Genomic DNA, 57,671 nt, shown 5'->3' on the forward strand with positions numbered 1-57,671 from the left:
TCCTACAGCATGCGGTAGGCCCTTCCGGCTGTCACAGCCTGCCGACAGTGCTAAGGTTCTGCCTTGGCTTTTGTACTTTTCCAAGGAAGCTTTTATGCCGGACGCCTCGTCCCTCAACGCTGCATTCATGGTGGTTCAGAGCAATAGCCTGGACGAGCTGCGCAGCCTGGTGGTCAGCATCATGCGGCGCTACCCATTGGCTCCCTTGGAGAATGAAATCGCTCTGGTCCAAAGCAACGGTATCGCCCAATGGCTCAAGCTGGCATTGGCAGAAGATCCTGAAGAGGACGATCTCGGTGGTTGCGGAATAGCCGCTGCCATCGATGTGCAGCTTCCAGGCAGTTTCATGTGGCAGCTCTACCGTATGGTGTTGGGCCGAGACGAAATCCCCGCCACATCCCTGCTCGACAAAGCTCCCCTGACCTGGCGGCTGATGCGCCTGTTGCCGCAAGTGATTGATCGCCCCCATTTCGAACCGCTACAACGCTTCCTCACCCATGACACCGACTTGCGCAAGCGCTACCAGTTGTCCGAGCGCCTGGCAGACCTGTTTGACCAATATCAGGTGTATCGGGCCGACTGGCTCGAAGATTGGGCCGAGGGCCGGCATCAGTTACGTAATGTTCGAGGCGAGATAAAGCCACTGCCTCCAGTAAGTTGCTGGCAGGCTGAACTGTGGCGTGCTCTTTTGGAAGATGTCGGTGAGCAAGGCATGGCCCAGAGCCGCGCCGGTGTTCATCAACGATTTATCGAGTGCATAAATTCCCTCGAACATGCACCAGCAGGACTACCCTCGCGGGTGATCGTGTTCGGTATATCCTCGTTGCCCGCCCAGGTGCTTGAAGCGTTGGCCGGACTCGCACGTTTCAGTCAGGTGCTGTTGTGTGTACACAACCCTTGCCGACACCACTGGGCCGATATCGTCGCCGACAAGGATCTGCTGCGTCATCAATACAAGCGTCAGAGCCGCAAGAACGGCATGCCGGTCGTACTCGATCCTGAAACGTTGCACCAACATGCTCATCCGCTGCTCGCCGCCTGGGGCAAGCAAGGCCGCGACTATATCAACCTGCTCGACAGTTACGATGACCCCAACAGCTATCGCGCGGCGTTTCGTGACGGGCGCATTGATCTGTTCAGCGAAAATCAGCCACATAACATGCTCAACCAACTTCAGGACGACATCCTCGAGTTGCGGCCACTCAATGAAACGCGTGAGCGCTGGCCTGCCGTTGACTTGACGCAGGATGGGTCGATCCGCTTCCACATAGCCCACAGTGCCCAGCGCGAAGTGGAAATCCTTCACGATCAGTTACTCGCACGCTTCAGCGCCAATCCAGATCTGCGCCCACGAGATGTAATTGTGATGGTGCCGGACATCGACAGCTATGCGCCGCATATCCGGGCGGTGTTCGGACAACTGGATCGACATGATCCACGCTTCATTCCATTTACCTTGGCCGACCAGGGCCAGCGGGGCCGCGATCCGTTGCTGATTGCTGTCGAGCACCTGCTGAAGCTGCCCGATAGTCGTTTCCCGGTGAGCGAGATCCTCGATCTGCTCGACGTCCCTGCGTTGCGCGCCCGATTTGGCGTACAAGAGCGTGATTTGCCTACTCTGCATCGCTGGATCGAAGGAGCAGGCGTGCGCTGGGGAATGAACGCCGGGCAACGTGCCGGCCTGGGCTTGCCGGATGAGCTTGAACAGAACAGCTGGCATTTCGGTTTGCGGCGGATGTTGTTGGGGTACGCAGTTGGCAGCTCCAGCGCCTGTGCCGGTATCGAACCCTACGATGAAATCGGTGGTCTGGATGCTGCGTTGATCGGTCCGTTGGTTGCCCTGCTCGATGCATTGGAACTGGCCCATCACGAACTCACTCAAGTCGCTCAGCCCAAGGTGTGGGGCCAGCGCCTGCAAATCCTGATGCAGCTGTTTTTCAAGGCCAGTAACGAGCACGACGATTATCTGCTCACGCAACTTGAGGAGTTGCGCGAAACCTGGCTGCAGACCTGTGAATCCGTTGGGTTGGTCGATGAATTGCCGCTGACGGTGGTTCGCGAAGCCTGGCTCGCGGGGCTGGATCAGGGGCGTCTGTCCCAGCGTTTTCTCGCCGGCGCAGTAAACTTTTGCACGCTGATGCCCATGCGGGCGATCCCGTTCAAGCTTGTCTGTTTGCTGGGGATGAACGATGGCGATTATCCCCGGGCGCAACCCCCGCTGGATTTCGACCTCATGGGCAGTGACTACCGGCCAGGGGACCGTTCCCGGCGTGAAGACGATCGCTATCTGTTGCTCGAGGCGCTCCTGTCTGCGCGCGATCAGCTGTACATCAGTTGGGTCGGACGCAGCATTCGCGACAACAGTGAACGGCCTGCTTCAGTGCTGATCGGGCAGTTGCGCGATCACCTCGCCAGTGGCTGGCGGTCGCTCGATGAGCATCAGGATCTGTTGACCTCCATGACCGAGGAGCATCCCCTGCAACCGTTCAGTTCGCGCTATTTCCATGACGGCGATCAACTATTCAGTTATGCCCGTGAATGGCAGGTTTTGCACCAGGTGCATGCGCCACAACATGAGATGGAGCTACTCGCGCCCCATGTTCAGGAGGAGCCGCTGAGTCTGGCTCTTCTGCAGGATTTCTTGCGTAACCCGGTCCGGCACTTTTTCACGCAGCGCCTCAAAGTGTACTTCGAGGCCGCCGAGGCGCCCCTGGCTGACGAAGAACCGTTCGTGCTGGACGCATTGCAACGCTACACACTGAGCGACAGCCTGCTCAACGCCGCACTCCGGCAGCCCGACAATATCGATCGGGCACTCGAAGATCAGGCGCGGCGTTTGCAAAACAGCGGATTGCTGCCCATGGCCGGCTTCGGCGAATGCTTGCAACGAGAGTTGATCGAGCCGTTACCGGACTTGCTGCAACGTTACCAACACCTTCTGGCGTTATGGCCGACACCATTGACCAGCGCGCTCCCGGTCAGTCTAGAGTTGCAGGGCGTGCGTGTTGAAGGCTGGCTCGCCGGTTTGCATCAACGCGCTGACGGTGGCGTGTTGTCGGTCACGACCATTCCCAACAGCATCGGCTCGATCAAAAGTCGAAAATGGCATCGGTTGATCAAGCCGTGGGTCAATCACCTGGTGGCCTGCGCCAGCGGACTTATCCTGACCACGGCACTGGTGGCGAGTGACGATACGCTGCTGCTTGAGCCGACGGAGAAGGACCGAGCGGTTCGTTTTCTGGGTGATCTGCTGCTCGCCTGGCAGGCCGGCATGCGCCAGCCGCTGCCGATCGCGGTCAAGACGGCCTTCGCCTGGCTTGCGCAGACTGATCCGCTCAAGGCTGAGGCGGCTGCCAGAAAAGCCTACGAAGGCGACGGCCAGACCAGTGACGGTGAGCGCCGTGAAAGCCCTGCGCTGTCACGCCAATTCGCTGACTTTGACGCATTGAGTGCCGACGAAACATTCTCCGGTTGGTGCGACGCGTTGTATCGCCCCCTGTTTGAAGCGCCATGGCGCTCGTTGGCCAGCGAAGGGGCACGCGCATGAGTACCAAAACACCGCTGGCTCTGGCCTTCCCACTGCACGGCAGTCAACTCATCGAAGCCAGTGCGGGTACCGGCAAGACCTTTACCATTTCTGCTCTCTATCTGCGGCTGATCCTTGGCCACGGCGGCGAATCGAGCGGCTTCGGCCGTGAATTGCTGCCCCCGCAGATTCTTGTGGTGACCTTCACCGATGCCGCCACCAAGGAGCTGCGTGAAAGAATCCGTACGCGGCTGGCCGAGGCTGCGCGGTTTTTCCGTGAAGAAACCCCGGCGCCGGATGGCTTGATTGCCGAGCTGCGCGAGCAGTTTGACCCGGCACAATGGCCCGGTTGCGCCAATCGCCTGGACATCGCCGCGCAATGGATGGATGAAGCGGCTGTCTCCACCATCCACAGTTGGTGCCAGCGCATGCTGCGCGAACACGCGTTCGACAGCGGCAGCCTGTTTACCCAGTCCCTGGAAACCGATCACAGCGATCTGCTCGGTGAAGTACTGCGCGATTACTGGCGACTGTTCTGTTACCCGATGCAGGGCGACGCGCTGAACTGGGTTCGCGCTAACTGGGGTGGGCCGGCAGCGTTGTTGCCACGAGTGCGCGGCCTGTTTGGCAGTGAGCGCGACAGTGATGACGGCAAGGCCCCTGCAGAATTGATCAATGAGTGTCTGCAAGAACGGCGTGCCGCGTTGCTTGAGCTGAAGATGCCGTGGCGTCAGTGGGCCGATGAGCTGCTGGTGATCTGTCACGAAGGCGTTGCGAGCAAAGCCGTCGATGGACGCAAGATGCAGGCGCGCTACTTCGAGCCCTGGTTCGAGAAACTCAAGGCGTGGGCCGAAGACGAGGCCATGGAGCAACTGGACATCGGCACCGGTTTCACCCGATTGACCCCTGACGGAATGGCCGAAGCCTGGAAGGGCCAGGCACCGAGTCATCCGGGTCTCGACGCGATGCCGGGGCTCAAGTCGAGCCTCGACGCGCTTCCCACCCCCGATGCCGCCGTATTGCAACATGCGGCGAGATGGGTGGGCGCGCGTTTTGAGGAAGAGAAGCGTCGTCGTGCGGAAATGGGGTTCGACGACATGCTGTTGCGCCTCGATGCGGCGTTGCAATCCGACAGCGGCGAGCGCCTTGCTGCGGTGATCCGCGAGCAGTTTCCGGTTGCTCTGATCGATGAGTTTCAGGACACCGACCCGGTGCAATACCGGATTTTCGAGAGCATCTACCGCATCGAGGACAACAGTCCGGATACCGGCCTGTTCCTGATCGGTGACCCCAAGCAGGCGATCTACGCGTTCCGTGGCGCCGATATCTACACCTACCTGCGTGCGCGTCAGGCCACTGCCGGCCGCCTGCATACGCTGGGCACCAACTTCCGCTCCAGCCATGGCATGGTCAACGCGGTCAATCACGTATTCGAACGCGCCGAGTCCCGCGAACAGGGACGCGGCGCGTTTTTGTTTCGGGAAAAAACCGGTGAAAACCCGGTGCCGTTCCAGCCTGTTGAGTCTCAGGGGCGCAAAGAGCGGCTGCAGATTGCCGGGCACGATGTCGCGGCACTGAATGTCTGGCACCTGTCGACGGAGCAGCCGCTGACAGGCGCGGTCTATCGCCAGCAGTTGGCGGCGGCCTGTGCCAGCGAAATCACCGCGTTGCTCAATGGCGGGCAAGCCGGTGCGGCGGGATTTGTCCGCGACGGAGAAGACTTCAGAGGCTTGCGACCCTCTGACATTGCGATTCTGGTACGCGACGGCAAAGAGGCCCAAGCCGTACGCGCAGAACTCGCGGCCCGTGGCGTGCGCAGCGTTTACCTGTCGGACAAGGACTCGGTGTTCGCCGCCCAGGAAGCGCATGACCTGCTCTCCTGGCTCAAGGCCTGCGCGGAGCCGGATGTCGAGCGCTCTCTGAAGGCTGCGCTGGCCTGCATCACCCTCAATCTGCCGTTGGCTGAACTGGAACGTTTGAATCAGGACGAGTTGGTCTGGGAAGCCCGGGTCATGCAGTTTCGTGGCTATCGCGAACTGTGGCGCAAGCAAGGTGTGTTGCCGATGTTACGGCGCCTGCTGCACGACTTTCACCTGCCGCAGACCCTGATCGCACGCAGTGATGGCGAGCGGGTACTGACCAACCTTTTGCACTTGTCGGAACTGATGCAGCAGGCTGCCGCTGAGCTTGATGGCGAGCAAGCGCTGATTCGTCATCTGGCCGAGCTTCTGGCGTTGTCTGGTCAGGCCGGCGAAGAGCAGATATTGCGTCTGGAGAGTGACGAGCAACTGGTCAAGGTCGTGACCATTCACAAGTCCAAGGGGCTTGAGTATCCACTGGTGTTCCTGCCGTTCATCTGCTCGGCAAAACCGGTGGATGGCAGTCGCTTGCCGCTGCATTACCACGATGCCTCCGGCGAAGCCCAGGTGACACTGAAGCCGACCGCCGAATTGATCGCCCTGGCGGATGACGAGCGTCTGGCCGAGGACCTGCGTCTGCTCTACGTCGCCCTGACTCGCGCGCAACATGCCTGCTGGCTGGGTGTCACGGACCTCAAACGCGGTAATAACAACGGTTCGGTGCTTCATCTTTCGGCGCTTGGCTATCTGCTGGGTGGCGGCGCAAGGCTGGATGAGTCAACCGGTCTGAGCCGCTGGCTGCAGGATTTGCAGCAGAACTGCACGGCCATCAGCTTGGGGGAGTTGCCTCAAGCCACTCAGGATATCTACCGGCCCGAGCGTAACGAAGCGATCCTCAGCGCTACATTGGTGCCCAGGCGCAAGGCCAGCGAAAACTGGTGGATTGCCTCTTACAGTGCTTTGCGCATCAGTGACGTATTGAGCCTGGGCAGCGATGAGGCGCCGGACAGTCCACAAGCGCAAAAGCTGTTTGATGATGAGCGTCTCGACCCGGATGCGCCACGCGAGATCGTCGCCGGTGGCGCCGATATTCATCGTTTTCCTCGCGGTCCGAATCCGGGAACCTTTCTTCATGGTCTGCTCGAATGGGCCGGAGACGAAGGTTTTGCCGTTCCTTTTGAAACGCTCAAGGATGCGATTGGCCGGCGCTGCAACCTGCGTGGTTGGGAGGGGTGGATCACCACCCTGAGTGACTGGCTGCAACACTTGCTCAAGTCGTCGCTGCCAGCAGGTGGCGGACAGCCTCCGGTGGTTCTCGAGCAACTGAAACAGTACCGCGTCGAGATGGAGTTCTGGTTCGCCAGCCACAAGGTCGATGTTCTCAAACTCGATGAGTGGGTGCGCCAGTACACCCACAACGGTGTGGCACGAGTGGCCGCCGAGCCAGTACAGCTCAACGGCATGTTCAAAGGCTTCATCGACCTGACCTTCGAACATGAAGGGCGCTACTACGTGGCCGACTACAAATCCAACTGGCTGGGTGTCGACGATGCGGCCTATACCGAGCAAGCCATGGAGCGCTCGATTCTCGACAACCGTTATGACCTGCAATACGTGTTGTATCTGCTGGCGTTGCATCGACAACTGAAGGCGCGGTTGCCTGACTACGATTACGATCGGCATGTCGGTGGTGCCTTGTATGTGTTCCTGCGCGGGACCCGGGCAGACAGTCGCGGGGTGTATTTTGCGCGGCCGCCGCGCGAACTGATCGAGCGCCTGGATCGCCTTTTCCAGGGCAAGCCGGAACCCAAGGCCGAACCCGCATGGGAACAGGGAGTCCTGCTATGAGCCGTACCTTCGCCGATCTGTCATCGGCTATCGACAACCCGTCGAGCCTGGCGCCACTGACCAGTGCCTCGGATCTGCTGATCTTGCTTGATCGCTGGGTCGAGCGAGGCTGGCTTCGTTCGCTGGACAAGGCCTTTATCGGTTTTCTGTACGAACTCGCACCCCAGTCCGATCCACTGGTGTTGCTCGCTGCCGCACTGACCAGCCATCAACTGGGTCACGGACATGTCTGCCTCGACCTGTTCGAAACCCTCAAGGCCCCGGATTTCGCCCTGTCTTTACCTCCTGAAGGCGATGAGCAAAGTGATGTCTTGCTCCTGCCGTCGCAGTTGCTTGAAACGCTGGATGGCGCCCATTGGTGCAAGGTGCTGGCGAGCAGCGCTCTGGTTGCACTCGCTGCGGACAATAGCGAAGCGGCGCATCAGCGACCGTTGGTGCTGTCCGGCAAGCGTCTGTACCTGCGGCGCTACTGGGCCTATGAGCGGCGTATCGATGCGGCGTTACGCACACGTCTGGCCCAAGGCGAAACGCCGCCGGATGACTTGCCCCAGCGTCTCGATGAATTGTTCGGCCCCGCCAGGCCCGGAGCAGTGATCGACTGGCAGAAACTCGCCTGCGCGCTTGCCACTCGGGGAGCCTTCAGCATCATCACGGGTGGTCCGGGTACCGGCAAGACCACCACGGTGGTGCGCCTGTTGGCGTTGCTCCAGGCACCTGCCGTGGAGGCCGGTCAGCCGCTGCGGATTCGCTTGGCAGCACCCACCGGCAAAGCCGCTGCGCGGTTGACCGAGTCCATCAGCCAGCAGGTGCAGTCGCTGAAGGTCGCCGAAGCCGTTCGCGAGAAAATCCCCTGCGACGTGACCACCGTGCACCGTCTGCTCGGCAGTCGTCCCGGTACCCGACACTTTCGTCATCATGCCGGCAACCGCTTGCCGCTGGATGTGCTGGTGGTCGACGAAGCGTCGATGATCGACCTGGAAATGATGGCCAATCTGCTTGATGCTTTGCCGGCGCATGCGCGTCTGGTGTTGCTTGGCGACAAGGATCAGCTCGCCTCCGTGGAGGCGGGTGCGGTGCTCGGCGATCTGTGCCGCGATGCCGAGGCTGGCTGGTACAACTCGCAGACCCGGCAATGGCTGGAGTCGGTCAGTGGTGAGTCATTGCAGAACAGCGGTTTGCACGAAGACGACGACGGTTCGCATCCCCTGGCGCAGCAACTGGTGATGCTGCGCCACTCCCGGCGTTTCGGTGAAGGCAGCGGCATCGGTCAACTGGCGCGGCGGGTCAATCAGCAGTTGCCGGATGAGGCGCGCCAGTTGCTGGCGGCCGGACACTACGACGATGTGTTTTCCCTGCCGCTCAAGGGCGAACACGATCACACGTTCGAGCGGCTGCTGCTCGACGGTCATGGGGAAGGTCCAAAGGGTTATCGCCACTATCTGAATATCCTGCGCCAACAACGCCCGCCAGCGGAAAGACCGCTGGAGCATCCGGACTGGATCAACTGGGCGCGGGAAGTGCTGCAGGCGTTCGACACCTTCCAGTTGTTGTGTGCTGTGCGCAAGGGGCCTTGGGGCGTTGAAGGGTTGAATCTGCGGATCACCGAAACGCTGCTCAAGGCACGCCTGATCGAGCATGACCAGCAATGGTATGAAGGCCGGCCGGTGCTGATGACGCGCAACGATTACGGTCTGGGTCTGATGAACGGCGATATTGGCATTGCCCTCAAGTTGCCCGAGCGCGAAGGCCCGGACGCCGGCAAACCGGTGCTGCGCGTGGCCTTTCCGCGTAACGACGGGCAGGGCGGTGTGCGTTTCGTGCTGCCGAGCCGGCTCAACGATGTGGAAACGGTGTACGCGATGACGGTGCACAAATCCCAGGGCTCCGAGTTCGCCCACACCGCGCTGATCCTGCCGGACGCCTTGAATCCGGTGTTGACCAAGGAATTGATCTATACCGGTATTACCCGGGCCAAACACTGGTTCACTTTGATCGAGCCCCGGGCCGGCGTGTTTGAAGAGGCGGTGCAGCGCAAGGTCAAGCGCCTGAGCGGATTGATGCTGGAACTGGAAGAAGGTGGCGAGGTTCGGGAATGAAATAGCCTGATGTTCGGTGCCGATTACTGACCAACTGGTCAGCAGCTGCTGTCTCGCTGGTGTTACTGCGCTGTGCTATCGTTGCGGCATCATTTCGGTACGATCCAAGAGAATCCCTGCATGAAGGTGGCTGTCTGGGCGACAGAGCGCGTGGTTCGCTGCAAGCACGCATTGCTTGTCGGTCTGCTCTGTTTGCTGACCGGCGCCGCCATGGCGCAGGCACAGACGCCGGTGGGCATGGCCGAGCAGCGCGCCCAGTCGGTGACGCAGGTTGTGCTGGGCATCCTCAGTTACGCGCGCTGGCCGGTGGAACCCGCACAATTGCGCCTGTGCATCGTCGGCCCCACCGAATACACCGATGACCTGGTCAAAGGCACTACGCAAGCCACCGGTCGTCCGGTCGCTGTGCGCCGACTGCTGGCCGACAACCCGGCGATCGTCAGCGAATGCGATGCGGTGTACATCGGCAAACTCACCGCAGATGAACGCAGTCGGCTGTTCACCTCATTGATCGGCCATCCGGTGCTGAGCATCAGCGAAGGGGGCGATCAGTGCACGGTCGGCAGCCTGTTCTGCCTGCGGGTCGGCGATCAGCAGGTTTCCTTCGAGGTCAATCTCGACTCCGTCGCCCGCAGCGGTGTACGCATCCACCCGAGCGTACTGCAGTTGTCGCGCCGCAAACCGGCGGCACCATGAAGCTGTTTCGTTCCAGGAGCCGCCCGACACTGGGCTCGGTCATCGGCCGCGGCCATTTGATTGTCGCGCTGGTGGCCGTGACGATGGCCAGCGTGTCGCTGACCCTGCTGGGCGTTCTCGCGCTGCGGGTGTACGCCGATCACAACCTGCATCTGATTGCACGTTCGATCAGCTACACCGTGGAAGCGGCGGTGGTGTTCAACGATAAGGACGCCGCCACCGAAGCGCTGGCCTTGATCGCGTCCACCGAAGAGGTGGCGGATGCCCAGGTGTTCGACACACAGGGGCAGTTGCTGGCGCGTTGGCAGCGGCCCGAAAACGGTCTGTTTTCCCAACTGGAAATGCAGGCTGCCCGGACCATTCTGGAAAAGCCGATCAGCCTGCCCATCATGCATCAGGACCGTGAAATCGGGCGTATTCTGCTGGTCGGTCACGGCGGTAGCCTGATGCGCTTCTTGCTCAGCGGTCTGGCGGGGATCATTCTCTGCACCGCAATCAGTGCCTGGGTCGCGCTGTATCTGGCGCGCCGACAGCTGCGCAGCATTACCGGCCCGCTTCGCAGCCTCGCGGCGGTGGCCCACGCTGCCCGCAGCGAGCGAGCACTGGATCGCCGGGTACCGCCGGCGCAGATCGCCGAGCTCGACAACCTCGGCAACGACTTCAATGCCCTGCTCGATGAACTCGAATCCTGGCAGACCCATCTGCAAAGCGAGAACGAAACCCTCGCCCATCAGGCCAGCCACGACAGCCTCACCGGTTTGCCCAACCGGGCGTTTTTCGAGGGGCGATTGATTCGCGCCTTGCGCAACGCCGGCAAGCTCAATGAGCGGGTGGCGGTGCTGTTTCTCGACAGCGACCGCTTCAAAGGCATCAATGACAACTTCGGTCACGCCGCTGGCGACGCGGTGCTGGTGGCGGTCGCCAATCGGATCCGCGCGCAACTGCGTGAAGAGGATCTGGTGGCGCGGCTCGGCGGCGACGAGTTCGCCGTACTGCTCGCGCCGCTGCACAAGATCGAGGACGCCGAGCGCATTGCTGACAAGATTCTCGCCAGCATGGACATGCCCATCGCGCTGCCGGGCGACACCAGTGTGGTGACGTCGCTCAGTATCGGCATTGCGGTTTTCCCCGATCATGGCGCCACGCCAGGTGCCTTGCTCAACGCCGCCGACGCCGCGATGTATCAGGCCAAGCGCCTGTCGCGTGGCGCTCAATTCACTGCCGGGTCGGAGAGCCCGGTCGTCAATCTGCAAACCAGGAGCTGATTCCGTGTTCACATTTCCCGCTCGACTGTTTTCCGCCTTGCTGATGATCGCCGTACTGGCGCTGACCGGGTGCCAGACCGCACCGCAGAAAGGCCTGACCCCGGCGCAGATCGCCGTCCTCAAACAACAAGGCTTCGAAGCGACCGACGAGGGCTGGGAGTTTGGCCTGTCCGGCAAAGTGCTGTTTGGCAGCGATATCGAAAGCCTGAACAACCAGAGCACCGAAATCGTCGAACGCATCGGCAAGGCACTGCTCGGCGTCGGTATCGAGCGGGTGCGGGTCGACGGTCATACCGATGCCTCGGGCAAGGAAACCTACAACCAGCAACTGTCACTGCGCCGTGCCAAGAGTGTGGCCAAAGTGCTGACCACCGTCGGTATGAAGGAAGAGAACATTCAGCTGCGCGGACTGGGCAGCAGCGAGCCGGTGGCGTCCAATGACACTGCCGCCGGACGCACCGAAAATCGCCGGGTGTCGATTGTGGTCAGCGCCGATTAATCGGCAAACCGCATCTCGCGGGTCTGCCCCATCAGCAGACCCTGATTACGCTCGGTCACCTCACGGATGTAATCCCACAACAGGGTGATCCGCTTCAACTTGCGCAAGTCCTCCCGGCAGTACATCCAGAACTGTCGGGTGATGTCGATTTCTTCGGGCAGCACCGGCAGCAGGCGCGGATCCTGCGCCGCGAGGAAGCACGGCAGAATCGCCAGTGAACGCCCTTGCTGCGCCGCGACGAACTGCGCGATCACGCTGGTGCTGCGCAGGTTTGCGCTGGCGCCGGGCAGCACGTTCGCCAGGTAAAGCAGCTCCGAGCTGAACGCCAGGTCATCCACATAACTGATGAATTGATGCTTGCCCAAATCGGCCGGGCGGCGGATCGGTGGGTGCTGGTCGAGGTAGTCCTGGGTTGCGTACAGCTGCAAGCGGTAGTCGCAGAGTTTGCAGCACACGTACGGGCCGTGCTCCGGGCGCTCCAGGGCAATGACGATATCGGCTTCGCGTTTGGACAGGCTGATGAAGTGCGGCAGCGGCAGGATGTCCACCGAGATCGCCGGGTAGGCGTCGACGAAGTGGCTCAGCTGCGGGGTGATGAAAAAACTGCCGAAACCTTCGGTGCAGCCCATGCGTACATGCCCGGAAAGTGCCACACCAGAGCCCGAGACCTGCTCGCAAGCCATGTGCAACGTGCTTTCAATCGACTCGGCATAGCCCAGCAAACGCTGGCCTTCAGTGGTCAGGACAAAACCGCTGGTGCGCGATTTTTCGAACAGCAATGTACCCAGCGCCGCTTCCAGTGAACTGATGCGCCGCGACACGGTGGTGTAGTCCACCGCCAGACGTTTGGCCGCGGTGCTGGCCTTGCGGGTACGGGCGACTTCGAGGAAAAACTTCAGGTCGTCCCAGTTCAGCGACCCCAGGGAGGTGATGTTTTTTTGCATGATGGACGGGCTTATATGTGCGTTCTTATTAGAAGTTTGCACATCTATACTCCAAAAACAGTCCGACAACCAATTCGTGACACACGCCTCATCTCAAGGCGAACCCTTTCGCCTTGGCTCCTACGATAAAAACAAGTTTTGGAGACCAGCATGAACGCATCGCTTACGCCCAACGAAACCACGGTCCAGAAGGTCAAGTTGCTGATCGACGGCGAGTGGGTCGAATCGCAGACCACCGAGTGGCACGACATCGTCAACCCGGCGACCCAGCAAGTGCTGGCCAAGGTTCCGTTCGCCACCGCCGCTGAAGTCGATGCCGCCATCAGTGCCGCGCACCGCGCGTTCCAGACCTGGAAACTGACCCCGATCGGCGCGCGGATGCGCATCATGCTCAAGCTGCAGGCACTGATCCGCGAGCACTCCAAGCGCATCGCCGTAGTGCTGAGCGCCGAGCAGGGCAAGACTATTGCCGACGCCGAGGGCGATATTTTCCGTGGCCTGGAAGTGGTCGAACACGCCTGTTCCATCGGCACCCTGCAAATGGGCGAGTTCGCCGAAAACGTGGCCGGTGGCGTCGATACCTACACCCTGCGTCAGCCGATCGGCGTGTGCGCCGGCATCACCCCGTTCAATTTCCCGGCGATGATTCCGCTGTGGATGTTCCCGATGGCGATCGCTTGCGGCAACACCTTCGTCTTGAAGCCTTCGGAACAGGATCCGCTGTCGACCATGCTGCTGGTGGAGCTGGCAATCGAGGCTGGCGTTCCGGCAGGTGTGCTCAACGTCGTTCATGGTGGTAAAGACGTGGTTGATGGCCTGTGCACCCACAAGGACATCAAAGCGGTGTCGTTCGTCGGTTCGACCGCGGTCGGTACGCATGTCTACGACCTGGCTGGCAAGCACGGCAAACGCGTGCAATCGATGATGGGTGCGAAGAACCATGCTGTCGTGCTGCCGGACGCCAATCGCGAGCAAGCGCTGAATGCCTTGGTCGGCGCCGGTTTCGGTGCGGCAGGGCAACGCTGCATGGCCACCTCGGTGGTGGTGCTGGTCGGTGCGGCGAAACAGTGGCTGCCGGATCTGAAAGCGCTGGCGCAGAAACTCAAGGTCAACGCCGGCAGCGAGGCGGGCACCGATGTCGGCCCGGTGATCTCGAAGAAAGCCAAGGCGCGGATTCTCGAGCTGATCGAAAGCGGCATCAAGGAAGGCGCAAAGCTTGAACTCGATGGTCGCGACATCAAGGTGCCGGGCTACGAGCAAGGCAACTTCGTCGGCCCGACCCTGTTCTCGGGCGTGACCACCGACATGCAGATCTATACCCAGGAAATCTTCGGCCCGGTGCTGGTGGTGCTGGAAGTCGACACCCTCGATCAGGCCATCGCACTGGTCAACTCCAACCCGTTCGGCAACGGCACGGGCCTGTTCACCCAGAGCGGTGCGGCGGCGCGCAAATTCCAGACGGAAATCGACGTCGGCCAGGTCGGCATCAACATCCCGATTCCAGTGCCGGTGCCGTTCTTCAGCTTCACCGGTTCCCGTGGTTCGAAACTCGGCGACCTCGGCCCGTACGGCAAGCAAGTGGTGCAGTTCTACACCCAGACCAAAACGGTCACGGCGCGCTGGTTCGATGACGACAGCGTCAACGACGGCGTGAACACCACCATCAACCTGCGCTGAGGACTGGCCATGAAAATCGCATTTATCGGTCTGGGCAACATGGGCGCGCCGATGGCGCGCAACCTGATCAAGGCCGGCCACTCGCTGAATCTGGTCGACCTGAACAAGACGGTGCTGGCGGAGCTGGAGCAACTGGGCGGCACCATTCGCGCCTCGGCCCGGGAAGCGGCGGAAGACGCCGAACTGGTGATCACCATGCTCCCGGCGGCGGTGCATGTGCGCAGCGTCTGGCTGGGTGAGGACGGCGTGCTGGCCGGTATCGGCAAAGGCGTGCCGGCGGTGGATTGCAGCACCATAGATCCGCAGACCGCCCGCGATGTGGCCGCCGCTGCCGCCAAACAAGGCGTGGCCATGGCTGATGCACCGGTCTCCGGCGGCACTGGCGGCGCGACCGCCGGCACGCTGACCTTCATGGTCGGCGCCACTCCGGAACTGTTCGCCACCCTGCAACCGGTGCTGGCGCAGATGGGCCGCAACATCGTGCATTGCGGTGAAGTCGGCACCGGGCAAATCGCCAAGATCTGCAACAACCTGCTGCTGGCGATCTCGATGGTCGGCGTCAGTGAAGCCATGGCGTTGGGCGATGCGCTGGGGATCGACACTTCGGTGCTGGCCGGGATCATCAACAGTTCGACCGGGCGTTGCTGGAGTTCGGAAATGTACAACCCGTGGCCGGGCATCGTCGAAACGGCGCCAGCCTCGCGCGGGTATACCGGTGGGTTTGGTGCCGAACTGATGCTCAAGGATCTGGGGCTGGCGACCGAAGCGGCGCGTCAGGCGCATCAACCGGTGGTGCTCGGCGCGGTGGCGCAGCAGTTGTATCAGGCGATGAACCAGCGCGGGGAGGGCGGCAAGGACTTCTCGGCGATTATCAACAGCTATCGCAAGCCACAGTAACTTGGACATCAATACTTTTTGTGGCAACGGAGACTTTTTGGTGAGGGGATTTATCCCCGATCGACTGTGTAGCAGTCGCAACCACTGAGCCTGCGTTTCAACTGACACAATGCGGGGGGGCGCTTTGCGCCCATCGGGGATAAATCCCCTCGCCACAAATCTCACAGGCGCCACAACCATGGCGTCAGCCAGAATGCAGTAGGTGTTGCCGGGAAATCACGTCGGGTGGTTTCCCGGCTTTTTTGCATCAGGCAAAGACGAAATATTTGCGTACGGTCTCCACCACTTCCCAAGTGCCTTTCATCCCCGGTTCAACCACGAAGATGTCGCCAGCACGCAGGTGAATCGGCGCCATGCCGTCCGGGGTGATGATGCAGTAGCCTTCCTGGAAATGGCAGTACTCCCACTTCACATAATCGACCCGCCACTTGCCCGGGGTGCAGATCCAGGTGCCCATGATCTTGCTGCCGTCTTCGCTGGTGTAAGCGTTGAGGTTGACGGTGTGCGGGTCACCTTCGAGTTTTTCCCATTTGCAGGCATCGAGTAACGGCAGCGGGTGGGTGTCGCGCAGAACGGTGATGGGGGCGGTCGCGGTCATGAGAACTCCGGGCAGTGGGCGGATGGCAAAGAAACCAACTCGCACCCTATAGCGCCCGGTTGCCGCTCAGTTGTCTGTGCTCGACATCGAGCTGCTCAGAAACGCGCAAACCGTCAAAGGTTTTCCAGCGGGCATTCGACCCGCGCCCGTTCAAGGTCGATTTCGAAACCTTCCAGTTGCGCGTATTGCCGCGTCAGCTCAGCGATGCTGCTGTTGATCTCGCGTTTTTTTGCCTCGATAGCCTGTTGGGCCAGATCCCATGGCATGGCCTCGCCATGATGCGCGGCAAAAATCGTCTGCAATTCCCGGAGCCTGAAGCCCATCTCTTTTGCGCATTTGATGAAGATCAGCAGTTCGATGCTTTGTTGGTCGTAGAGGCGATATTTACCTTGGCGCCGGGGCGTGGGCAGCAGACCGATCGACTCGTAGTGGCGAATGCTTTTGATGGTGGTGCCGGCACGTTGCGCGGCTTGGCCGATGTACATAAAAGTCCTTTTTCAATGTGAAACCGTGCGGCGCATTATCGGCAGACTTAGCGGCGGGCGATAGCGTGCGCCTGATGCAGCCAGCGCTGGCGCTGCCGGTCGCTGGAGTCAAGCAGCGGGCCGAAGGTCAGCGTGCGCAGGGGGTTGATACCACAGAACTGCAGGGTGGTCTTGCGCACCTGATGCAGTCCCGGCATCCGGTAGATCCAGCGGTAATACCAGAGTGGCGTGTCCATCGTCACCAGCAAATGCGCGGTGCGCCCCTTGAGCAACTGATCGGGAAAGGGTTTGCCTTTTCGGTATTTGAAAGCGAATCCCGGCAGCAACACCCGATCAAAAAAACCTTTGAGCAGCGCTGGAATGCCGCCCCACCAGATCGGGTAGACCAGCGTCAGATGTTCGGCCCAAAGGATGTCGGATTGCGCGCGGCTCAAGTCTTCTTCCAGCGCTTGAACCTGTTGATACCCCTGGCGCAACACCGGGTCAAAAGCCATCTCTCCCAGGCGTAGCTGACGCACCTGGTGTCCGGCATCGAGCGCTGATTGTGCGTAGCGCTCGGCGAGTGCGGCGCAGAAACTCGTCGCGCCGGGATGGCCGAGAATCAGCAGAATGCGTTTGCCCATGGTCATGCTCCTTGCCGTTGAACGCCAAGGATGAAGTCTGCCCCTCAGGGGAGAGTCAAGGCTTGCAGCAAGGCTTTGGCATAACCGGGCAGCGCGCTGAAGTCCCGGGCGCAGAGCATCAGCGTGCGGCGGGCCCATGGCTCGTTGAGGGGGATGCTGTTGAATGAGCGCGGCGTCGCGCGTTCAATGGCCACCAGCGGCACGATGGCGAGGCCGGCGCCTCGGGCGACCATGCGCAGCACCCCTTCGAAACCGTCGGCGCGGATCCGCACCTGCATGCGCGAGCCGCTGTGCAGCGCCTGTTCTTCGAGGTAGATCGCCAGCGCGCTGTCGGTGCTCAGGCCGACGAAATCGTGGTGCAGGGCGTCGCTGAAACTGACCTCGGCGGCGTCGGCCAGTGGATGTCCGTGCGGCGCGATCAGTCGCAACGGGTCGTCGCGAAACGGCTGGGTCTGCAGATCGGTGGTGTCCACTGCATCGGAGACGATGCCGATATCGGCTGCGCCCTGGCGCAAGGCGTGGATGATGCGGGCGCTGGGCAGTTCCTGCAGATCGATGTCGAGGTTGGGATGCTCGCGCAAAAAGTCCGCGAGCACTTCCGGCAGGTATTCGGTGATCGCCGTGGTGTTGCACAACAGTCGCACCTGACCTTTGACGCCCTGGGCGTAGTCGGCCAGATCCTGCTGCATGCGTTCGGCCTGTTGCAGGAGGATGCGCGCGTGGTGGGCCAGCGCCTTGCCAGCGGGCGTCGGGCTCACGCCACGGCGGCCGCGCTGCAGGAACTCGGTGCCCAGCGAGGCTTCCATGGCGCGAATGCGCGCACTGGCGGCGGCGAGCGAAAGATGGCTGCGGGCGGCGCCGGCGGTGATGTTGCCGGCGTCGAGGATGTGCAGGTAGAGGCGCAGGTCGGTGAGGTCGAAGTGCATGGGGCCGCCTGTGGTTGTTGTGGTGTCTGGGCGGGCCTCTTCGCGAGCAAGCCCGCTCCCACAGTGGATCAGTGGTGAATCCAAAACTGTGGGAGCGGGCTTGCTCGCGAAGGGGCCATCAGCCGCAACGCAATTAACAGCCTCTTGTACCGGCAGAGGCAGCCTCAGTATATGGCAGATTTTCAACGCACCCGCCAAAGCGCACAGTAGCGCCATGAACGCATTTGCAGACTTCTATCAAAACCTCGGCTTGGCTCTGTGCCTGCTGGTCATCGCCACTTTCATCATGGCCGGACTGGTCAAAGGCGTGATCGGCCTCGGTCTGCCCACTGTCGCCATGGGCCTGCTTGGTCTGGCTATGGCGCCGTCACAGGCAGCCGCGCTGCTGATCATTCCGGCGACGCTGACCAATGTCTGGCAATTGGCGTTCGGCGGGCATCTGAAAGGGCTGCTCAAACGCCTGTGGCCGCTGTTGCTGATGATCTTCCTCGGCACCGCCGTCGGCACGTTGTCGATCGGCATGGCAGGCGGGCATTGGGTGGTGCGTGGGCTGGGCGCGGCGTTGCTGCTGTATGCGTTGAGCGGATTGCTGCTGCCAACGCTGCAGGTCAATCCCCGGCATGAACCGTGGCTCGGCCCGCTGTGCGGGCTGATCACCGGGGTTATCACTTCGGCCACCGGTGTGTTCGTTATTCCGGCGGTGCCGTACCTGCAGGCGCTGGGTTTGAGTCGCGATGAGCTGGTGCAGGCGCTGGGCCTGTCGTTCACCGTGTCGACCCTGGCGCTGGCCGGCGGCCTGTTCTGGCGCGGCGCACTGGGCAGTGGCGAATTGAGCGCGTCGCTGCTGGTGCTGATCCCGGCGATGCTGGGCATGTGGTTCGGCCAATGGCTGCGTCAGCGCATCAGTGCCGTGCTGTTCAAGCGGGTGTTCTTTATCGGACTGGGCGCACTCGGCGCCCATTTGCTGATCAGCGGCTAGCCGACGAGGCGCTGAGCATGTCGATCCGACGGATATCGAAATCACGCTCCAGATACGTCATGCGGTTGTCGAAAAATTCGCGCATGTGCGGCAGGTTCGAATGCACGTCGAGGTGCGCCTGGCTTTCCCAGATCTCGTAAAAGATGAACAGCGTCGGGTCTTCCTTGTCGCGCAGCATGTGGTACTCGATGCAGCCTGGCTCGGCGCGGCTCGGCTCGACATAGGCGCGAAACAGCGCTTCGAAAGCCTCGGCTTTTTCCGGGCGGGTCTTGGCATGCAGGATGAAACCGTGGCGTTCACTCATCGAAACAACTCCTCAAATGCAGATGGCCGGGAATGCTATTGCAACAATCGGCATTCGATTCGTGCTTTTTGATCAAATGTATTTTGCGCCGAGGCGGCTTATTCCGCGCGAGATGGATGGTTAACCTGCCGCCATTCGTTTTCCCATCTTTCTCCAGCCCAATGGCTGCGCGAGGCGTTCCGATGAAAAAAGTGTTGTTGCTCAATGGTGGCAAGAAATTCGCTCACTCCGACGGTCGTTACAACGCCACCCTGCACGAAACCGCGCTGAGCGTGCTGGATCGTGGCGGTCTGGATGTCAAAACCACGTTCATCGACGAGGGTTACGACGTCGCTGAAGAAGTGGCCAAATTCCTCTGGGCCGATGTGATCATTTATCAGATGCCGGGCTGGTGGATGGGTGCGCCGTGGACCGTGAAAAAGTACATCGACGAAGTCTTCACCGAAGGCCACGGCAGCCTCTATGCCAGCGATGGTCGGACCCGTTCCGATGCGTCGCAGAAGTACGGCAGCGGCGGTCTGATTCAGGGCAAGCAATACATGCTGTCGCTGACCTGGAACGCGCCGCAGCAGGCGTTTGACGACCCGAGCGATTTCTTTGAAGCCAAGGGTGTGGACGCGGTGTATTTCCCGTTCCACAAGGCCAATGAGTTTTTGGGCATGAGCGGGCTGCCGACGTTCCTCTGTGTGGACGTGATGAAGCGCCCGAACATCGAGAATGATGTTGCGCGGTATGAGCAGCATCTGAAACAGGTGTTTGCTCTCAAGGCGTGAAGTGATTTCATGTGGTTACAGTTGTAACTGTGGTGAGGGTTTTAAATGTGGTGAGGGGATTCATCCCCGATGGGTCGCGCAGCGGCCCCCCGATCTTGATCTCGAAAAGCGGGGCCTGCTGCGCAGTCCATCGGGGATAAATCCCCTCGCCACAGGGGTGTTCTCTCTCCACAATGGATTTTGTGCTGACGATCAATAAGGGACACCCGTGAAAGCCAGATCCGATGAGTTGCAGATTTTCGTCTGCGTGATCGAGTGCGGTTCGATTTCCGCCGCTGCCGAGCAGGTCGGCCAGACCCCTTCGGCGGTCAGCCGCACACTGTCGCGGCTGGAAGCCAAGCTCGACACCACGCTGATCAACCGCACCACGCGGCGCATGGACCTGACCGAGGAGGGCAAGTATTTCTTCGAGCAGGCCAAGCTGATTCTCGATCAGATGGATGCGCTCGAAGAGCGACTGTCCTCACGCCAGCAAACCCCGTCCGGACGCCTGCGGATCAACGCCGCGTCGCCCTTCATGCTGCACGCCATCGTGCCGTACATCGACGAGTTCCGTGGCCTGTACCCGGACATCCAGCTCGAACTCAACAGCAATGACCTGATCATTGACCTGCTGGAACAAAGCACCGACGTCGCCATCCGCATCGGCACCCTTGCCGACTCGACGTTGCATGCGCGCTCACTGGGTTGCAGCCCGCTGCTGATCGTCGCCAGCCCGGCGTATCTGGAAAAGCACGGCGCGCCGCAGCAGGTCGCCGACTTGAGCGAACACACCCTGCTCGGTTTCACCCACAACGAAGGCCTCAACCAGTGGCCTTTGCGCTACGTGCATGGCGACCGTTGGCCAATCACTCCGGCCATCAGCGCCTCCAGCGGCGAGACCGTGCGTCATCTGGCGCTGGAAGGGCAGGGCATTGCCTGCCTCTCGCACTTCATGACCATCGACGACATCCGCGCCGGGCGCCTCAAGGTGCTGCTGGCGGAATTCAACAGCGGTTATCGCCAGCCGATCAACGCGGTGTACTACCGGAACTCGCAACTGGCGCTGCGCATCCAGTGCTTCCTCGACTTCATCCAGAGCAAGCTTGCGGCTTACGCCAGTGCGGATTTCAAGGGTTGATTCGTGATCCCTGCGCAACAGTGATTTGGGTGATCGCGGGTTTTTCCACCGGGGTTAGCGGTCGATACTCGCGGCATCACTTATTCACGCAGGGAGTTTCTCCATGAACGTATTCATCACCGGCGCTGCCGGATTCATCGGCGGTTCCATCGCCACCGGTCTGGTTCGGGCCGGCCACACCGTCACGGGTCTGGTGCGTAGCGCCGAACAGGCTGATGAGCTGAAAGCACTGGGCATCACCCCGGTGATCGGCACCCTCGAAGACGCCACGCTGCTGGCCGCACAGGCCCGCGCCGCCGATGCGGTGATCAACGCCGCCAGCAGTGACCATCGCGGCGCGGTCGAAGCGTTGCTCGATGCCCTGCACGGTTCGAACAAAGTGTTCCTGCACACCAGCGGTTCGAGCATTGTCGGCGATGCCTCGGGCGGCAAGTCCAGCGACGTCATCTACTACGAAGACAACCTGCCGGAACCCACCGTCGACAAGGCTGCCCGTGTGGCCATCGACAACCTGATCCTCGCCGCCGCGAAGGACGGCGTGAACTCGGCAGTGATCTGCAACACGCTGATCTACGGCCACAGCCTGGGCGTCAATCGCGACAGCGTGCAGTTGCCGCGCCTGCTCAAACAAGCGCGCAAAAGTGGTGTGGTGCGCCATGTCGGCACTGGCCAGAACATCTGGTCCAACGTGCACATCGAAGACGTCGTCGCCCTGTACCTGCTGGCGCTGACCAAGAATGTGCCCGGCACCTTCTACTTCGTCGAAAGCGGCGAAGCGTCGTTCATCGACATGACCACCGCCATGGCCGAAGCGCTGAATCTCGGCGAGCCACAAGACTGGCCACTGCAAGACGCCGAAGCCGAGTGGGGCTACGAAATGGCCAACTACGGCCTTGGCTCCAACAGCCGCGTACGCGGCAAACACGCTCGTGAACTGCTGGGCTGGGCGCCAAAGCGTACGTCGGTGGTGGAGTGGATTCGTAACGAGATGGTGTGAGTTCACGCTACACCGCGTGAAGCCATTCGCGAGCAAGCCCGCTCCCACAAGTGAAGCGCATTCTGGCTGAAGGAATGCGATCAACCTGTGGGAGCGGGCTTGCTCGCGAAAGCGGTGGATCAGTCGGCAGAGATGTTGAATGTGCAGCCGCCATCGCTGGCAAGCCAGCTCCCACAAGTTTTTGTGTTTGCCTGAGAACCATGTAAATCCCGCCCCGCGATTTTCATTAATCGCGACAAGACATACCCAGCAGCGACACGCCTTACCTCTCCACGAAAATTACTTTCATGGTGTTTGAAAATTCGATCTCGAAATGATTTATGAGTTTCACAACCCATTCGAACGTGACCCTTTCGAGGAGTACCGCATGACGCCTTCCTTCGGCTATTGGCTGCTGATGTATGCCGCCGTCGCCATCATCGCCTTGATCGTGCTGATCGCCCGCTACCGGCTCAACCCGTTCATCGTCATCACCCTGATTTCCATCGGTCTGGCGCTGGTGGCGGGGATGCCGCCGTCGGGCGTGGTGGGGGCGTATGAGGCCGGGGTGGGCAAGACGCTGGGGCATATTGCGCTGGTGGTGGCGCTGGGGACGATGCTCGGCAAGATGATGGCCGAGTCCGGCGGCGCGGAGCAGATGGCCCGCACCTTGATCGAAAAATTCGGCGAGAAGAACGCGCACTGGGCGATGGTTTGCATCGCGTTTCTGGTGGGGCTGCCGCTGTTCTTCGAAGTCGGTTTTGTGTTGCTGGTACCCATCGCCTTCACTGTGGCGCGGCGGGTGGGCGTGTCGATTCTGATGGTCGGCTTGCCGATGGTTGCCGGTCTGTCGGTGGTGCATGCGCTGGTGCCGCCGCACCCGGCGGCGATGCTCGCGGTGCAGGCGTATCAGGCCTCGGTCGGGCAGACCTTGCTGTATGCGATTGCCATCGGTATTCCCACCGCAATCATCGCCGGCCCGCTGTACGCCAAATTCATCGTGCCGCGCATTCAACTGCCGGCGGATAACCCGCTGGAAAAACAATTTCTCGACCGCGAACCGCGCGACAAGCTGCCGGGTTTCGGCATCACCATGGCGACCATTCTGTTGCCGGTGGTGCTGATGCTGATCGGTGGCTGGGCCAACCTGATTTCCACGCCGGGCAGTGGTTTCAACCAGTTCCTGTTGTTCATCGGCAACTCGGTGATTGCCTTGTTGCTAGCAACGCTGTTGAGTTTCTGGACGCTGGGCATCGCCCAGGGTTTCAATCGTGAATCGATCCTCAAATTCACCAACGAGTGCCTGGCACCGACCGCCAGCATCACCTTGCTGGTCGGCGCCGGCGGTGGTCTGAACCGGATTCTGGTGGACGCTGGGGTCACCGATCAGATTGTCGGGCTGGCCCACGAATTTCACCTGTCGCCGCTGATCATGGGCTGGTTGTTCGCGGCGTTGATGCGGGTGGCCACCGGCTCGGCGACCGTCGCGATGACCACCGCATCCGGCGTGGTCGCGCCGGTGGCCATCGGTCTGGGTTATCCACACCCGGAATTGCTGGTGCTGGCGACCGGCGCCGGCTCGGTAATCTTTTCCCACGTCAACGACGGCGGCTTCTGGTTGATCAAGGAATACTTCAACATGACGGTCGCGCAGACGTTCAAGACCTGGACCGTGCTTGAGACCCTGATTTCGCTGGTCGCTTTCGGTCTGACCGTCGGCCTTTCTTACCTGCTGTAACCGGAGCCAGCCGCCATGGACATCCTTTATCAGATCCGCGCCCGTCAGGACTCCTTCAGCGCCGGCGAGGGCCGCATCGCCCGGCTGATGCTCGACGACGTCGGTTTTGCCGCGAGCGCCAGCCTCGAAGACCTCGCGCAACGGGCCGAAGTCAGCACCGCCACGCTGTCGCGTTTCGCCCGCACGGTGGGCTGCCGCGACCTGCGTGATCTGCGCCTGCAACTGGCTCAGGCCAGCGGCGTTGGCAGCCGTTTTCTCGACCCGGCGGGCACGCCCGAGCAGTCGGCGTTCTACGGGCAGATTGTCGGCGATATCGAAACCACGCTGCGCCAGCATCTGGCCGGGTTTGACGAATCACGCTTCGCCGACGCGGTAAAAATGCTCGGTCAGGCGCGGATGATTCATGCGTTCGGCATGGGCGGTTGCTCGACCCTGTGCAGCGACGAATTGCAGGTGCGCCTGGTGCGCCTTGGCTACCCAATTGCGGTGTGCCACGACGCGGTGATGATGCGCGTCACCGCCGCCAGCCTGAACGCCGAGCAAGTGCTGATCGTCTGCTCGCTGACCGGCATCACCCCGGAGCTTTTGGAAACTGTCGAGCTGGCGCGCAACTATGGCGCGCGCATTCTGGCCATCACCCGCGCCGACTCGCCGCTGGCCGAACTGGCCGACATCGTCCTGCCGCTGCAAGGCGCGGAAACCTCATTCATCTACAAACCGACGGCGGCGCGCTACGGCATGCTGCTGGCCATCGATGTGCTTGCGACCGAGCTGGCGCTGGCCAACCCTGAAGACAATCAAGAGCGTCTGCGGCGGATCAAACTCGCCCTCGACGAATACCGTGGCGGCGACGATCACCTGCCGCTGGGAGACTGACATGCTGTACGACACGCTGCTCCGCAACGCCACCGTTATCGATGGCAGCAACACCCCCGGCTACCGCGCTGATGTGGCGATTCTCAATGGCTGTATCGAGCGTATCGGCGACCTGCGCAATGCCCACGCCGCTGAAGAAATCGACGCCGCCGGCCGCGTGCTCGCCCCGGGTTTCATCGACGTGCACACCCACGACGACACCGTGGTCATCCGCCAGCCGCAGATGCTGCCCAAGCTCAGCCAGGGCGTGACCACGGTGATTGTCGGCAACTGCGGGATCAGTGCTTCGCCGGTCAGTCTGAAAGGCGATCCGCCGGACCCGATGAACCTGCTCGGCAGCGCAGCGGCGTTCGTCTATCCACGTTTCAGCGATTACCGCGCCGCCGTCGAAGCGGCGAACACCACGTTAAACGTTGCCGCACTGGTCGGTCACACCGCACTGCGCAGCAATCACCTCGACGACCTGTTCCGTACCGCCACTCCAGATGAAATCGCCGCCATGCGCGAGCAATTGCGTGAAAGCCTTGAGTCTGGCGCGCTCGGTTTATCCACAGGCCTGGCCTACGCCAGCGCCTTCAACGCCTCCACCGACGAAGTGAAGCAACTGACCGAAGAACTCACGGCGTTCGGCGCGGTGTACACCACCCATCTGCGCAGTGAATTCGAACCGGTGCTGGAGGCGATGGAGGAAGCGTTCAGCATCGGCCGTCACTCACAATCGCCGGTGATCATTTCCCACCTCAAATGTGCCGGTGTCGGTAATTGGGGGCGCAGTCCGCAGTTGCTCGCGGCGTTGGAGGAAGCAGCGAAAACCCAGCACGTGGGCTGCGATTGCTATCCCTACGCGGCGAGTTCTTCGACCCTGGATCTGAAGCAAGTCACCGATGCTCACCGCATCACCATCACCTGGTCGACGCCGCATCCTGAAGTCAGCGGACGCGACCTGATCGACATCGCCGCCGAATGGAACGTGCCACTGCTCGAAGCCGCCAAGCGCCTGCAACCGGCGGGCGCGGTGTACTACGGCATGGACGAGGCCGATGTACGAAAAATCCTCGCGCATCCATTGTCGATGGTCGGGTCTGACGGCCTGCCGGAAGATCCGTTCCCACATCCACGCCTGTGGGGCGCTTTCCCACGGGTACTCGGACATTTCAGTCGCGATGTCGGGCTGTTTCCGCTGCACACGGCGGTACACAAGATGACCGGTCTGTCGGCGGCACGGTTTGGCTTGCAGGGGAGGGGCGAGATTCGCGAAGGTTATTGGGCGGACCTGGTGCTGTTTGATCCGGCGACCGTGCGCGATGTGGCGGATTTCACTGATCCGCAGCGGGCGGCGCAGGGGATTGATGGGGTGTGGGTCAATGGCGTGTTGAGTTATCGCGATGGGCAGGCGAATGGTCGCCGGGAAGGGCGGTTTCTGGCGCGGGACGGGGATTTGCGCAACAACTTTCGCTGACGTTTCGCGGAGTGCGTCACAGTGGTGGCACATTGCAATTAAAGAAAGCCACCGCCAAGCCGAATTGCTGACATCCAGCCCGTCTACACTTTTGGGCCAAACAAGTCAGGGAGCACCCCATGAGCTTCGGCAAAACCACCCCGATCCTGCGGATCTTCGATGAAGCCAAGGCGTTGGAATTTTACGTCGACTTCCTCGGCTTCAAGATCGACTGGCAGCATCGTTTCGAAGCGAACTTCCCGCTGTATCTGCAGGTGTCCCGTGGCGAGTGCGTGCTGCACCTGTCCGAGCATCATGGCGATGCGACCCCGGGCTCGGCGTTGCGCATCGAGACCGATGAGCTGGAGGCGTTCCAGCAGCAACTGGTGGCCAAGGACTACAAGTTCTCGCACCCACAGATTCAGGCGATGCCGTGGGGCAGTCAGGACATGACGATTGCTGATCCGTTTGGTAATCGGTTGGTGTTTACCAACGCGATCAGTGTTTGAGCTGAGAAGAGCCCCCCACCCTAACCCTCTCCCAGAGGGAGAGGGGACTGACCGAGGTGTCTTGCGCTGTACATCGACCTGAATGATCCGCTGCGATTGTGCATTCACCGCAGCATTTTCAGGTCGGTGTGTCTCGCGAGCATCCCTCGATCGGCCCCCTCTCCCTCCGGGAGAGGGTTGGGGTGAGGGAAAAAGATTCGCGCCATACAAAAAAGCCCGCTGCCAAACCACTAAGGTTTTGCCGCGGGCTTTTTCGTTACTCGGTTGGCACTAACTGATCCAGCACCCGATTGACGGCGATTTCCGCCACCATCACCACCTGCGCGATGCCTTGCAGGGTCTTGCGGTGCGAGCCTTCCAGCAGGCCGGCGAAGTCGTTGAGCATCACGGTGGCCGAGCCAAGGGATTCGCTGGCATCGGCCAGCAACGGTTCGGTGCCGCTGGCCGGATTGGCCATGTAGAGACGATTGGGCTGGTACGGGGTGGCCATGATCGCGGGCCTCGGTGGGCCGAGGTAGTGGTCGAGAGCGCGCTCGGCGGCTTCGTGGAATTTCCTTGATTCGGGGGATTCGTAGGGGGAGGCCGCGTCGGTGGACGGCGGGTTGGGTGTAACTTTGAACATTTGCCAGATCCTCATTGAGGGCTGGCCACCGTTTCCCTACTAAAAGAAATGGAGGCAGCCGTGCGCAGGTTAGTAGACCGGGGATCTGGGAAACCGGCGCGCCCGAGGGCGCCCTGCGCACAGCCACCATAACGTTCAGGCAAAGACCTGACTGTCTGATGAGCGATACGCCCCAAAAACCTCGGGCTACTAAACCCGATCACTGGAAATCAGTGACGGACTCAAGTTACCGACGGGCTCCAGGGCGCACAAGCCGGCGGATTCTGGCTTAGCCGTAGGCAGCGGCGCAAGGATTTGTAGGCAGTAGGGCGTAACACTGAGTGTCTTTAAACACGGTACTGCAGTGGGTTTATCGGGCTGCTGAAATTGAGGAATTGTCTGCCGGATTGAGGTGAGGCGACTGGCGCCTTCGCGAGCAAGCTCGCTCCCACAGGGGGGTTATGTCGTACACAAAATCTGCATTCACTGAAGATCCACTGTGGGAGCGAGCTTGCTCGCGAAGAGGCCGGCGGCGTCACCCCCGATGCATCTGCCGAAACTCCCCGGGCGGCATCCCGCGCCGGATCTTGAACGTGCGATGAAACGACCGCGGCTCGGTAAACCCCAGATACTGCGCAATGTCTTGAATCGGCAACGTGCTGTTGAGCAAGTAATGCTCGGCCAGCTCCTGACGCAAATCATCCAGTATCTGCTGATACGACGTCCCCGCCTGATGCAACTGGCGTTGTAACGTGCGCACCGACACCGCGAGCTGCTCGGCCACCTGTTCCTTGCGCGGCAAGCCTTCCTTGAGCAACTGGCGCAGGATGCTTTTGACCCGCTGCTCCAGCGACGCATCCTCCAGCGTCGCCATCAAACCCATCGCGTGTTCTTCCAGCGTACGCAGCAACTGCGCATCGGCCTGGCGCAGCGGTAATTGCAGATACGCCAACGGCACGATCAGCGCTGAATAGGCCTGCTCGAACAGCACCGGGCAATCGAAAAAAGCTTCGTACTGGGCTTGTGTGGTGTCAGCAGGACGCGGATGTTCCAGCCACACGGCGGCGGGCGACATCTGCGTGTCGGCAATCCAGCGTGCATATTGCAGCCAGGAGCCGAGAACGTTTTCCACCAGATGCCGACGAATCCGCGGACGCTCGTAGCGGCAAGTCCAGATCAGGTGTACATGACCGTCCTGCACTTCGGCGCGGCTGACGCCCATGTCGCCCACCAGTTTTTCGAACGGCATGATCCGGCTCATGGCGTCGCCCAGAGTCGCGCAGTTCATGGTGATGTAACCGAGCACGCTCCAGGAGTTGGGCAGGACGAAGTTTGCCGCGTTGAGACCAAACAGCGGATCGCCCGAGTGCGCGCAGAAATAATCGAGCAGGCGCTCATGGGTTTCGCCCGGCAAGCGCAGGCTGTTGTCGCTCAGTTGCTGCGCCTGCAATCCGGCTGCCGCCAACGCCGGCTCGATGGCCATGCCCAGCTGCTCGGCATGGCGCACGTATTTGAGCAGCGGCGGAACCGAGGTGAAGCCGAGCGATTGCATGATCCGAATCCCTTGATCAAGGCCTGCGTGAGCGAATGAATGCCTGAAAGGTAATTTGAAACCCCGACTAAAGTAAATGGCTGGCACTTGCGCGACGTTTGACTCAATTGGCTACTCGAACTGGCCGGATGCGACCGTGACACTTTTTGGCCGCTGACTAGTATGGAGGCCTGCCACATCACTGATCAGACTGCATAAGAAGGACACACGCATGCGACGCTGGAACGGCTGGGGAGAGGCAACAACGGTGGTCGAACTGCCGGCCCAGGGCGCGAGGTTTCTCCATGAACGACTGGGGGCCGGGCAGGTGTTGCCCGATGCCACGCTGGACGCGGCATTGGCGCGGGTGCCGCTCTCACGATTAGCGGCGCACACCTTGTACAGCGTCGATGCCCATGACCGTCTGCTGCACGCCCGGGGTCAGAGCTTGCCGGACTGGCTGGCGTTGCGCGAAGGTGCGCTGGGTAACTATCCCGACGCGGTGGCGTTTCCCGAAACCGCCGGGCAGATCCGCCAGTTGCTGGCCCTCGCCCAGGAGCAGGACCTGTGCCTGATTCCCTACGGCGGTGGCACCTCGGTGGCCGGGCACATCAATCCGCCGGATTCGACGCGACCGGTGGTGACCGTGTCGCTGGCGCGGATGAATCGCCTGATCGACCTCGACGAGCAGAGCCAACTGGCGACGTTCGGCCCCGGTGCCAGTGGCCCGCAGGTGGAAAGTCAGCTGCGCGCTCGCGGCTACACGCTGGGGCATTTCCCGCAGTCGTGGGAGCTGTCGACGCTGGGCGGATGGGTCGCCAGTCGCTCCAGCGGTCAGCAGTCGTTGCGCTACGGGCGCATCGAGCAATTGTTCGCTGGCGGCACCCTGGAAACCTTTGCCGGGCCACTGGAAATTCCGACCTTTCCAGCCTCGGCGGCGGGGCCTGATCTGCGCGAAGTGGTGCTCGGTTGCGAGGGCCGTTTCGGGATCATTTCCGAGGTCAAAGTGCGGGTCAGCCCGTTGCCGGCCGATGAACGTTTTTACGGAGTGTTCCTGCCCAGTTGGAGCAAGGCGCTGCAAGCGATTCGCCAATTGGCCCAGGCGCGGGTGCCGCTGTCGATGCTGCGCCTGTCGAACGCGGTAGAGACCGAAACCCAACTGGCGCTGGCCGGGCATCCGCAGCAGATCGCCTGGCTGGAGAAGTATCTGAACCTGCGCGGTGCCGGTGAAGGCAAGTGCCTGCTGACCTTCGGCGTGACCGGCAACCGTCGGCAAAACGCGCTGTCGCTGAGCCAGGCGCGCCAGCATCTGAAAGCCTTCGGTGGCGTGTTCACCGGCACCTTGCTCGGCAAGAAGTGGGCGCAGAATCGCTTTCGTTTCCCCTACCTGCGCGAGAACCTGTGGAACGCCGGTTATGTGGTCGACACCCTGGAAACCGCCACCGACTGGAGCAACGTCGACCACCTGCTCAACCTGATCGAAAACAGCCTGCGCGATGCCTTGGCAGCGCAGGGCGAGCGGGTGCATGTGTTCACCCATCTGTCCCACGTTTACGGCGAAGGCTCGAGCATCTACACCACTTACGTGTTTCGCCCGGCGGCGGATTATCCGGCGACGCTGGCGCGCTGGCAGGCGCTCAAGCACGCGGCCAGCCAGACCATCGTCGACAACCACGGCACCATCAGCCACCAGCACGGCGTCGGCAAGGATCACGCGCCGTATCTGCCACGCGAGAAAGGCGCACTGGCGATGGACACCTTGCAGGCGCTGAGCAAGCACTTCGATCCGGCCGGGCGCCTCAACCCCGGCACGCTGTTGCAGGAGTGACGATCATGCACCCGGACTGGAACGCCGCGTGGCGCCAGCAAACCTTGCCGACATTGGCCGACGCAAGCTGGGACCTGATCGTGATGGGCGGCGGCATCAGCGGTGCTGGAATTCTGCGCGAAGCGGCACGGCGTGGCTGGCGTTGTCTGCTGCTGGAGCAACGGGATTTCGCTTGGGGCACCTCTAGCCGATCGTCGAAAATGGTTCACGGCGGTTTGCGTTACATCGCCAAGGGCCAGTGGCGCCTGACCCGCGATTCGGTGCGCGAGCGTCAGCGTCTGCTCGACGAAGCGCCGGGACTGGTGGAACCGATGAGTTTCATGATGCCGCACTATCGCGGCGGCTTTCCCGGGCCGCGTGTGCTCGATGGCTTGTTGTCGGTGTACGACGCGTTGGCGGGACGCCGCAGCCATCGTTTTCATGATGTGCAGCAACTGCGTTTTCTGGCGCCGGGGGTGAAGGAAACCCAGCTGCTCGGCGGTACCTGTTTTGTCGATGCGCTGACCGATGACGCACGGCTGGTGATGCGCGTATTGAGCGAAGCGCGGGCCGATGGCGCAGTGGTGCTCAACGGGGTGCGCGTCGAACATTTGCTGCGCGAAAACGGTCGGGTGTGTGGGGTGCAGATCGAGGACTGCGAAGCGGGTGGATCGCTGCAATTGCGTTGCGGCGTGCTGGCGGTGGCGACCGGGGCGTGGGCTGAGCGCCTGCGTTTGCCCGAGACACCACGACAGTTGCGGCCATTGCGCGGCAGCCATCTGTTGCTGCCGGGCTGGCGCTTGCCGGTGGCGCAGGCGTTGACGTTTCTGCATGCGCGCGACCGTCGGCCGGTGTTCGTTTTTCCATGGGAAGGGGCGACGGTGGTTGGCACCACTGACCTCGATCATCGCGAGAATCTGGACCAGAGCGCGAGCATCAGCGCCGAAGAACTCGACTATCTGCTGGCGGCTTGCACGCAACAATTTCCGGGTGCCGAAGTGACGGCGAGCGATGTGCTGTCGACCTGGTCCGGCGTACGTCCGGTGGTGGGCAGCGCGGCGGGTGAGCAGCAAGGCAAACCGTCGAATGAAACCCGTGAACATGTGCTGTGGCAGGAGCCGGGGTGCGTCACGTTGGCTGGCGGCAAACTGACGACGTTTCGCCCGCAAGCCATCGAAGTGCTCAAGGCCTGTGCCGACATGCTCGGTCGCTCTTTCGAAGATGATGGCGCCGCCGTTTTTGCCGCCGTAGCGCCACTGCCGATCCCCGGACTCAGCCCGCAACAGTGGCGACGTCTGGCCGGACGCCACGGTCGCGACCTGCCGCGACTGGCGCAGTTGATCGCCGAGTTGGGTCACGAAACGATCGGCAACACCGACACCTTGTGGGCAGAGTTGGCCTTTGCCTGCGAAGCGGAAATGGTGCTGCACCTTGATGATCTGTTGCTGCGCCGCACCCGTCTGGGCCTGTTGCTGGCGCGCGGTGGTGAAGAATATTTCGCTGCCATCCGCCAACTCTGCCAGCCAAGACTGGGCTGGGACGATGCACACTGGCAGCAAGAGTTGCAGCGTTACCGGGCGTTGTGGCAACGCCATCACGGTCTGCCGGATGCCACGCCTTGATGCCCCTTGAAGAGAGCGCCATGGATAACCACTCGAACAAGCGCTACCTGCTGGCGATCGACAACGGCACCCAGAGCGTGCGCGCATTGCTTTTCGATTTGCAGGGCAATCTGCTCGGTAAAGGCAAGGTCGAGTTGCAGGCCTACTACTCGACGCAACCGGGCTGGGCCGAGCAGGACCCGGAATATTATTGGGCGAAACTCGGCGAGGCTTGCCAGCAGGTATGGGCGCAAACCGGGATTGATCGCTCGCAGATTGCCGGGGTGTCGCTGACCACCCAGCGTGGCACGGTGATCAACGTCGATGCTCAGGGCAAGCCGCTGCGCCCGGCCATTCTGTGGCTCGATCAGCGCCAGAGCGAAGTCGAGGGCGGGATCAAGGGGCCCTGGGGCTGGCTATTCAAGCTGGTCGGCGCGCAGGCCACCGTGGATTATTTTCGCGCTCAGGCCGAGGCCAACTGGATCGCCCGACATCAACCGGAAATCTGGGCGGCGACCGACAAGTTTTTGCTGCTCTCGGGGTTTCTCACCCATCGCCTGTGTGGGCGCTTTGTCGACTCTGTCGGATGTTGCGTCGGCTATCTGCCGTTCGACTTCAAACGCCTGAAGTGGGCCGCGCCCAGTGACTGGAAATGGCAGGCGCTGGCGGTGCGTCCCGAGCAATTGCCGACCTTGCACAAACCCGGCGAAACCCTCGGCTACATCAGCGCCGAAGCCAGCCACCACACCGGGATTCCCGAGGGGCTGCCGCTGATTGCCGCGGGCGCTGACAAGGCCTGCGAAGTGGTCGGTTCCGGCGTGGTTGATGCGAGTACGGTGTGCCTGTCTTACGGCACTACGGCGACGATCACCAGCACCCGTTCGCGCTATCTGGAAATCGTCCCGTTGATCCCGCCGTACCCCTCGGCGGTGCCGGATCAGTACAACTGCGAGGTGATGATTTATCGCGGTTACTGGATGGTCAGCTGGTTCAAGAACGAGTTCGGCCTGCGCGAGATGCAGCAGGCGCAAGAGCAGGGCATTGAACCTGAGCAACTGTTCGATGCGCTGGTGAACGCGGTGCCGCCGGGGTCGATGGGGCTGATGCTGCAACCGTACTGGTCGCCAGGGATTCGTGAGCCGGGCGTCGAAGCCAAGGGCGCGATGATCGGCTTCGGCGATGTGCACACCCGCGCGCACATTTACCGGGCGATTCTCGAAGGGTTGGCGTATGCGTTGCGCCAGGGCCTGGAGAACATCGAGAGGCGTTCGAAGGTGTCGGTCAAGCGTCTGCGGGTGGCCGGTGGCGGTTCGCAGAGTGATGCGGCGATGCAGCTGACGGCGAATATTTTCGGCCTGCCGGCGGAGCGCCCGCATGTGTACGAAGCGTCCGGGTTGGGCGCGGCGATCTGTTGTGCGGTGGGGTTGGGCTTGTATGCGGATTTCCCCACGGCGATCGCTGCGATGACGCGAGTGGGCACGGTGTTCACGCCGCAGCCCGAGGCGCAGCAGGTCTATGAGCGTTTGTACAACGAGGTGTACCTGCGCATGTATCGCCAGCTCAAGCCGCTGTACCAGAGCATCCGCAAAATCACCGGTTACCCCGCCTGAAAAAACACCACCAATCCCCTGTAGGAGCGGGCTTGCTCGCGAAGGCGGTGTGTCAGCTTGCACATGAGGTGACGGGTAGGCCGCCTTCGCGAGCAAGCCCGCTCCCACAGGGGAACAGTGGTGTTCTCGCTATTGTGCACATGGCGCTATCGGAGACTTTTTCTGGTGAGATCGGACAGTGTCAGCGCCCGGGGCGGTTGTTAGGCTCAACCCCCACGGCACCTCCAATAAGAATTAAAAGCAATGAAGCTGACATTTCTCCTGTTGCTGCTTTGTGCAATGGCCCCAACGGCGTGGGGCTGGTCGAACCACGCGGTGGGCAGCTATCTGGCGTTGCAGGCACTGCCGGCGCTGCGCGATGCGCCGCCGGTCGAGGTCGAGCCGCTGGAGCGTTTTCTCGCCGAGCAATATCCGGCGGTGGTCGCGCTGCTGGAGCAACAGGAAAGCTTCGCCCGTGAACACTTCACCCAGTACCCGCCGCGCCCTGACAACCTGAAGCTGCCCGCGGTGCCGGGCGACAATCTGCGCCACGATTTTCTCACGGCGTTACGGCTCAATCCGCGCATTCATCTGGCGATGGTCATTCAGCCGCTACCGGGCCAAGACCTGCCCGAACGCGAACATCTGCCGGCCGATCAGGTGATGGTCGAGCAGACGCTTTCGCCATGGAATCGTCAGCGTTTCATTCGCGTGGCGGACGGCGAAAAAGTTGCGCCGCTGGCGGTGCTGGCAAGCGCCGCCGACGAGCCGGATTACGGTCACGATATCAACCTGTTCAGCGATAACCCCGGCGAGGTCGGCGCGCTGTATGGCTTCGGCCCGCAGCCGTTTGGCGATGCGCGTTTTCAGTACAGCTCGCAGGCACCGTTCCACATGGGCTTCTTCCATGAAAGCGCGGTGGTGTATGCCGCTGCCGGATTTCTTCAGCGCAGTTGGCCGGATTGGCGCGCTTATCAGTACTTGGGCTTGGCGCGTTTGGCGTTTGCCAGTGGCCATTCTTACTGGGGCTACCGGTTCCTCGGATGGGGCGTGCACCACGTGCAGGACCTGACCCAGCCGTATCACGCCAAGCCGCTGCCCGGGGTCGAGCTGCCGAGTCTGTTGTTGCTGGAAGGCAAGGCGCTGGCCGGTTTTGCCGATGAAAAAAAAGCCTCGATCGAACGCGTCGCCACCCGCCATATGGAAATCGAAAAGTATCAATCGACCTGGCTGCGCCGCGTGCTGCGCGCCGGTCAGGCGCATCCGATGCTCGCGGCCTACGCCGATGTCGCTCAAGACCAACAGTATCCGCCGTACTCGGTGGACTACTTGCGCGACGTGGTCAGCGCCGAGTCGGTCGAGGGCTCGGCAGCGTTCGATGAAGCCATCGGTCAATGGCTGGATACGGTGCCGGTGACCAGTGATTTCAGTAGCGGCAATCAGTTGCAGCGCGAGACATTCGAGCATCCGGCACTCAATCAGCAGCTGTTCAAGCTGCTCGGGCATTTCGGCGCGCACAGCCGGATTTATGTCAGCGCCGGACTGGCGCCCCCGCCCTAGCGGTATTGCACCCCACAACAATAAAACCAGGGAAAGAGGAACAGATCATGAAAGCTCGATTTCGCCTGTCTGGCGTAGCGCTCCCCGGCGTCGGTCTGGCAGGGCTGCTGCAACTGTGCGCAGTCGATGGCGTGCAGGCCAAGGAGTTCAGCGTGCTGGACAATCAGGTCACCGGCTCGATCGACACGACCCTGTCCTATGGCCGCTTGTGGCGGGTGCAGGGGCGCGACAAGAACAACGATGACGTCAACACCAACGACGGCAATCGCAACTTCGACACCGGGCTGGTTTCCGAGGTGTACAAAATCACTTCGGAGCTGGAGGCCAACTACCAGAACTACGGGATGTTCCTGCGCGGCACGGCGTTCTACGACACCCAGTTGATGGACAAGCGCAACGATTACTACCGCAACAACAACCCGGCGCAGCCGAGTCAGAGCTACCCGCAGGACGACCGCTTCACCAGCCAGACCCGCGACATCGCCGGCAGCCGGATCGAGATGCTCGACGCCTATGTCTACGGCAACTGGGACGTGGCGCAGATGCCGGTCACCGCGCGGGTCGGGCGTCAGGTGTTCAACTGGGGCGAGGGGATTTTCTATCGCGGCGGGATCAACACCACCAACCCGGTGGACGCCGCCAAGTACCGCTTGCCGGGCGCCGAAGTCAAGGAAGTGCTGATGCCGGTGGAGGCGGTGAGCTTCAACATCGGCCTGACCGATTCGCTGACCCTGGAGAGCTTCTACCAGACCAACTGGAAGGAAACCCGCATCGACCCGGTCGGGACTTTCTACTCGCAGACCGACCTGTTCGCCGATGGCGGCAACACCGGTTACAACAACTTCAGCGGCACTGCGCTCGATACCCCGGTGCCGGGTTTTGGCAACGTCATCGGCCTGTACAGCGCACTGGGCAACAACCCGTTGCTCGGCCCGGCGCTGAAAAGCACCGGCCTGTACGCCAACGGTGTGACGCCGGCCTACGGCAACACGCTGAAAGTGGCGTCGATCGGCAAGGACTACAACGCGCGCAACGATGGTCAGTTTGGCTTTGCGTTTCGCTACATCGCCGAGGAGCTCAACAGCACCGAGTTCGGCCTGTATCTGGTCAACTACCACGCCAAGGAGCCGACCATCGCCGCTGACCTCGGTGGCTACAAAGGCATCGACATGAATGCCCTGACCAACATGCTCTCCAGCGTCGCTGGCAGTCAGGCCGGGGCGCTGGCCAACGGTCTGGCGACAGCCGACGTGATGGGCAATATTCAGGCGCATCGGCGCTATGCCGAAGACATCCGCATGTACGGTTTCAGCTTCAATACCACTTTGGGCCAGGCCTCGGTGTTCGGCGAGATTGCCTACCGGCCGAACCTGCCGATCGGCATCGCCGCGACTAACGACTTGATCGGCGATCTGGCCAACGGTGCCGCTGTGGCGGTGACCGGCAAGGCGATCAACGTCGGCGGGCAGATGGTCACCCTCGACAGCCAGATCAATAACGCCGAGCGCGTGGAAGCGTTCAACACCTCGCTGGGCAGCATCTACAACTTCGGCCCGACGCTGTCGTTCGACTCGATGTTCGGCATCTTCGAACTGGCCTCCGAACACCTGCGCGGCAGCAGTCTGCAATACACCGCCTACGACGGCAGCACGCGTTATTACGCCGGTACCGGCAACACCTCTTATGTCTCCGGCGGTGATCGTGATGATCAGGTCAACCGCAACTCCTACAGCTACACGGTGATGTTCAACGGCACCTGGAACGACGTGTACGCCGGGGTCAACGTCTCGCCTTACGTCGTCTACAAGGACGACTTCAAGGGCAACAGCTATCAAGCCGGCAACACCATCGACGGGCGTAAGGCCTACACCCTGGGGATCAAGGCCAACTACCAGAACAAGCTCGAAGCCGAGGTGCAGTACACCAATTTCTGGGGCGGCGGGCAGAACAACGGGATTCGCGACCGCGACAACGTCGGGTTCAACCTCAAGTATTTCTTGTGAGTACCAAACACAATTTTTGCGGCAGCTCATCCCCTGTGGGAGCGAGCTTGCTCGCGAAGAGGCCGGCATATTCAACACAGATGTCGCCTGACAAACCGCTTTCGCGAGCAAGCTCGCTCCCACAGGTTTTTGTACTTCGGAGAAGATCATGTTCCACACTTCAAGACTGACCAAGATCTCGCTGGCACTCGTTCTCGGCCTTGTCACCGGCAGCACGCTGGCCGCCATCACCCCGCAACAAGCCGAACAACTGAAAACCACCCTCACGCCCCTGGGTGCCGAGCGTGCCGGCAACGCCGCCGGCACCATTCCGGCCTGGACCGGCGGCATCACCCAGGCGCCCGCCGGCTACAAACCGGGCCAACATCACCCGGATCCATATGCGGCGGACAAGCCGTTGTTCACCATTACCAAGGCCAATCTCGACCAGTACAAGGCCCACCTCAGCCCCGGTCAGATTGCGCTGTTCAACAGCTACCCGGACACGTTCCAGATGCCGGTCTACCCGTCGCGTCGCTCGGGTTCGGCGCCGCAGTGGCTGTATGACAACACCCTGAAGAACGCGACCTCGGCCAAGCTGCTGGAAGGCGGCAGCGGATTCGCCGATGCCTACGGCGGCGTACCGTTTCCGGTGCCCAAGGACGGCATCGAAGTGCTGTGGAACCACATCACCCGTTATCGCGGAATCTACGTGGTACGTCGCGCGTCCGAAGCCCCGGTGCAGCGCAACGGCAGCTTTGCGCTGGTGACTTCGCAGCAGGAAGCGCTGTTCAACTTCTACCGTCCGGGCGGGCAGTACGCCGACCTGAAAAACATCCTGTTCTACTACCTCGCCTTCGTGAAAAGTCCGGCGCGGCTGGCCGGCGGTGCGGCGCTGGTGCACGAGATGCTCGATCAGCTCAAGGACCCGCGCCAGGCCTGGGTCTACGACGCCGGCCAACGCCGTGTGCGCCGCGCGCCGAACCTGGCATATGACACGCCGATCGCCTCATCCGATGGCCTGCGCACGGCGGACGATACCGACCTGTTCAACGGCTCGCCGGACCGCTACGACTGGAAGCTCAAGGGCAAGCAGGAAATCTACATTCCCTACAACAACTACAAGGTCGGCAGCCCGGACGTGAAGTACGCCCAACTGCTGACCCCCGGCCACCTCAACCCGCAATTCACCCGCTACGAGCTGCACCGCGTGTGGGTGGTCGAAGGCAACCTCAAGCCGGGCGCGCGGCATATCTATTCCAAGCGCGTGCTGTTTCTCGACGAGGACAGCTGGGGCGCGGCGCTGGTCGATCAATACGATGGGCGAGGGGAGCTGTGGCGGGTGTCGATGGCCTACCTGAAAAACTTCTACGACCTGCCGACCACCTGGAGCGCACTGGACGTGTTCCACGACCTGCAGGCCCGCCGTTACTACGTGCAGAACCTCGACAATGAAGAAGCCTCCACCGTGGACTTCTCGCAACCGGTGCCGGAAGACGCGTATTTCATGCCCTCGGCGTTACGCCAGCGCGGGACACGCTAGAGTCAGGCAACACGCGCACCGGCCTGCTGATCCAACGCAACCCCTGTAGGAGCGAGCCTGCTCGCGAATCGGTCTTTCGTTCAGCGCAGAGGTGAAGGTCAGACGCGGAAATGGCTGACCATCTGCTGCAGTGAGAATGGCCGTTCGGAAGATTGCCCGGTGTGAGCCAGAACGGATGTGCTAGCATGCAATCAATGATTTCATTGATTGCAGGAGGCGTCATGGCCAGCATCACCATTCGAAACCTTGACGAAAAGCTCAAGGAACAGTTGCGTATCACCGCTGCACACAACGGACACTCCATGGAAGAAGAGGCGCGCCTGATTCTCGGTCGAGCCTTGGCCACAGTTGATCGTGCCGGCGGACTTGGAAGCCGGATACGCAGCAGGTTCAGTGCAAACGGCGGAGTTGAACTTGAATTGCCGGAGCGCTCAGAGAAAGCCACCGGGGTGGATTTTTCTGAATGATAGTGCTCGATACCAACGTGCTTTCAGAGTTTATGCGTATCGAACCTGAAACCAGGGTGCTGGCCTGGGTTGATGCGCAGCCCGCCATGGATCTGGCCATCAGTGCGATAACGGTGGCTGAGATACTCCACGGCATCGCCCGACTTCCCTCAGGCAAGCGCAAACAGAATCTTCAAGCCCATGCGATGGCAATGTTCGAAGAGGATTTCGCCGGACGCATTTTGCCGTTCGATGCGCATGCCGCTGTCGAGTACGCGGCACTCGTCGCAGATTGCGAAGCAAAGGGACGGGCGGTGTCGATGGCTGATGCTCAGATAGCCGCAATTTGCCGGGCTCATGGCGCGGCAATCGCCACCCGTAACGTGAAGGACTTTCGGTTCTCGGGAGTGGAAGTGATGAATCCGTGGGAGGTGTGAGCGGTGGGGCAGTGAGTATGGGCTGACTGGACTGACGCCATCGCGAGCAGGCTCGCTCCTACAGGGGATTGGCGTTGTTCACATGATCTGTGTTCAACGCATTACCTGTGGGAGCGAGCCTACTCGCGAATCGATCTTCCGTTCAACGCAGAGGTGAGATCAGACGCGGAAGTGGCTCACCATCTGCTGCAACTGACCACCCAGGCGTGCCAGTTCAACGCTGGACGCGGCGGTTTCATCACTGGCCGCGGCGGTCTGTTCCGACACGTCGCGCACGTTGATGATGCTGCGGCTGATTTCTTCGGCCACGGCGCTTTGCTGCTCGGCCGCGGCGGCGATCTGCTGGTTCATCGACTGGATGTTCGACACCGTGCGGGTGATGTTTTCCAGGGAGTCGCCAGCCTTGCGGGTCAGGGCCACGCTGCTGTCGGTCAGGGCGCGGCTGTTGTTCATCACTGCGGCCACTTGCTGGGTGCCGTTCTGCAGACCGGCGACCAGACCTTCGATTTCTTCGGTGGATTTCTGCGTGCGCTGGGCCAGACCACGGACTTCGTCGGCGACCACGGCAAAACCACGCCCGGCTTCACCAGCACGCGCCGCTTCGATCGCGGCGTTGAGCGCGAGCAGGTTGGTCTGTTCGGCCACGGCCTTGATCACGTCCATGACGCTGCCGATCTTGTCGCTTTCCTGTTGCAGCACGCTCATGGCTTCAGTGGAACGCACCACTTCGCTGGCCAGGCGCTCGATCTGCGCGATGGCTTCGTTGACCACCTTGTCGCCTTCACGGGCTTCGCCATCAGCGGCGGCAGCGGCTTGCGAGGCTTCTTCGGCGTTGCGCGCGACTTCCTGCACGGTGGCGGTCATCTCGTGCATGGCGGTGGCCACCTGGTCGGTCTCGACCTTCTGGCTGTTGACACCGGCGCTGGTCTGCTCGGTCACGGCCGAGAGTTCTTCGGCGGCGCTGGCGATCTGGGTGACGCCGTCGCGGATGCCGCTGATCAGGTCGCGCAGGGTCACGCCCATGCGCGCGATGCCTTGTTGCAGCACGCCGAGTTCGTCGCGGCGGGTGACGGTGACGTTCTGGGTCAGGTCACCGCTGGCGATGCGCTCGACCACGGCCAGGGTTTCCTGCAGCGGACGGGTGATCTGACGGGTGATGATCACCGCGGCAATCACACCGACCAACAGCGCCAGCAGGGTGCTGATCAGCTGGAAGGTACGGGCCTGGGCGCTTTCGATGTCACGGCGGTCGAGCTGGATCTGGTACAGCTGCTCGCTGGTGTTGACGATCGCGGTGCCCTGATCGGTCATCTCCTTACGCGCCTGCACCGCTTCGCTGTTGGCGTTCTTGTACGCCTGCAACGCGCTGCGGTAGTTGCTCAGGGCGGTTTCCAGCTGACGCAGGGCGTCTTGCTGGGTGGCGGCGAAATGCACGTTCAGTTGCTTGAGGCTGGCGATCGCCGCGTCCAGTTGGCCGACGGCTTTCTGCTCGGTTTCGGCGTTGGTGGTGGCGGTGTAGCCGCGCACTTCATAGCGCGCCAGGATGAACGCTTCCTTGGCTTCGGTGATGGCCTGGAACTGCTCGAAGCGTTGCTCGCTCATGTCCATTTGCTGCACGCGCTTGCTGATCGTTTCGATCAGGTTGTAAGCGGTGTCGGCGTTGGTGCCCATCACGTCGCGGGCGCTGTTGCCGGTGCGGTAGGCGTTGCGCATCTTGTTCAGCGAGGTCTGGTATTCGGCGATAGTCGCTGCCTGCTCTTTCAGCAGTTTGACGTTTTCCGGGCTCTTGAACTTGTTGATCAGCGCCTGTTGTTGCGCGGCGAAGCTTTCGAGGGTGGTTTGTACATTCTGCGCGGCGGTTTCGTCGCCGTTGGTCAGCATGTATTGCAGGCGCACCACGCGCAGCTTGGTCAGACCGGCATTGAGCTGGGTGATGTCGCTCATCCAGTTGCTGCGGTCAATCAGGCCGCCGAGGCTGGTCCAGCCCGTCAGGGCCAGCACGCAGGTCAGGGCCAGGACCAGGCCGAAGCCCAGGCCCAATTTCATGTTCACGCTGATGTTGCCGAACCAGCTATTCATCACAATTCCTCCAGGAACGTAGAGCTACTTGATCGTCGGTCAGGCTGGAAGATTGTTGTTTTTTTGAGCCAGCAAGGGTGTTAGCAGGTCTGTATCGGCCGCAAACACGAGAGCTGAAAGGTTTTTGTCCTACGGAATTTGTAACAAGGGCGCTTCAAGACTTTTTTCACATGCGTTTCACTCGCCACTTACGCCCGCTTCTCTACCCTCGCCGCATCGAATTGACTGTGATGGATGCCGACGAGGCGGCCCGATGTGGAATTGAGACTGAGTCTGTTCGGCGTCAAACGCTCGATTTCCCTGAGCGGACTGGCCCGCTATCGCAATACCTGGGTGGTGCTCGGCGCGTCGCTGCTGGTGATTCCGCTGACACTGGGGCTGCTCGCCCCGGCGGCGGTGCCGGACCTGGCCCATGGCAATGTGTCCGGCGACCGCGCACTGGCGGCCGGGTGGGCCAAGGGCGACATGATCGTGCTGGTGCGTCACGTCGAGCGCTGCGATCACTCGCCGGCGCCGTGCCTGAGTGGCGACGACGGCATCACCGACCGCTCGCGCAGTGTTGCGGTCGGTGTCGGTGCACAGTTTGAGCATCTGGGCCTGAATAACGCCGACATCTACAACAGCCCGATGCTGCGCACGGTGCAGACCGCCGGTTACATGTTCAACCGCGCGGCCAGCGGCGAAGATTGGCTAATCAGCTGCAAGGGCCACATCCTGCAGGAAGCGCTGGCGCACAAGCTCCCGGGGCGCAACCTGATCCTGGTGACTCACAGCGAATGCATGGCGGAGTTGGAGAAGGACTTGAATTCACCGGTTTCTGACCCTGGCTACGGCTCCTCACTGTTTGTGTCTGCCGCAAACAAAGCGGACCCTCGGGTGCTTGGCTTCATCGAAGCCTCCGACTGGCACTCGGTGAGCACCCGATGAACTGACGTTTGCCAAGCTTCAGCGCAAACAAAACCCGCCAGTGACGGCGGGTTTTTTATTGTCTGGTGCGAAGGACGTCAGTAGCCGACGAAGTAATACGCCTGACGCCCGACCATCATGGTCTTGAGCACTTTGAGTGGTGCGGCGGGTTCGCTGTCTGCCGAGATCACCGCGACGTTCGAGGGGGAAGCGCTGAGGAAGTCGTGCATTTGCGCGTCAGTATCCAGCCCCTTGAGCACGCTTTGGGTGTAGAACACGCTGGCGCCGCCGACCCGTTCATTGGCCTGGAACAGTGCGACCTGCTGACCGTTGGCCTGCAAGCTCTGAATGTGTTCGGTCAACGGCAGGAACGACAACTCCTTGTCGGCGTTGGGCAGTGCCCACTGCGCGGCGCCGAGGTAGCTGGCGATCACCACCGTGAGCAATCCTGCGGCAATCGCCTGACGATGGCGGGCGACTTTTCCGATAAAGCGGTCTGCGTTTTCACGCGCCTGCAAGCGCTCGAACAACACGCGTGCGTACTCAGCGGCGATCACCGCCGCCGCCGGGGTCATCGACATCAGGTACACCGTGCGTTTGCTGGAAGCGAGGGTCAGCATGATGAACTGCGCGACGATCCACAGGCTGAAAAACAACAGGTAACGGTTGGCCTTCAGTTCTTTGCGGAAATGCCACAGTCCCAGGTACACCAGAATGTTCCACGGCAGGAACGCTTCCGGCAGTTTGGCCAGATAGTAATAGAACGGCTCGTAATGCCCGGCCTCGACGAACGAGCCGCTGAAGCGACCGACGCTGTTGGTCAGCAGCACTTCAGCGACAGCGTGCGAACCACCGCGCTGATAGAGCACGACGAGCCAGATCAGCAACGGAATCAGACCTACAAGCGTGAGCAGGCCGGGACGCAGCCAGGCGCCGACCTTCAGGCGTCTGTCGATCAGGTTGTCGGCCAGCAGGTAGGCGAAAATCACTACCCCAGGCATCGCCAGGCCGAGCACGCCCTTGCTCAAAGTGGCGATAGCGATCCCAACGATAAACAGCAGCGAGTTAGCCGCATTCGGTGCGCGTTGTGCCTGAAAGAACGCCAGCAGCGCCGTGGTCACGCCGAGCGCCAGCAGCGCATCTTCGCCGACCCCGCGCACGTTGCTCCAGTAGCTGGCCATGGTTGCCAGCAGAATCCCCGCCGTCCACGCGACCGCTTTTGGCCGGCCGAAGCGGCGCAGCATGCCGTACAGCAGCATCACGCTGAGCAACCCGGCCACCGCCGACGCCAGCCGCACCGCCCACGGCGAAACCCCGAACACGCGTATGGCGCCGGCGTCCAGCCACAGGCTCAGCGGTGGTTTTTCCAGAAACGGTTCGCCGAACAGGCGCGGTGTCACCCAGTCATCGTCCAGATGCATCTCCATGGCGATCCCAGCGACCCGGGCCTCGGTGGAGCCTTGCAACTGGTGGTTACCCAAAGCGAAAAAAAACAGCAGGGCGGCGAGTAGAAACAGCGAAGTGGCGGCACGCGGCATGGGTTTCAGGCAACCGGAAAGGGCAGGAGCCTTGAGCATACTTCGCCAATGCTTAACAAATTGTGAAACTCACGCCAGTTGACGCGACCAACGCTTTTCCGGCGTTTCAAACAGCGGATTGACCAGCGCCGTCAGCACATGGTCCTGCCAGCGCCCGGCGATGTTGAGGTAGGCCTTGGCGTAGCCCTCGCGCTCGAAACCCAGACGCTCCAACAACCGCGCGCTGCGCTCGTTGCCGGGCATGTAGTTGGCCATGATCCGGTGCAGGTTCTGCGTGTCGAACATGTAGCCGATGCCGGCCTCCAGACCTTCCCGCATCAGGCCCTGACCCTGATGCGCGTGATCAATGTGATAACCCAGATAACACGCCTGAAACGCGCCGCGAATGATCCCGCTGAAATTGCACGCGCCGATCATCTGTTGGCCATCCGGCGTCAGCAGGGCGAAATGCATCGCCAGCCCGGCCTCGAAAGCACTGGCCTGAACTTCAAGGCGTCGACGAATGTGTTCGGTAGAAAAGTATTCGGTGGTGCGAATCGGCGACCACGGCGCGAGGTGGCGCTGGTTGCGTGCATAGAAGTCACTTTCCAGCTCGGCCTGTTCCGGAGCGAGGATGGCGAGCGTCAGGCGTTGGCAGGGCAGGCTCAGCAGTGACATCGGCGGCTCCGGTTGGCAGGGTCGAGGGACAGGATTGCCTAGGAGATGGAAAAAAACAAACCGCGCGCATCGCTCCGGCACCAAACGCCAGGCAAAAAAAAGCCCGCGGGAGAGCGCGGGCGAACCGTAGTTTCTTGAATGAGCGAGCGGACTGTACCGTGTTGATCGAACGGGGGCAGTGAAGAAAAATTCATCTCGGTGGCGGCGGCTCTGCAACGCTTCAGGGCAGATGATCCGCGGCGAAATCGGCTTCCGAACGCGCCGTCAGCCGGCCCTTGCGGCAGGCCTGCTGAAAGCGTTCGAAGTCGCGCTCGTTCTGCGCGGTGTAACTGCGGGCGTATTTGAACAAAGCGTCGGCCAAGGCATCGCCCTTGCCGATGTAACCACTGATCAGCGCAGCGTTGCCTGAGGCTTTGGCGTGCGCCCGTGCCAATGCGCGGCCACAGACCCGGGCATAGGCGGCGAAGGTGTCGGCGTCGAAGTTTTCCAGTTCGGCGGAGATCTTCATGTCGCGCAACTGCCGCACATAGAAATGCCGACCGTTGGGACCGGTGGTCCAGCCGAGAAACAGATCGCTGGCCGACTGCATCAAGCGCTGCCCTTCGACCACCCGCTGACCTTCATGACGCGTGCGGGACTTGGCCTTCACATAGTCGGCGAGTACCGAGCGCCGCGCCTCCTTGAACTGCAGGAACAACGGAAACTCCTGATCGTCGGTCAGCAGCGCCACCAAACAGCGGGTGCCGACACTGCCCACGCCGACCACTTTGAACGCCAGATCCTGCACGTGAAACCGCGAGAGCAATTCCCGCCGGTCAGCCTGCAGCGTGGTGCGATAGTCACGCATGAACGTATCGAACAACGGCCGCCAGTCCGCCAGCCGCAACCAGTCATCATCGGCGTCGAGCAGCGTGGTGTTCTTGTGCAGGTGGAAAATCTCCGGCAAATCGTCACGAATGACCAGCCGCCCATTCGCGTCGCGCTCGCTGATCTTCGGCAGCAACTCGGCGTGGGTGCGCCGTTCGGCTTTATCGACGGCGCGCTGCACGTGCTCCAGGGCACTCTTGCGCGCCTGATCGAGCAAATCTTCGTACTTGATCGATTCGTACCAGGTTTCCAGCGCACTCTGCTCGGCGCACTCCAGCATCGTCGCCTGATAGGCGCCGACCATCTGCCGACACACGTCTTCCTCAACCGACTCGCCATGGCGCAAATCCCGCGCCGCCACCACGAAACTCGCAGCCAGCCGCTTCACGTCCCATTCCCAAGGCCCGGGATGCGCCTCGTCGAAATCATTGACGCTGAACAGCAGATTGCGCTCCGGCGTGGCAAACCCGCCGAAATTCATCAAATGCGCATCCCCACAGATCGGCCCGACCAGCCCCATGTTCTCGGTGCTCGACAGATCACGTGCCTGCACCAGCGCATTGCCACGGAAGAACGTGAAGGGCGACACCAGCATTCGTCCGTAACGCAGTTCCACCAGCGAGGCGACGCGGCCCTGACTGGAGGCCTTGATCAGCGGGATCGGATCGCGGTTCATCTTTCCGGTGGTGGCGTGGGCGCTGCGCGAGCATTTCTTGCGGGCGTCCTTGCCTTGCTTCATGCGGGTTTGGAGGGTGGTCATGGGGGCTCGTCGTGGCAGTGGGGGCGGTGTGAGTGTAGAAGTGGTTCAGGGGTTTATCTGCCGGCGACACTGAGCGATGTCACTTCTGAACTCCGTCACTTTGTCCTCGTGCCAGATCCAGCATCGTTATTAACCAGCTTCAGAGACAAATCGTACTTGGCCACTTCATTACGCCGGGCGGCGTTGCGCATGAGGTAGACCTGAACCGTGTACTCGCCATCGCCGGGCAGTGGACCGAGAAAGTGATTGCCCATGATCGAGCCGTTGAACAGCGCGTAATCCGCACCCTTGGCGAGGATGTTGAAGTAAGCGGAGGTGTTGGACGGTTTGAAGTCGACGGTCAGTATCTGGCCGGCCTTGGCGTTGAATGTGTACTGCGCGGTCTGGTCCCCCTTGATCGACTGTTTGCGCTGGATGCTGTCGGCACTGGTTGTGAACGCGATCGGCTCGACGCGCACGGTGGGGGCGTCGGCCGCATGGACGGACAAGGAAATCAGCGCGGCCAGCGCTACGGCAATCCAGCTTTTCATCTTCAACTCCATTGCATCTCGATGTTCGCAGCATAGAGCCTGCTTCGAGCGACCGCCCAGAGATTGCGCGGATTAAATGTTGCTGGATTTGAGCACAAGCCAGAGATGATGTTCGCTGACACGAATCAGCTGTTCACATAATTCTCACCTGAGTTTTGCGATGATGGGCGCCGGTATTCCATCGGCCCCAGCGAGTGATCCCAGCATGAATGTGAGCGTTCTCCACGCATTGATTGCGGCGGCGCTGTTTGGCGCCAGTACGCCTCTCGCCAAACTGTTGGGGGTACAGGTTTCGCCGATTCTGCTGGCCGGGTTGCTCTATCTCGGTAGCGGTCTGGGCTTGACCGCCCTGCGTTTTGTCCGCGATCGTGGCTGGAAGCCCTCCGGGCTCGGCACCGGTGAATGGCCATGGCTGCTCGGCGCCATCGGCTTCGGCGGAGTGCTGGCGCCGGTGGCGCTGATGTTCGGTCTGACCCGAACGTCCGGCGCGAGCGCGTCACTGATGCTCAACCTCGAATCAGTGCTCACGGCGCTGCTGGCGTGGGTGGTGTTCAAGGAAAATGCCGACCGACGAATCGTGATCGGCATGCTCGCCATCGTCGCCGGCGGTGTCGTGCTGTCCTGGCCGCAAGAGACCGTCTCGGCGCAAGACTGGACCGGCCCGTTGGCCGTCGCTTTCGCCTGCTTCTGCTGGGCCATCGACAACAACTTGACCCGTAAAGTCTCGGCCTCGGACGCACTGTTCATCGCCGGCAGCAAAGGCCTCGTGGCCGGTTTGGTCAACTGCACACTCGCCCTGTTCATCGGCACCCAACTACCCGCCGCCACCTCGCTGGTGCCGATCATGCTGGTCGGCTTTCTCGGCTACGGCGTCAGCCTGGTAATGTTCGTCCTCGCCCTGCGCGGCCTCGGCAGCGCACGCACCGGCGCCTACTTTTCCACCGCGCCGTTTCTCGGCGCAGGCATCTCGATTCTGCTGCTCGGCGAGTCGATATCGCTGATGTTTCTGCTCGCAGCGGCGTTAATGGCCGTGGGGGTATGGATTCATCTGATGGAAAACCATGTTCATGAGCATCAGCACGAACCGCTTGAGCATGATCATCGGCATACACACGATGAGCATCATCAACATACGCATGGGTTTGAGTGGGATGGGGTGGAGCCGCATAGCCATCCGCATGTGCACACGCCGATGCGGCACAGTCATGCGCATTTTCCGGATGTGCATCATCGGCATGGGCATTGATTGAAACTCTGAAGTCTGTTGATTGATGTCATTGTGATATCGTCTCTGTCGATTTCTTCAGTCTTTCATTCGAGTCATTCCATGAAACCAATTTTCCTGCTGTTGCCCATTGCGGCCCTTTTTTCTGCTTTCAGCGTTGCCGCTGCACCTTCGCCGGTGGCGTCGTTTGCCGCTTGTGACGATCACTCCCTGGCAGTCGTGCAATCACCTTTGTTCAAGAATCTGGTGCCGAGCACTGTCGAAAATGGCCAGATCAAATTGTCCGGCGGCACCAAGAGCGATATGGGGCAGCGCTGGATGTTCGCCAAGCCGGTCGAAATTGACGGCATGTCGTTGACCGGCTTCTACGCCGAAGATACAGACCTGATGGGCACTCGCATCATCAGTTGGGGGTTCTACGCCAAACAGACGCCGAATGAACTCCACACCCAGTTGGAAAAAGCGGGTGGGCCGCGTATGGACATGTCGCAGGGACTCTACGCACGCGCGGAAATCTGGTCCCACGACAAATCCAACTGGCAGCCGGAAGACCCATCCGCAACGGCGGGCAAGCTGGTTGTCGACAGTGCCGAGCGCGTGTTCCTGATCGAGCCTGCTCCGCAAGAGCTGACGACTGGCAGCAAGGGGATGTTTACCTGCTCGATTCAAGGCAAGGTCAATGAGGCAATGCTCAAATCCAGCCGCCCGGATCTGCTCAGCGCGGTTCATTGATTTTGATGAATGCGGGTACGAAAAAGGACGACATCGTGTCGTCCTTTTTTGTGAGTAGGCAGAGCATTGCCAGGGTTATCGAGTTTGATCGCCTGCAGGCTGTGGGTTTGTGTGCCCGGTTTGGCTGATGTGCAAATGCGACAAAGCCCGCACAAGGCGGGCTTTGTCGTCGAGAGTTGGTGGAGCCGGGGGGATTTGAACCCCCGTCCGCCAGTGCTCCGCTGTCGGTACTACATGCGTAGCCGTGTCTATTAAGTTAACCCTCAGCGACCCGACGGGCAGGGTGCTTTGGGCGAGTTGTGTAAGTTTTAGCCGCTTCGTCCACAACGTACTGCACGGCGATTCTGTTCTATATGACAATCATTTCGGGTTTACAGACATCCCCTGATGATTGCTGGGCCCGAAGGCACCAGGAGTGCATGTCAGCTGCAATTAAGCAGCGAGAGCAGCACCGTATTGGTCGTCATTGGCAACTATAAGAAGTTGCAACAGTGGATTTACGACTTCTGTTACCAAGTCGGCATGCACCTAAAGTTTCGTCACCGGCGTCGAATCCTAATCGGCCCCGAACTCATTGCCTCGTACATCAGGTGAGGCAACAAGCCTGCGCAGTGTACGCCAAACGGCCGGCGAGGCCAACCCGAAGGTTGGCCTCGTGGCATATCAATTGCGCGTTGGATTGCGGATTTGCATTTTGGTTATCAAGGAAGAGGTGACCTCAACGCAATCCTTGTCATTGCCGGCCGCCTGCGCGTCTTCAGCTTTTTTCTGCGCTTCCTTGACGTTGTTCATGGACGTCTCGGGAATTGACGGCTGACTGGTAACGAAGTCTTTGATGGTTTGAAGATTCCCGGCACAAAGGTCTTTGTCTGCCGCAAACACCGGCGACGTCAGCAGGGCACCAGCGATGAACAATCCAGCAATTGCAGAATGCTTCATGGGTATCTCCTTGAACGGTTGGTCTCGGTGCTGCCGGACGGTCTGGCGGCGATGCCGAGGTCGTAACAGGCCGTGTTTGGTAGTGGGCCTGTTCAATCGACCGCGGCCGCACGCAGGAATTCGGTTTTTTTTACATCGTGGCCCGTCAACCCGAACCGCGCTGCATCACGCCACCTGAAGACTGGTCGTCCCGAGGTTTATTTCTTGGTATCCCCCGTCGAGTTCTGGATTACCAGAAGGGTTTGCTGGGTTTCCGCCAGGCAGTCGTCGATCCTGCCCTGAGCCTTAAGGGCCTGGGCTTTGCTGACGCTTGCCGAGACGCGCGAATTCAGATCCGGCGACGTCTGATATTGCGTCTTGGCGCTTTCGATCTTTTGCAGATTCGCCTCGCACAAGTCGGCAGGTTTGCCATCGGCGAACGAAGTAGAAGCCATCATCGAGGCAGTAACGAACAGACCAAACAGTACAGAATGCTTCATGAGTATCTCCTTGCACTGAGGAATCCAGACTCTCGCTGACTGTCAGAGCAGGCCTGCGAAAGGAGGAAAAGCCCCGCGTGTTCGGGGCTTGTTCCGTGGACTACCGCCTCGCTCAAGGGTTCTAACTTTCTTTTAGCAGGCCTTCGCTCGAGTAACCCGATCCACCAGATAGACCAGTCCGTGATAGTCGATGCCGCCGTGCTGCGTCAGGCCGATCTCACAGGTGCGGCTGGTGGAAATCCCCTCGTTGCAATGTTGCACCGCGTCCTTGAGTGTGCGCAGCGAGTGGCTGTTCAGCTCCGGCGTGGTGAAACCCTTGTCACCGGCAAACCCGCAACAATGGATGCCTTCCGGGATCACCACGGTTTTGCTGCATTTGCGTGCCAGTTCGATCAGCGCCTGGCTTTCGCCCAGATGCTGGGTGCTGCAGGTCACATGAACTGCAATCGGTGCTTCTTGCGGGGTGAACTCCAGTCGATCGAGAAGATGCGTACGGATGAAGCGCACCGGGTCATACAGATCCAGGCGAACATTTCCCACGTCCTGCACCAGGCGCAACGTGCACGGGCTGGTGTCGCAATAGATCGGATCGAGTCCACCGCGACTGGCGTGCAGCAGCGCGCTGATCAACTCCTGACGCTTGTGCTCGGCCTGTTCGGCGTAGCCTTTGGAAGCAAACGGCTGACCGCAGCAGAGGTTGTCCTGATTGTCCGGGAATACCACTTGGTAACCGGCCTTTTCCAGCAGGCCACGGGTCTTGTCGTACAGCGACATCTGCTCCTTGTCGCCCGCTGCCGGGCCCATCATCCGTGAAACACAGGCGGCCAGATACACAACGCGTGGGCGTTCGTCGGACACGCTCGGGCTGAAGCGAATGGCTTTTTCCGGTTGCGGCATCGCGCTGGTCCACAGCGGCACCTGGCCTTTGGACAAACGTGTCAGGGTTGCCGACAGCTTCGCCAGGCGCGGTGCGCCGAGCAGCATCCGTGCGCCGTTGGCCACGTGCAGGGTGAAGCGTGCGCCTTGCAGGGTCTTGGCGAAATTTCCTTCGATCCAGTCAGCGGTTTTCTGATGCGTGGCGTTACGGGCGCGGAGCTTTTTCACCAGTTCGCCGGTATTGATGCCTACGGGGCAACGCTGCGCGCACAAGCCTGTCGCGGCACAGGTTTCAATGCCTTGGTACTCGTAGGCTTGTTCCAGCTCGGTGGTGTCAACGCCGGCGCGTTTCTTCGCTTCAATGTCACGCCAGATCACGATGCGCTGGCGCGGGCTGAGGGTCAGACCTTTCGACGGGCAGACCGGTTCGCAGAAGCCGCACTCGATGCATTTATCGACAATCTCGTCAGCCGCCGGCAGCGGCTTCAGGTGTTTGAGGTGGATCTGCGGATCTTCGCTGAGCACCACGTCGGGGTTGAGGATGCCGTTGGGGTCGAGCAGACGTTTGAGCTGCCACATCAACTGATAGGCATCGCTGCCCCATTCCAGCTCAACGAACGGCGCCATGTTGCGCCCGGTGCCGTGTTCGGCCTTGAGCGAACCGCCGAATTCCACCGCCACCAGTTGCGCCACGTCGTCCATGAACGCCTGATAGCGTGCGACTTCTTCCGGACTGTTGAAGCCTTGGGTGAAAACGAAGTGCAGATTACCCTCCAGAGCGTGTCCGAAAAGGATCGCTTCGTCGTAGGCGTGTTTGTCGAACAGTTCGATCAGGCGATTGACGCCGATGGCCAGTTGCTCGACCGGGAAGGTCACGTCTTCGATGATCACCGTGGTGCCGGTTTTGCGCACGGCGCCGACGGCGGGGAAGGTGTCCTTGCGGATGGCCCAGAGCTTGGCGTTCTCGGCCGGGTCTTCAGTGAAATCGACCTGTTTTTCCACCGAGAAACCGGCTAGCGAAGCCATGATCTGCGCCAGTTGTTCCTGCAGCAAAGTGGAAGAGGCGGCGCGGGATTCGATCAGCAGCGCGCAGGCATTGTTCGACAGGTGCTGTACGAAATCCGGCATGCCCGGTTTGTCCTGCACCGAACGCAGACTGCGCCGATCGAGCAATTCCACCGCCGACACCGGTTGGCTTTTCAGCACGGTGACTGCGTTGCAGCAGGTTTCCACATCCGGGAACACGATCAGCGCCGAGGCCTTGTTCGGGTGATCGACCACCGTGTCGTAGGTCACCGCGCTGATGAAGCCGAGCGTGCCTTCGGAGCCGACCAGCAGGTGGCTCAAGATATCCACAGGCTCGTCGAAATCCACCAGGGCGTTGAGTGACAGACCGGTGGTATTTTTCAGACGATATTTGTGGCGGATTCGCGCAGCCAGTTCGGCATTGGCGCGGGTCTCGCGGCCCAATGTTGCCAGGCGTTCCAGCAGATCACCGTGGCTGGCGCGAAACGCGGCGACGCTGGCGGCGTCTTCGGTGTCGAGACGGGTGCCGTCGGCGAGTACCAGACGGATCCCGGCCAGCGTGTGATAGGTATTTTGCGCGGTGCCGCAGCACATGCCGCTGGCGTTGTTGGCGACGATGCCGCCGATCTTGCAGGCGTTGATCGACGCCGGGTCGGGGCCGATCTTGCGCCCGAAGGGAGCCAGCCACGCGTTGGCCTGCGCGCCGATCACTCCAGGTTGCAGGCGAATCTGCAGGCCTTGGCCGCGAATCTCGCGAGCGTTCCAGTTATCCCCCAGCACAATCAGCACCGAATCGCTGATCGCCTGCCCGGACAAACTGGTGCCAGCGGCGCGGAAGGTCACTGGAACCTGATCGCGCTGGGCCAGTTTCAGCAGCGCTACCACTTCATCTTCGGACTCGACGCGGATCACCAGTTTGGGAATCAGCCGATAAAAACTGGCGTCGGTGCCGAAGGCCAAGGTCGACAGCGGATCGTCAAAACGGCGCTCCGCTGGAATCAGTTGCTGCGCATCACGCAGGAAATTCACCGGAAGCGTCATTGGTCCTCCAGGATCAGCACCACAAGGTCTTTCGGGCCGTGGGCGCCGTAGGCCAGTACTTGTTCGATGTCGGCAGTTTTCGACGGGCCGGACACCAGCAGCGCGTTGGTCGGCATGCCTTGGGCCCACTCGAATTCCTGTTGCACCTGATAGAAGTTGTCGCGGATTTCGCTGGCCTTGAGCAGGGCGAAATGCACCGGCGGCACCAGGCTCATCAATCGCGGCTCTTCACGAGTGGGCCAGAGAATCAGGCTGCCGGTCGCGGCGATGGCGCCGAGAGTGCCAGTGAGGCTGGCCGGGGTGTCGTTGAACAGCTCGGCTTTCCACTCCTCCATCGGCCGGTCGTAGGATTTCAGTGTCGGCAGATCAGGATTGTTCGCCCAGTGTTGTGAGATGCGCTGCCCGTGAGGCGTAGTCGGTGCGATCAGCAGGCTCGGTAGCTGCCGGTCACGCAGCAATTGCGCGAGCAGCGTCGGCCAGTCTGCGCCGGTAGTCAGATGGATCTCGGTGTGGACCGCTTCCATCAGTTTGCGCAGCTGCGGGATGCGTTGCTCGGCGCTGTAGGTGTAAGGCTGGGTCACCAGATCGACGTCGAACTCGTCGGCAATCGGTGTGGCGCCGGTCAGACTTTTCCGTAGTTTGGCGAGGATATTTTGCTTGGCGCTCATCAGCGGTCTCCCTGTTTGGCCAGATGCTCGCGGGCCATGTCGTGCAGTGAGCGGGCGGCGGGTTTTGGTGCGCTGTGGTTTTGCGTCCATGGGCCGATATGGCTCGGGGTCAGGGCGCGCAGGCGCGTGGCGAAGAACCCGAACAACCGATACAGCGTCGGCGAGCTGTTGAGTTTCGCCCAGGCGTTCCAGATGAAGCGTTCCTTGCGCGAATATTTGCTGCCCTGGCCGCGCATCACTTGATGCGGACTGTCCGGGGCTTTGACGTTTTCTTCGCGCAATCGCCGCAGCAGGGCAGGGATCGGAATTTTCACCGGGCACACTTCACCGCAGGCACCGCACAACGACGAAGCGCTCGGATGATCCGGGACTTTCGCCAGACCGACCATGTGCGGCGTGATGATTTTGCCGATCGGTCCCGGATACACCTCGCCGTAGGTGTGGCCTCCGACGCGGGTGTAGACCGGGCAATGGTTCATGCAGGCACCGCAGCGGATGCAGTTGAGGGTCTGGCGCAGTTCGCTGTCGGCAAAGGCCTGGCTGCGACCGTTATCGAGCAGCACCAGATGCACTTCCTGCGGGCCGTCGAGTTCATGTTCCTTGCGCGGGCCGGAGATCATGTTGACGTAGGTGGTGATCGGAATGCCCAGCGCCGAGCGGGTCAGCAGCGACAACAGCGGCACCACGTCGCGCAGGTTTTCCACGACCTTTTCGATGCCGGTGACGGCGATGTGCACCGGCGGCACGGTGGTGGTCATGCGGCCGTTGCCTTCGTTTTCCACCAGCAGCAGGGTGCCGGTTTCGGCCACGGCGAAGTTGACGCCGGAAACGCCGATGTCCGCTTCGAAGAATTTCTGCCGCAGGACCCTGCGACCGATCTGAATGAGTTGGTCAACGTCCTTGGTGTACTCCACGCCAAGTTTGTCGTGGAACAAGGACGCGACCTGACCGGCATTCTTGTGGATCGCCGGCATAATGATGTGTGAAGGCTTCTCGTGGTCGAGCTGGACGATGTATTCCCCCATGTCGGACTCCAGGCATTCAACACCTTGAGCCTCGAGGAAATGGTTCATCTCCATCTCTTCGCTGACCATCGATTTGCCCTTGATCACTTGCCGCGCCTCGTGAGCGCGGATGATCGAAAGGACGATGCCATTGGCCTCGTCCACCGTTTCCGCCCAGTGCACTGTCACACCGTTGCGGGTCAGGTTCTGTTCCAGTTGCTCGAGCAGGTCGGGCAACTTGGAGAGCGCACGCGCCCTGATCGAGTTGCCCAGGGCGCGCAAGTGTTCTCTTTCGTGGGCATCGCTGAAAGCCGCTGCCCGCTTGGTCATCAGTGAATCCATCGCAGTGCGGAAGTTGTTCCGTAGCTGCTGATCACCCAGGGCGTTGTGTGCCCGGGTGCGGAAATCTTCTTCTACGGCAACCGTAGGAATAATCGTCGAGGTGCTCATTGCGCACCTCCGGTTCGTTGCCACAGAAAGCTGGCGAGATGTTGCCCGCGCAGCGCTTCCTTTTGTTTCTCCAATGCGCCGTTGATGTTCATCAAACAGCCACAGTCGGCGCTCAACACTTTGTGCGCGCCGGAATTCTTCAACGCCCGGGTCTTGTCCGCCACCATCGCGCCGGAAATGTCTGGCATACGGACGCTGAATGTCCCACCGAAGCCACAGCATTCGCTTTCGTGGTCGTGGTTGACCCGTTCCACGTTGCTCAACTGCGCCAACAACTCGCGGCCGTGCAGGTGGGTGTTCATTTCGCGCCGTGCCGAACACGAGGTGTGCAGCGCGACTTTGACCGGCTCGCCGCTGTCCTTGAGCTGCACCTTACAGACGAACAGCAGGAACTCGGCCAGCTCATAGGTGCGGGCCGCGAGGGCCTGCACCTGTTTCAACGTTTGCGGCTCGTCCTTGAACAAGTCGGCGTAATGCTCGCGCAACATGCCCGCGCAGGAACCCGACGGCACCACCACCGGATAATCCCCGGCAAACAGCGCCAGTTGCGCGCGCGCCACCGTCCGCGCCTGCTCGGTGTAACCCGAGGTGTAGGCCGGTTGCCCGCAGCAGCTCTGCCCTTGCGGGTACTCGACCTTGATCCCTTCACGCTCGAGCAAGTGGATCGCGTCCATCCCGGCTTCGGGGTAGAACAGGTCGACCACGCAGGTGCCGAACAGATAGACCCGCGACGGTTTCTCGCTGGGGTACTGCCGAGGTTCGGGCAGTGGCGGTGCGACGCGGGTGGCGTTGGGCACAGCGTTGTAAAAAAGCTCGCTCATCAGGCGTGTCTCCGGGTGGGCCCGGTTATCCGTCTGTGGCGGCTGCTGAATATAAAGAGCCTTGCTTTCAGCAGCCTTACAGACCGGGGTGTGAATTGCTGACGCCGGAATCACCAGCCGGCGTCGGTTATTTCCGTTTTGTTTATAGGTTTAGTGCACCAGCATGCCGGTGAACCAGTAGGCCTGGGCCAGAGTGATCAGGCCGACAATCGTGGCAAAGAATAGGCTGTGCTTGAGAGTGAAGCGGAACAGATCCGATTCCTTACCCACCAGCCCGGTCGCGGCGCAGGCCACGGCGATCGATTGTGGCGAGATCATCTTGCCGGTCACACCGCCGCTGGTATTGGCGGCTACCAGCAGGGTGTCATTGACGCCGATCTGGTGCGCGGTGGTCGCCTGCAGCGAACTGAACAGCGCGTTGGACGAGGTATCCGAGCCGGTGAGGAACACGCCCAGCCAGCCGAGGAACGGAGAGAAGAACGGGAAGGCTGCGCCGGTCGCGGCCAAGACCAGCGCCATGGTCGAAGACATCCCTGAGTAGTTGGTGACGAAGGCAAACGCCAACACCATGCCGATCGACAGAATAGGCCAGCGCAGTTCGTAAAAGGTTTCTTTCAAAGTGGTCAGACCAGTTTTGAAATTGATCTTCAGTACCAGCATCGAGATCAGCGCCGAGAAGAAAATCGCGGTACCGGTCGCGGAAATCGGGTCGAGTTTGAACACGGCCGGGATGGCGGTCGGGGTGGCGACGATCGGAGCAGTCTTGATCACCAGTTGGTCAAGGTGCGGGATGGCAAAGTTGAACACCCAGGCGTACATCGAACCGCCGGCGGCAAACATGGCCTTGAACGGCTTGAGGGTCCAGATGGTCACCAGCACGGTGAGGATCAGGAACGGCGACCACGCTTTGAAAATTTCCCCAAGACTGTAAGGCGAAGCGACGGTGGTGCGCTTCTGGCCGAAACCGCCGACGCTGGCGGTAATCGCTGCGCTCGAGGTGGCGCCGGCGATCTGTGCACCGGCGGTGCGTTTTGGCTGCCAGACTTTAAGGAACAGGGTCAGGGAAATCAGGCTGGCCAGGGCCGAGGTGATGTCCGGCAGCTCCGGGCCGATGAAGTTCGAAGTGAAGTACTGGGTCACGGCGAAGCTCAGGCCTGCGACCAGTGCTGCCGGCCAGGTTTCACGCACGCCACGCAGGCCGTCCATCATGAACACCAGCCAGAACGGCACGAACAGCGACAGCAGTGGCAGTTGGCGACCGGTCATGGCGCCGATCTTGAACGCGTCGATGCCGGTCACTTGCCCGGCAACAATGATTGGAATG

At 61.1% G+C, this 57,671-nt stretch carries 47 protein-coding genes and 1 other RNA gene (1 of these 48 running past the window's edge); 27 read left to right on the forward strand and 21 right to left on the reverse strand.

Translation table 11 applies throughout. The annotated features are described in order from the left end of the window. The first annotated feature begins 94 nt into the window (after positions 1 to 94). The 6 genes from recC to M0808_RS22960 all read left to right on the forward strand — a co-directional run bounded on the left by recC (position 95) and on the right by M0808_RS22960 (position 11,789). Complete coding sequence (recC, locus tag M0808_RS22935; protein ID WP_247842520.1) at positions 95 to 3,547, forward strand: exodeoxyribonuclease V subunit gamma; 3,453 nt, start codon at positions 95 to 97, stop codon at positions 3,545 to 3,547. Further along, positions 3,544 to 7,233: an exodeoxyribonuclease V subunit beta gene (gene recB, locus M0808_RS22940; RefSeq protein ID WP_247842521.1), complete on the forward strand. Its 3,690-nt coding sequence runs from the start codon at positions 3,544 to 3,546 to the stop codon at positions 7,231 to 7,233. Before recC ends, recB begins: the two co-directional genes overlap by 4 nt. Beyond that, positions 7,230 to 9,329 (forward strand): exodeoxyribonuclease V subunit alpha, encoded by a 2,100-nt coding sequence (gene recD / locus M0808_RS22945; protein WP_247842522.1) that lies wholly within the window; start codon positions 7,230 to 7,232, stop codon positions 9,327 to 9,329. The genes recB and recD overlap by 4 nt, the downstream gene beginning before the upstream one ends. 120 nt (positions 9,330 to 9,449) lie before the next feature. Then, positions 9,450 to 10,025, forward strand: a complete 576-nt coding sequence (locus M0808_RS22950) for a YfiR family protein (RefSeq protein WP_027614152.1) — start codon at positions 9,450 to 9,452, stop codon at positions 10,023 to 10,025. Beyond that, a complete protein-coding gene (locus tag M0808_RS22955; protein WP_135294907.1) occupies positions 10,022 to 11,290 on the forward strand; it encodes a diguanylate cyclase in 1,269 nt (422 codons plus the stop codon). Before M0808_RS22950 ends, M0808_RS22955 begins: the two co-directional genes overlap by 4 nt. Before the next feature lie 43 nt (positions 11,291 to 11,333). Next, entirely contained in the window at positions 11,334 to 11,789 is a 456-nt protein-coding gene (locus M0808_RS22960) for an OmpA family protein (RefSeq protein WP_171061906.1), read from the forward strand. On the opposite strand, the gene M0808_RS22965 is transcribed toward M0808_RS22960, so the two are convergent. Next, positions 11,786 to 12,733, reverse strand: coding sequence for a LysR family transcriptional regulator (locus M0808_RS22965; protein WP_007962101.1), 948 nt, complete (start codon positions 12,731 to 12,733; stop codon positions 11,786 to 11,788). The two genes, M0808_RS22960 and M0808_RS22965, sit on opposite strands and share 4 nt — an antisense overlap. A gap of 150 nt (positions 12,734 to 12,883) precedes the next feature. Here M0808_RS22965 and M0808_RS22970 point away from each other — a divergent pair, with 150 nt between their 5' ends. Beyond that, complete coding sequence (locus M0808_RS22970; RefSeq protein ID WP_247842523.1) at positions 12,884 to 14,410, forward strand: CoA-acylating methylmalonate-semialdehyde dehydrogenase; 1,527 nt, start codon at positions 12,884 to 12,886, stop codon at positions 14,408 to 14,410. A gap of 9 nt (positions 14,411 to 14,419) precedes the next feature. Further along, entirely contained in the window at positions 14,420 to 15,307 is an 888-nt protein-coding gene (gene mmsB, locus M0808_RS22975; RefSeq protein ID WP_247842524.1) for a 3-hydroxyisobutyrate dehydrogenase, read from the forward strand. 247 nt (positions 15,308 to 15,554) lie between these two features. On the opposite strand, the gene M0808_RS22980 is transcribed toward mmsB, so the two are convergent. From M0808_RS22980 to M0808_RS22995, 4 genes are all read right to left on the reverse strand, one after another. Beyond that, complete coding sequence (locus tag M0808_RS22980) at positions 15,555 to 15,905, reverse strand: cupin domain-containing protein (protein ID WP_098967093.1); 351 nt, start codon at positions 15,903 to 15,905, stop codon at positions 15,555 to 15,557. A gap of 113 nt (positions 15,906 to 16,018) precedes the next feature. Continuing rightward, positions 16,019 to 16,390 (reverse strand): MerR family transcriptional regulator, encoded by a 372-nt coding sequence (locus M0808_RS22985; protein ID WP_086793657.1) that lies wholly within the window; start codon positions 16,388 to 16,390, stop codon positions 16,019 to 16,021. A gap of 47 nt (positions 16,391 to 16,437) precedes the next feature. Next, the gene (locus M0808_RS22990) at positions 16,438 to 17,013 is read right to left on the reverse strand and encodes an NAD(P)H-dependent oxidoreductase (protein ID WP_247842525.1); all 576 of its coding nucleotides are present in this window, start codon (positions 17,011 to 17,013) and stop codon (positions 16,438 to 16,440) included. Positions 17,014 to 17,057: 44 nt separating this feature from the next. Then, on the reverse strand, positions 17,058 to 17,939 hold the full coding sequence (locus M0808_RS22995) for a LysR substrate-binding domain-containing protein (RefSeq protein WP_247842526.1): 882 nt from the start codon (positions 17,937 to 17,939) through the stop codon (positions 17,058 to 17,060). 214 nt (positions 17,940 to 18,153) lie between these two features. Between M0808_RS22995 and M0808_RS23000 the strand changes: the two genes are divergently transcribed. Continuing rightward, entirely contained in the window at positions 18,154 to 18,918 is a 765-nt protein-coding gene (locus M0808_RS23000) for a sulfite exporter TauE/SafE family protein (protein ID WP_098967098.1), read from the forward strand. On the opposite strand, the gene M0808_RS23005 is transcribed toward M0808_RS23000, so the two are convergent. Further along, positions 18,908 to 19,222 (reverse strand): putative quinol monooxygenase, encoded by a 315-nt coding sequence (locus M0808_RS23005; protein ID WP_027614144.1) that lies wholly within the window; start codon positions 19,220 to 19,222, stop codon positions 18,908 to 18,910. The two genes, M0808_RS23000 and M0808_RS23005, sit on opposite strands and share 11 nt — an antisense overlap. Positions 19,223 to 19,404: 182 nt before the next feature. Between M0808_RS23005 and M0808_RS23010 the strand changes: the two genes are divergently transcribed. The 7 genes from M0808_RS23010 to M0808_RS23040 all read left to right on the forward strand — a co-directional run bounded on the left by M0808_RS23010 (position 19,405) and on the right by M0808_RS23040 (position 26,652). Then, positions 19,405 to 19,995, forward strand: coding sequence for an NAD(P)H-dependent oxidoreductase (locus M0808_RS23010; protein ID WP_098967101.1), 591 nt, complete (start codon positions 19,405 to 19,407; stop codon positions 19,993 to 19,995). A gap of 208 nt (positions 19,996 to 20,203) precedes the next feature. Beyond that, on the forward strand, positions 20,204 to 21,115 hold the full coding sequence (locus M0808_RS23015) for a LysR family transcriptional regulator (RefSeq protein WP_027614142.1): 912 nt from the start codon (positions 20,204 to 20,206) through the stop codon (positions 21,113 to 21,115). A gap of 103 nt (positions 21,116 to 21,218) precedes the next feature. Continuing rightward, a complete protein-coding gene (locus M0808_RS23020) occupies positions 21,219 to 22,112 on the forward strand; it encodes an NAD-dependent epimerase/dehydratase family protein (protein ID WP_247842527.1) in 894 nt (297 codons plus the stop codon). A 367-nt stretch (positions 22,113 to 22,479) separates the two neighbouring features. Continuing rightward, positions 22,480 to 23,829: a GntP family permease gene (locus M0808_RS23025; RefSeq protein ID WP_047598034.1), complete on the forward strand. Its 1,350-nt coding sequence runs from the start codon at positions 22,480 to 22,482 to the stop codon at positions 23,827 to 23,829. A 15-nt stretch (positions 23,830 to 23,844) separates the two neighbouring features. Then, entirely contained in the window at positions 23,845 to 24,705 is an 861-nt protein-coding gene (locus M0808_RS23030) for a MurR/RpiR family transcriptional regulator (protein WP_093442302.1), read from the forward strand. A gap of 1 nt (position 24,706) precedes the next feature. Further along, positions 24,707 to 26,164, forward strand: coding sequence for a D-aminoacylase (locus M0808_RS23035; protein WP_247842528.1), 1,458 nt, complete (start codon positions 24,707 to 24,709; stop codon positions 26,162 to 26,164). A 119-nt stretch (positions 26,165 to 26,283) separates the two neighbouring features. Continuing rightward, positions 26,284 to 26,652 (forward strand): glyoxalase superfamily protein, encoded by a 369-nt coding sequence (locus tag M0808_RS23040; protein WP_007962133.1) that lies wholly within the window; start codon positions 26,284 to 26,286, stop codon positions 26,650 to 26,652. 256 nt (positions 26,653 to 26,908) lie between these two features. Here the strand turns inward: M0808_RS23040 and M0808_RS23045 are convergent, their stop codons facing one another. Together M0808_RS23045 and M0808_RS23050 are read right to left on the reverse strand one after the other, a co-directional pair. Further along, on the reverse strand, positions 26,909 to 27,274 hold the full coding sequence (locus tag M0808_RS23045) for a hypothetical protein (protein ID WP_247842529.1): 366 nt from the start codon (positions 27,272 to 27,274) through the stop codon (positions 26,909 to 26,911). Between the two features lie 514 nt (positions 27,275 to 27,788). Then, a complete protein-coding gene (locus M0808_RS23050) occupies positions 27,789 to 28,805 on the reverse strand; it encodes an AraC family transcriptional regulator (RefSeq protein WP_247842530.1) in 1,017 nt (338 codons plus the stop codon). A 211-nt stretch (positions 28,806 to 29,016) separates the two neighbouring features. On the opposite strand from M0808_RS23050, the gene M0808_RS23055 reads away from it, so the two are divergent. From M0808_RS23055 to M0808_RS23090, 8 genes are all read left to right on the forward strand, one after another. Next, on the forward strand, positions 29,017 to 30,612 hold the full coding sequence (locus M0808_RS23055) for an FAD-binding oxidoreductase (RefSeq protein ID WP_247842531.1): 1,596 nt from the start codon (positions 29,017 to 29,019) through the stop codon (positions 30,610 to 30,612). 5 nt (positions 30,613 to 30,617) lie between these two features. Beyond that, complete coding sequence (locus M0808_RS23060) at positions 30,618 to 32,213, forward strand: glycerol-3-phosphate dehydrogenase/oxidase (protein ID WP_247842532.1); 1,596 nt, start codon at positions 30,618 to 30,620, stop codon at positions 32,211 to 32,213. A 20-nt stretch (positions 32,214 to 32,233) separates the two neighbouring features. Then, positions 32,234 to 33,802, forward strand: coding sequence for an FGGY-family carbohydrate kinase (locus tag M0808_RS23065; protein WP_247842533.1), 1,569 nt, complete (start codon positions 32,234 to 32,236; stop codon positions 33,800 to 33,802). A 243-nt stretch (positions 33,803 to 34,045) separates the two neighbouring features. Beyond that, entirely contained in the window at positions 34,046 to 35,341 is a 1,296-nt protein-coding gene (locus M0808_RS23070) for a phospholipase (protein WP_247842534.1), read from the forward strand. A gap of 47 nt (positions 35,342 to 35,388) precedes the next feature. Then, positions 35,389 to 37,344 carry a DUF1302 domain-containing protein gene (locus M0808_RS23075; protein ID WP_247842535.1) on the forward strand — a complete coding sequence of 652 codons (1,956 nt, stop codon included), beginning with the start codon at positions 35,389 to 35,391 and terminating at the stop codon, positions 37,342 to 37,344. Between the two features lie 148 nt (positions 37,345 to 37,492). Beyond that, positions 37,493 to 38,866 carry a DUF1329 domain-containing protein gene (locus tag M0808_RS23080; RefSeq protein ID WP_247842536.1) on the forward strand — a complete coding sequence of 458 codons (1,374 nt, stop codon included), beginning with the start codon at positions 37,493 to 37,495 and terminating at the stop codon, positions 38,864 to 38,866. Between the two features lie 221 nt (positions 38,867 to 39,087). After that, a complete protein-coding gene (locus M0808_RS23085; RefSeq protein ID WP_098967122.1) occupies positions 39,088 to 39,333 on the forward strand; it encodes a plasmid stabilization protein in 246 nt (81 codons plus the stop codon). Then, positions 39,330 to 39,749, forward strand: coding sequence for a type II toxin-antitoxin system VapC family toxin (locus tag M0808_RS23090; protein WP_098967124.1), 420 nt, complete (start codon positions 39,330 to 39,332; stop codon positions 39,747 to 39,749). The genes M0808_RS23085 and M0808_RS23090 overlap by 4 nt, the downstream gene beginning before the upstream one ends. Before the next feature lie 159 nt (positions 39,750 to 39,908). Here the strand turns inward: M0808_RS23090 and M0808_RS23095 are convergent, their stop codons facing one another. Further along, entirely contained in the window at positions 39,909 to 41,828 is a 1,920-nt protein-coding gene (locus M0808_RS23095; protein WP_247842537.1) for a methyl-accepting chemotaxis protein, read from the reverse strand. A 255-nt stretch (positions 41,829 to 42,083) separates the two neighbouring features. Here M0808_RS23095 and M0808_RS23100 point away from each other — a divergent pair, with 255 nt between their 5' ends. Further along, positions 42,084 to 42,755 (forward strand): histidine phosphatase family protein, encoded by a 672-nt coding sequence (locus M0808_RS23100; RefSeq protein ID WP_247842538.1) that lies wholly within the window; start codon positions 42,084 to 42,086, stop codon positions 42,753 to 42,755. Between the two features lie 77 nt (positions 42,756 to 42,832). On the opposite strand, the gene M0808_RS23105 is transcribed toward M0808_RS23100, so the two are convergent. The 4 genes from M0808_RS23105 to M0808_RS23120 all read right to left on the reverse strand — a co-directional run bounded on the left by M0808_RS23105 (position 42,833) and on the right by M0808_RS23120 (position 47,086). Then, positions 42,833 to 44,311 carry a glycosyltransferase family 39 protein gene (locus tag M0808_RS23105; protein ID WP_247842539.1) on the reverse strand — a complete coding sequence of 493 codons (1,479 nt, stop codon included), beginning with the start codon at positions 44,309 to 44,311 and terminating at the stop codon, positions 42,833 to 42,835. Positions 44,312 to 44,341: 30 nt separating this feature from the next. Then, on the reverse strand, positions 44,342 to 44,929 hold the full coding sequence (rimJ, locus tag M0808_RS23110) for a ribosomal protein S5-alanine N-acetyltransferase (protein WP_247842540.1): 588 nt from the start codon (positions 44,927 to 44,929) through the stop codon (positions 44,342 to 44,344). Positions 44,930 to 45,149: 220 nt separating this feature from the next. Further along, positions 45,150 to 46,556, reverse strand: coding sequence for a DUF2252 domain-containing protein (locus M0808_RS23115; RefSeq protein ID WP_225137476.1), 1,407 nt, complete (start codon positions 46,554 to 46,556; stop codon positions 45,150 to 45,152). Between the two features lie 95 nt (positions 46,557 to 46,651). Beyond that, complete coding sequence (locus tag M0808_RS23120) at positions 46,652 to 47,086, reverse strand: hypothetical protein (RefSeq protein WP_098967134.1); 435 nt, start codon at positions 47,084 to 47,086, stop codon at positions 46,652 to 46,654. Between the two features lie 205 nt (positions 47,087 to 47,291). On the opposite strand from M0808_RS23120, the gene M0808_RS23125 reads away from it, so the two are divergent. Together M0808_RS23125 and M0808_RS23130 are read left to right on the forward strand one after the other, a co-directional pair. Further along, entirely contained in the window at positions 47,292 to 48,332 is a 1,041-nt protein-coding gene (locus M0808_RS23125) for a DMT family transporter (protein WP_247842541.1), read from the forward strand. Positions 48,333 to 48,350: 18 nt separating this feature from the next. Continuing rightward, positions 48,351 to 49,043: a hypothetical protein gene (locus M0808_RS23130; protein WP_247842542.1), complete on the forward strand. Its 693-nt coding sequence runs from the start codon at positions 48,351 to 48,353 to the stop codon at positions 49,041 to 49,043. A gap of 177 nt (positions 49,044 to 49,220) precedes the next feature. Here M0808_RS23130 and ssrA read toward each other — a convergent pair. The 8 genes from ssrA to M0808_RS23170 all read right to left on the reverse strand — a co-directional run. After that, positions 49,221 to 49,610, reverse strand: a transfer-messenger RNA (tmRNA) gene (gene ssrA / locus M0808_RS23135). 96 nt (positions 49,611 to 49,706) lie between these two features. Next, positions 49,707 to 49,982 (reverse strand): hypothetical protein, encoded by a 276-nt coding sequence (locus M0808_RS23140; RefSeq protein ID WP_027610765.1) that lies wholly within the window; start codon positions 49,980 to 49,982, stop codon positions 49,707 to 49,709. Positions 49,983 to 50,179: 197 nt separating this feature from the next. Beyond that, a complete protein-coding gene (locus M0808_RS23145) occupies positions 50,180 to 50,461 on the reverse strand; it encodes a hypothetical protein (RefSeq protein ID WP_027610766.1) in 282 nt (93 codons plus the stop codon). A 132-nt stretch (positions 50,462 to 50,593) separates the two neighbouring features. Continuing rightward, positions 50,594 to 53,404 (reverse strand): FAD-binding and (Fe-S)-binding domain-containing protein, encoded by a 2,811-nt coding sequence (locus M0808_RS23150; RefSeq protein ID WP_247842543.1) that lies wholly within the window; start codon positions 53,402 to 53,404, stop codon positions 50,594 to 50,596. Beyond that, positions 53,401 to 54,072, reverse strand: coding sequence for a lactate utilization protein (locus tag M0808_RS23155; RefSeq protein ID WP_247842544.1), 672 nt, complete (start codon positions 54,070 to 54,072; stop codon positions 53,401 to 53,403). Before M0808_RS23155 ends, M0808_RS23150 begins: the two co-directional genes overlap by 4 nt. Then, positions 54,072 to 55,526: a LutB/LldF family L-lactate oxidation iron-sulfur protein gene (locus M0808_RS23160; RefSeq protein WP_247842545.1), complete on the reverse strand. Its 1,455-nt coding sequence runs from the start codon at positions 55,524 to 55,526 to the stop codon at positions 54,072 to 54,074. The genes M0808_RS23155 and M0808_RS23160 overlap by 1 nt, the downstream gene beginning before the upstream one ends. Next, positions 55,523 to 56,347, reverse strand: coding sequence for a (Fe-S)-binding protein (locus tag M0808_RS23165; RefSeq protein WP_247842546.1), 825 nt, complete (start codon positions 56,345 to 56,347; stop codon positions 55,523 to 55,525). Before M0808_RS23165 ends, M0808_RS23160 begins: the two co-directional genes overlap by 4 nt. Positions 56,348 to 56,497: 150 nt before the next feature. Further along, positions 56,498 to 57,671, reverse strand: partial view of a lactate permease LctP family transporter gene (locus M0808_RS23170; RefSeq protein ID WP_247842547.1) — the 3' portion only. 521 nt of this gene lie beyond the right edge of the window; only the last 1,174 of its 1,695 coding nucleotides appear in the window; its start codon lies beyond the right edge, outside the window; it ends in the stop codon at positions 56,498 to 56,500.

It is taken from the genome of Pseudomonas sp. MWU12-3103b, assembly GCF_023100615.1.
Lineage (GTDB): Bacteria > Pseudomonadota > Gammaproteobacteria > Pseudomonadales > Pseudomonadaceae > Aquipseudomonas > Aquipseudomonas putida_A.

What these genes read in the sequence shown, in the direction of transcription:
- recC (WP_247842520.1), top strand. Translation starts at nt 95, where the DNA reads ATGCCGGACGCCTCGTCCCTCAACGCTGCATTCATGGTGGTTCAGAGC.
- recB (WP_247842521.1), top strand. Translation starts at nt 3,544, where the DNA reads ATGAGTACCAAAACACCGCTGGCTCTGGCCTTCCCACTGCACGGCAGT.
- recD (WP_247842522.1), top strand. Translation starts at nt 7,230, where the DNA reads ATGAGCCGTACCTTCGCCGATCTGTCATCGGCTATCGACAACCCGTCG.
- M0808_RS22950 (WP_027614152.1), top strand. Translation starts at nt 9,450, where the DNA reads ATGAAGGTGGCTGTCTGGGCGACAGAGCGCGTGGTTCGCTGCAAGCAC.
- M0808_RS22955 (WP_135294907.1), top strand. Translation starts at nt 10,022, where the DNA reads ATGAAGCTGTTTCGTTCCAGGAGCCGCCCGACACTGGGCTCGGTCATC.
- M0808_RS22960 (WP_171061906.1), top strand. Translation starts at nt 11,334, where the DNA reads ATGATCGCCGTACTGGCGCTGACCGGGTGCCAGACCGCACCGCAGAAA.
- M0808_RS22965 (WP_007962101.1), bottom strand. Translation starts at nt 12,733, where the DNA reads ATGCAAAAAAACATCACCTCCCTGGGGTCGCTGAACTGGGACGACCTG.
- M0808_RS22970 (WP_247842523.1), top strand. Translation starts at nt 12,884, where the DNA reads ATGAACGCATCGCTTACGCCCAACGAAACCACGGTCCAGAAGGTCAAG.
- mmsB (WP_247842524.1), top strand. Translation starts at nt 14,420, where the DNA reads ATGAAAATCGCATTTATCGGTCTGGGCAACATGGGCGCGCCGATGGCG.
- M0808_RS22980 (WP_098967093.1), bottom strand. Translation starts at nt 15,905, where the DNA reads ATGACCGCGACCGCCCCCATCACCGTTCTGCGCGACACCCACCCGCTG.
- M0808_RS22985 (WP_086793657.1), bottom strand. Translation starts at nt 16,390, where the DNA reads ATGTACATCGGCCAAGCCGCGCAACGTGCCGGCACCACCATCAAAAGC.
- M0808_RS22990 (WP_247842525.1), bottom strand. Translation starts at nt 17,013, where the DNA reads ATGGGCAAACGCATTCTGCTGATTCTCGGCCATCCCGGCGCGACGAGT.
- M0808_RS22995 (WP_247842526.1), bottom strand. Translation starts at nt 17,939, where the DNA reads ATGCACTTCGACCTCACCGACCTGCGCCTCTACCTGCACATCCTCGAC.
- M0808_RS23000 (WP_098967098.1), top strand. Translation starts at nt 18,154, where the DNA reads ATGAACGCATTTGCAGACTTCTATCAAAACCTCGGCTTGGCTCTGTGC.
- M0808_RS23005 (WP_027614144.1), bottom strand. Translation starts at nt 19,222, where the DNA reads ATGAGTGAACGCCACGGTTTCATCCTGCATGCCAAGACCCGCCCGGAA.
- M0808_RS23010 (WP_098967101.1), top strand. Translation starts at nt 19,405, where the DNA reads ATGAAAAAAGTGTTGTTGCTCAATGGTGGCAAGAAATTCGCTCACTCC.
- M0808_RS23020 (WP_247842527.1), top strand. Translation starts at nt 21,219, where the DNA reads ATGAACGTATTCATCACCGGCGCTGCCGGATTCATCGGCGGTTCCATC.
- M0808_RS23025 (WP_047598034.1), top strand. Translation starts at nt 22,480, where the DNA reads ATGACGCCTTCCTTCGGCTATTGGCTGCTGATGTATGCCGCCGTCGCC.
- M0808_RS23030 (WP_093442302.1), top strand. Translation starts at nt 23,845, where the DNA reads ATGGACATCCTTTATCAGATCCGCGCCCGTCAGGACTCCTTCAGCGCC.
- M0808_RS23035 (WP_247842528.1), top strand. Translation starts at nt 24,707, where the DNA reads ATGCTGTACGACACGCTGCTCCGCAACGCCACCGTTATCGATGGCAGC.
- M0808_RS23040 (WP_007962133.1), top strand. Translation starts at nt 26,284, where the DNA reads ATGAGCTTCGGCAAAACCACCCCGATCCTGCGGATCTTCGATGAAGCC.
- M0808_RS23045 (WP_247842529.1), bottom strand. Translation starts at nt 27,274, where the DNA reads ATGTTCAAAGTTACACCCAACCCGCCGTCCACCGACGCGGCCTCCCCC.
- M0808_RS23050 (WP_247842530.1), bottom strand. Translation starts at nt 28,805, where the DNA reads ATGCAATCGCTCGGCTTCACCTCGGTTCCGCCGCTGCTCAAATACGTG.
- M0808_RS23055 (WP_247842531.1), top strand. Translation starts at nt 29,017, where the DNA reads ATGCGACGCTGGAACGGCTGGGGAGAGGCAACAACGGTGGTCGAACTG.
- M0808_RS23060 (WP_247842532.1), top strand. Translation starts at nt 30,618, where the DNA reads ATGCACCCGGACTGGAACGCCGCGTGGCGCCAGCAAACCTTGCCGACA.
- M0808_RS23065 (WP_247842533.1), top strand. Translation starts at nt 32,234, where the DNA reads ATGGATAACCACTCGAACAAGCGCTACCTGCTGGCGATCGACAACGGC.
- M0808_RS23070 (WP_247842534.1), top strand. Translation starts at nt 34,046, where the DNA reads ATGAAGCTGACATTTCTCCTGTTGCTGCTTTGTGCAATGGCCCCAACG.
- M0808_RS23075 (WP_247842535.1), top strand. Translation starts at nt 35,389, where the DNA reads ATGAAAGCTCGATTTCGCCTGTCTGGCGTAGCGCTCCCCGGCGTCGGT.
- M0808_RS23080 (WP_247842536.1), top strand. Translation starts at nt 37,493, where the DNA reads ATGTTCCACACTTCAAGACTGACCAAGATCTCGCTGGCACTCGTTCTC.
- M0808_RS23085 (WP_098967122.1), top strand. Translation starts at nt 39,088, where the DNA reads ATGGCCAGCATCACCATTCGAAACCTTGACGAAAAGCTCAAGGAACAG.
- M0808_RS23090 (WP_098967124.1), top strand. Translation starts at nt 39,330, where the DNA reads ATGATAGTGCTCGATACCAACGTGCTTTCAGAGTTTATGCGTATCGAA.
- M0808_RS23095 (WP_247842537.1), bottom strand. Translation starts at nt 41,828, where the DNA reads ATGAATAGCTGGTTCGGCAACATCAGCGTGAACATGAAATTGGGCCTG.
- M0808_RS23105 (WP_247842539.1), bottom strand. Translation starts at nt 44,311, where the DNA reads ATGCTCAAGGCTCCTGCCCTTTCCGGTTGCCTGAAACCCATGCCGCGT.
- rimJ (WP_247842540.1), bottom strand. Translation starts at nt 44,929, where the DNA reads ATGTCACTGCTGAGCCTGCCCTGCCAACGCCTGACGCTCGCCATCCTC.
- M0808_RS23115 (WP_225137476.1), bottom strand. Translation starts at nt 46,556, where the DNA reads ATGACCACCCTCCAAACCCGCATGAAGCAAGGCAAGGACGCCCGCAAG.
- M0808_RS23120 (WP_098967134.1), bottom strand. Translation starts at nt 47,086, where the DNA reads ATGAAAAGCTGGATTGCCGTAGCGCTGGCCGCGCTGATTTCCTTGTCC.
- M0808_RS23125 (WP_247842541.1), top strand. Translation starts at nt 47,292, where the DNA reads ATGAATGTGAGCGTTCTCCACGCATTGATTGCGGCGGCGCTGTTTGGC.
- M0808_RS23140 (WP_027610765.1), bottom strand. Translation starts at nt 49,982, where the DNA reads ATGAAGCATTCTGCAATTGCTGGATTGTTCATCGCTGGTGCCCTGCTG.
- M0808_RS23145 (WP_027610766.1), bottom strand. Translation starts at nt 50,461, where the DNA reads ATGAAGCATTCTGTACTGTTTGGTCTGTTCGTTACTGCCTCGATGATG.
- M0808_RS23150 (WP_247842543.1), bottom strand. Translation starts at nt 53,404, where the DNA reads ATGACGCTTCCGGTGAATTTCCTGCGTGATGCGCAGCAACTGATTCCA.
- M0808_RS23155 (WP_247842544.1), bottom strand. Translation starts at nt 54,072, where the DNA reads ATGAGCGCCAAGCAAAATATCCTCGCCAAACTACGGAAAAGTCTGACC.
- M0808_RS23160 (WP_247842545.1), bottom strand. Translation starts at nt 55,526, where the DNA reads ATGAGCACCTCGACGATTATTCCTACGGTTGCCGTAGAAGAAGATTTC.
- M0808_RS23165 (WP_247842546.1), bottom strand. Translation starts at nt 56,347, where the DNA reads ATGAGCGAGCTTTTTTACAACGCTGTGCCCAACGCCACCCGCGTCGCA.